Annotated in this window: 62 protein-coding genes, 1 other RNA gene and 1 pseudogene (1 of these 64 only partly in view); 29 read left to right on the plus strand and 35 right to left on the minus strand. The window is 74.1% G+C overall.

Annotated elements, in window-relative coordinates; genetic code table 11:
- Positions 1-453: 453 nt before the first annotated feature.
- Complete coding sequence (locus ACI6QG_RS04750) at positions 454-1,050, minus strand: non-canonical purine NTP pyrophosphatase (protein WP_407023423.1); 597 nt, start codon at positions 1,048-1,050, stop codon at positions 454-456.
- Positions 1,047-1,763 carry a ribonuclease PH gene (rph, locus tag ACI6QG_RS04755; RefSeq protein WP_407023424.1) on the minus strand — a complete coding sequence of 239 codons (717 nt, stop codon included), beginning with the start codon at positions 1,761-1,763 and terminating at the stop codon, positions 1,047-1,049. Before rph ends, ACI6QG_RS04750 begins: the two co-directional genes overlap by 4 nt.
- Before the next feature lie 57 nt (positions 1,764-1,820).
- Here rph and ACI6QG_RS04760 point away from each other — a divergent pair, with 57 nt between their 5' ends.
- Positions 1,821-2,303 carry an SRPBCC family protein gene (locus tag ACI6QG_RS04760; RefSeq protein ID WP_407023425.1) on the plus strand — a complete coding sequence of 161 codons (483 nt, stop codon included), beginning with the start codon at positions 1,821-1,823 and terminating at the stop codon, positions 2,301-2,303.
- A gap of 19 nt (positions 2,304-2,322) precedes the next feature.
- On the opposite strand, the gene ACI6QG_RS04765 is transcribed toward ACI6QG_RS04760, so the two are convergent.
- From ACI6QG_RS04765 to ACI6QG_RS04775, 3 genes are all read right to left on the minus strand, one after another.
- Positions 2,323-2,817, minus strand: a complete 495-nt coding sequence (locus ACI6QG_RS04765; RefSeq protein ID WP_407023426.1) for a DinB family protein — start codon at positions 2,815-2,817, stop codon at positions 2,323-2,325.
- Positions 2,814-3,797: a GNAT family N-acetyltransferase gene (locus ACI6QG_RS04770; RefSeq protein ID WP_407023427.1), complete on the minus strand. Its 984-nt coding sequence runs from the start codon at positions 3,795-3,797 to the stop codon at positions 2,814-2,816. Before ACI6QG_RS04770 ends, ACI6QG_RS04765 begins: the two co-directional genes overlap by 4 nt.
- Before the next feature lie 157 nt (positions 3,798-3,954).
- On the minus strand, positions 3,955-5,160 hold the full coding sequence (locus tag ACI6QG_RS04775) for a pyridoxal phosphate-dependent aminotransferase (protein ID WP_407023428.1): 1,206 nt from the start codon (positions 5,158-5,160) through the stop codon (positions 3,955-3,957).
- Positions 5,161-5,254: 94 nt separating this feature from the next.
- Here ACI6QG_RS04775 and ACI6QG_RS04780 point away from each other — a divergent pair, with 94 nt between their 5' ends.
- From ACI6QG_RS04780 to ACI6QG_RS04790, 3 genes are read left to right on the plus strand one after another with little or no spacing between them, the layout of a single operon-like run.
- Positions 5,255-6,211 carry an acetyl-CoA carboxylase carboxyltransferase subunit alpha gene (locus ACI6QG_RS04780; RefSeq protein ID WP_407023429.1) on the plus strand — a complete coding sequence of 319 codons (957 nt, stop codon included), beginning with the start codon at positions 5,255-5,257 and terminating at the stop codon, positions 6,209-6,211.
- Entirely contained in the window at positions 6,208-7,641 is a 1,434-nt protein-coding gene (locus tag ACI6QG_RS04785; protein ID WP_407023430.1) for an MFS transporter, read from the plus strand. Before ACI6QG_RS04780 ends, ACI6QG_RS04785 begins: the two co-directional genes overlap by 4 nt.
- Positions 7,642-7,677: 36 nt before the next feature.
- On the plus strand, positions 7,678-8,568 hold the full coding sequence (locus tag ACI6QG_RS04790) for an NAD(P)-dependent oxidoreductase (RefSeq protein ID WP_407023431.1): 891 nt from the start codon (positions 7,678-7,680) through the stop codon (positions 8,566-8,568).
- A 120-nt stretch (positions 8,569-8,688) separates the two neighbouring features.
- On the opposite strand, the gene ACI6QG_RS04795 is transcribed toward ACI6QG_RS04790, so the two are convergent.
- The 5 genes from ACI6QG_RS04795 to proB all read right to left on the minus strand — a co-directional run bounded on the left by ACI6QG_RS04795 (position 8,689) and on the right by proB (position 12,465).
- The gene (locus ACI6QG_RS04795; protein ID WP_407023432.1) at positions 8,689-8,913 is read right to left on the minus strand and encodes a hypothetical protein; all 225 of its coding nucleotides are present in this window, start codon (positions 8,911-8,913) and stop codon (positions 8,689-8,691) included.
- Positions 8,914-8,915: 2 nt separating this feature from the next.
- Entirely contained in the window at positions 8,916-9,503 is a 588-nt protein-coding gene (locus tag ACI6QG_RS04800) for a DUF6481 family protein (RefSeq protein WP_407023433.1), read from the minus strand.
- Between the two features lie 45 nt (positions 9,504-9,548).
- Complete coding sequence (locus ACI6QG_RS04805) at positions 9,549-10,340, minus strand: undecaprenyl-diphosphate phosphatase (protein ID WP_491630715.1); 792 nt, start codon at positions 10,338-10,340, stop codon at positions 9,549-9,551.
- 64 nt (positions 10,341-10,404) lie between these two features.
- Entirely contained in the window at positions 10,405-11,337 is a 933-nt protein-coding gene (locus ACI6QG_RS04810; RefSeq protein ID WP_407023435.1) for a hypothetical protein, read from the minus strand.
- A gap of 15 nt (positions 11,338-11,352) precedes the next feature.
- Complete coding sequence (gene proB / locus ACI6QG_RS04815; protein ID WP_407023436.1) at positions 11,353-12,465, minus strand: glutamate 5-kinase; 1,113 nt, start codon at positions 12,463-12,465, stop codon at positions 11,353-11,355.
- Between the two features lie 84 nt (positions 12,466-12,549).
- Here proB and ACI6QG_RS04820 point away from each other — a divergent pair, with 84 nt between their 5' ends.
- On the plus strand, positions 12,550-13,170 hold the full coding sequence (locus ACI6QG_RS04820) for a YjbF family lipoprotein (RefSeq protein WP_407023437.1): 621 nt from the start codon (positions 12,550-12,552) through the stop codon (positions 13,168-13,170).
- A gap of 6 nt (positions 13,171-13,176) precedes the next feature.
- On the opposite strand, the gene ACI6QG_RS04825 is transcribed toward ACI6QG_RS04820, so the two are convergent.
- A complete protein-coding gene (locus tag ACI6QG_RS04825; protein ID WP_407023438.1) occupies positions 13,177-13,380 on the minus strand; it encodes a hypothetical protein in 204 nt (67 codons plus the stop codon).
- 204 nt (positions 13,381-13,584) lie between these two features.
- Between ACI6QG_RS04825 and rpsD the strand changes: the two genes are divergently transcribed.
- Positions 13,585-14,226: a 30S ribosomal protein S4 gene (rpsD, locus tag ACI6QG_RS04830; protein ID WP_407023439.1), complete on the plus strand. Its 642-nt coding sequence runs from the start codon at positions 13,585-13,587 to the stop codon at positions 14,224-14,226.
- A 56-nt stretch (positions 14,227-14,282) separates the two neighbouring features.
- Positions 14,283-15,191 (plus strand): DUF1796 family putative cysteine peptidase, encoded by a 909-nt coding sequence (locus ACI6QG_RS04835; RefSeq protein WP_407023440.1) that lies wholly within the window; start codon positions 14,283-14,285, stop codon positions 15,189-15,191.
- A gap of 8 nt (positions 15,192-15,199) precedes the next feature.
- Here the strand turns inward: ACI6QG_RS04835 and grxD are convergent, their stop codons facing one another.
- The 12 genes from grxD to purB form a co-directional block, all read right to left on the minus strand.
- Positions 15,200-15,535 (minus strand): Grx4 family monothiol glutaredoxin, encoded by a 336-nt coding sequence (grxD, locus tag ACI6QG_RS04840; RefSeq protein WP_407023441.1) that lies wholly within the window; start codon positions 15,533-15,535, stop codon positions 15,200-15,202.
- Positions 15,536-15,546: 11 nt separating this feature from the next.
- A complete protein-coding gene (locus tag ACI6QG_RS04845) occupies positions 15,547-15,780 on the minus strand; it encodes a BolA family protein (protein WP_407023442.1) in 234 nt (77 codons plus the stop codon).
- 5 nt (positions 15,781-15,785) lie between these two features.
- On the minus strand, positions 15,786-17,993 hold the full coding sequence (purL, locus tag ACI6QG_RS04850) for a phosphoribosylformylglycinamidine synthase subunit PurL (protein ID WP_407023443.1): 2,208 nt from the start codon (positions 17,991-17,993) through the stop codon (positions 15,786-15,788).
- Positions 17,994-18,082: 89 nt separating this feature from the next.
- Positions 18,083-18,397: a hypothetical protein gene (locus ACI6QG_RS04855; protein ID WP_407023444.1), complete on the minus strand. Its 315-nt coding sequence runs from the start codon at positions 18,395-18,397 to the stop codon at positions 18,083-18,085.
- A 105-nt stretch (positions 18,398-18,502) separates the two neighbouring features.
- Positions 18,503-19,177 (minus strand): phosphoribosylformylglycinamidine synthase subunit PurQ, encoded by a 675-nt coding sequence (gene purQ / locus ACI6QG_RS04860; RefSeq protein ID WP_407023445.1) that lies wholly within the window; start codon positions 19,175-19,177, stop codon positions 18,503-18,505.
- A gap of 13 nt (positions 19,178-19,190) precedes the next feature.
- Complete coding sequence (locus ACI6QG_RS04865; RefSeq protein ID WP_407023446.1) at positions 19,191-19,397, minus strand: hypothetical protein; 207 nt, start codon at positions 19,395-19,397, stop codon at positions 19,191-19,193.
- On the minus strand, positions 19,394-19,651 hold the full coding sequence (locus tag ACI6QG_RS04870; RefSeq protein ID WP_407023447.1) for a hypothetical protein: 258 nt from the start codon (positions 19,649-19,651) through the stop codon (positions 19,394-19,396). The genes ACI6QG_RS04865 and ACI6QG_RS04870 overlap by 4 nt, the downstream gene beginning before the upstream one ends.
- Before the next feature lies 1 nt (position 19,652).
- A complete protein-coding gene (gene purS / locus ACI6QG_RS04875) occupies positions 19,653-19,895 on the minus strand; it encodes a phosphoribosylformylglycinamidine synthase subunit PurS (protein ID WP_407023448.1) in 243 nt (80 codons plus the stop codon).
- Positions 19,892-20,656 (minus strand): phosphoribosylaminoimidazolesuccinocarboxamide synthase, encoded by a 765-nt coding sequence (purC, locus tag ACI6QG_RS04880; protein WP_407023449.1) that lies wholly within the window; start codon positions 20,654-20,656, stop codon positions 19,892-19,894. The genes purS and purC overlap by 4 nt, the downstream gene beginning before the upstream one ends.
- A gap of 71 nt (positions 20,657-20,727) precedes the next feature.
- Positions 20,728-21,429: an NRDE family protein gene (locus tag ACI6QG_RS04885; protein WP_407023450.1), complete on the minus strand. Its 702-nt coding sequence runs from the start codon at positions 21,427-21,429 to the stop codon at positions 20,728-20,730.
- Positions 21,430-21,460: 31 nt separating this feature from the next.
- Positions 21,461-21,736: a hypothetical protein gene (locus ACI6QG_RS04890; protein WP_407023451.1), complete on the minus strand. Its 276-nt coding sequence runs from the start codon at positions 21,734-21,736 to the stop codon at positions 21,461-21,463.
- A gap of 62 nt (positions 21,737-21,798) precedes the next feature.
- The gene (purB, locus tag ACI6QG_RS04895; protein WP_407023452.1) at positions 21,799-23,154 is read right to left on the minus strand and encodes an adenylosuccinate lyase; all 1,356 of its coding nucleotides are present in this window, start codon (positions 23,152-23,154) and stop codon (positions 21,799-21,801) included.
- A 156-nt stretch (positions 23,155-23,310) separates the two neighbouring features.
- On the opposite strand from purB, the pseudogene ACI6QG_RS04900 reads away from it, so the two are divergent.
- The 3 genes and pseudogenes from ACI6QG_RS04900 to ACI6QG_RS04910 all read left to right on the plus strand — a co-directional run.
- Positions 23,311-23,982: pseudogene (locus ACI6QG_RS04900) on the plus strand (TerC family protein); the annotation flags it as partial.
- 282 nt (positions 23,983-24,264) lie between these two features.
- A complete protein-coding gene (locus tag ACI6QG_RS04905; RefSeq protein ID WP_407023454.1) occupies positions 24,265-24,903 on the plus strand; it encodes a YjbE family putative metal transport protein in 639 nt (212 codons plus the stop codon).
- Positions 24,904-24,911: 8 nt separating this feature from the next.
- Positions 24,912-25,457: a hypothetical protein gene (locus ACI6QG_RS04910; protein ID WP_407023455.1), complete on the plus strand. Its 546-nt coding sequence runs from the start codon at positions 24,912-24,914 to the stop codon at positions 25,455-25,457.
- Between the two features lie 4 nt (positions 25,458-25,461).
- Here ACI6QG_RS04910 and radC read toward each other — a convergent pair whose 3' ends face one another.
- The 3 genes from radC to ACI6QG_RS04925 form a co-directional block, all read right to left on the minus strand.
- Positions 25,462-26,205: a RadC family protein gene (gene radC, locus ACI6QG_RS04915; protein WP_407023456.1), complete on the minus strand. Its 744-nt coding sequence runs from the start codon at positions 26,203-26,205 to the stop codon at positions 25,462-25,464.
- The gene (gene map / locus ACI6QG_RS04920) at positions 26,202-27,008 is read right to left on the minus strand and encodes a type I methionyl aminopeptidase (protein ID WP_407023457.1); all 807 of its coding nucleotides are present in this window, start codon (positions 27,006-27,008) and stop codon (positions 26,202-26,204) included. The genes radC and map overlap by 4 nt, the downstream gene beginning before the upstream one ends.
- A 70-nt stretch (positions 27,009-27,078) precedes the next feature.
- Positions 27,079-27,939, minus strand: coding sequence for a class I SAM-dependent methyltransferase (locus ACI6QG_RS04925; RefSeq protein ID WP_407023458.1), 861 nt, complete (start codon positions 27,937-27,939; stop codon positions 27,079-27,081).
- Positions 27,940-28,018: 79 nt separating this feature from the next.
- Between ACI6QG_RS04925 and ACI6QG_RS04930 the strand changes: the two genes are divergently transcribed.
- The 6 genes from ACI6QG_RS04930 to ACI6QG_RS04955 all read left to right on the plus strand — a co-directional run bounded on the left by ACI6QG_RS04930 (position 28,019) and on the right by ACI6QG_RS04955 (position 31,911).
- Positions 28,019-28,633 (plus strand): cysteine dioxygenase family protein, encoded by a 615-nt coding sequence (locus tag ACI6QG_RS04930; RefSeq protein ID WP_407023459.1) that lies wholly within the window; start codon positions 28,019-28,021, stop codon positions 28,631-28,633.
- Entirely contained in the window at positions 28,630-30,147 is a 1,518-nt protein-coding gene (locus ACI6QG_RS04935) for a rhodanese-like domain-containing protein (protein ID WP_407023460.1), read from the plus strand. The genes ACI6QG_RS04930 and ACI6QG_RS04935 overlap by 4 nt, the downstream gene beginning before the upstream one ends.
- Complete coding sequence (locus tag ACI6QG_RS04940) at positions 30,125-30,904, plus strand: ComF family protein (RefSeq protein ID WP_407023461.1); 780 nt, start codon at positions 30,125-30,127, stop codon at positions 30,902-30,904. Before ACI6QG_RS04935 ends, ACI6QG_RS04940 begins: the two co-directional genes overlap by 23 nt.
- 44 nt (positions 30,905-30,948) lie before the next feature.
- Positions 30,949-31,074 (plus strand): hypothetical protein, encoded by a 126-nt coding sequence (locus tag ACI6QG_RS04945; RefSeq protein WP_407023462.1) that lies wholly within the window; start codon positions 30,949-30,951, stop codon positions 31,072-31,074.
- A 46-nt stretch (positions 31,075-31,120) separates the two neighbouring features.
- Positions 31,121-31,375: a glutaredoxin 3 gene (gene grxC, locus ACI6QG_RS04950; protein WP_407023463.1), complete on the plus strand. Its 255-nt coding sequence runs from the start codon at positions 31,121-31,123 to the stop codon at positions 31,373-31,375.
- Between the two features lie 62 nt (positions 31,376-31,437).
- Positions 31,438-31,911 (plus strand): DUF1178 family protein, encoded by a 474-nt coding sequence (locus tag ACI6QG_RS04955; RefSeq protein ID WP_407023464.1) that lies wholly within the window; start codon positions 31,438-31,440, stop codon positions 31,909-31,911.
- Between the two features lie 7 nt (positions 31,912-31,918).
- On the opposite strand, the gene recR is transcribed toward ACI6QG_RS04955, so the two are convergent.
- The 4 genes from recR to ffs all read right to left on the minus strand — a co-directional run bounded on the left by recR (position 31,919) and on the right by ffs (position 34,951).
- Positions 31,919-32,506, minus strand: coding sequence for a recombination mediator RecR (recR, locus tag ACI6QG_RS04960; protein WP_407023465.1), 588 nt, complete (start codon positions 32,504-32,506; stop codon positions 31,919-31,921).
- A 146-nt stretch (positions 32,507-32,652) separates the two neighbouring features.
- The gene (locus tag ACI6QG_RS04965; protein WP_407023466.1) at positions 32,653-32,976 is read right to left on the minus strand and encodes a YbaB/EbfC family nucleoid-associated protein; all 324 of its coding nucleotides are present in this window, start codon (positions 32,974-32,976) and stop codon (positions 32,653-32,655) included.
- Between the two features lie 2 nt (positions 32,977-32,978).
- Positions 32,979-34,823 (minus strand): DNA polymerase III subunit gamma/tau, encoded by a 1,845-nt coding sequence (locus ACI6QG_RS04970; RefSeq protein ID WP_407023467.1) that lies wholly within the window; start codon positions 34,821-34,823, stop codon positions 32,979-32,981.
- Between the two features lie 29 nt (positions 34,824-34,852).
- Positions 34,853-34,951, minus strand: an RNA gene (gene ffs / locus ACI6QG_RS04975) — signal recognition particle sRNA small type.
- Between the two features lie 65 nt (positions 34,952-35,016).
- On the opposite strand from ffs, the gene ACI6QG_RS04980 reads away from it, so the two are divergent.
- The 3 genes from ACI6QG_RS04980 to ACI6QG_RS04990 all read left to right on the plus strand — a co-directional run bounded on the left by ACI6QG_RS04980 (position 35,017) and on the right by ACI6QG_RS04990 (position 36,467).
- Positions 35,017-35,145 (plus strand): hypothetical protein, encoded by a 129-nt coding sequence (locus tag ACI6QG_RS04980; protein WP_407023468.1) that lies wholly within the window; start codon positions 35,017-35,019, stop codon positions 35,143-35,145.
- A gap of 105 nt (positions 35,146-35,250) precedes the next feature.
- Positions 35,251-36,174 carry an NAD(+) diphosphatase gene (gene nudC / locus ACI6QG_RS04985; protein WP_407023469.1) on the plus strand — a complete coding sequence of 308 codons (924 nt, stop codon included), beginning with the start codon at positions 35,251-35,253 and terminating at the stop codon, positions 36,172-36,174.
- Positions 36,171-36,467 (plus strand): phosphoribosylamine--glycine ligase, encoded by a 297-nt coding sequence (locus ACI6QG_RS04990; protein WP_407023470.1) that lies wholly within the window; start codon positions 36,171-36,173, stop codon positions 36,465-36,467. The genes nudC and ACI6QG_RS04990 overlap by 4 nt, the downstream gene beginning before the upstream one ends.
- Positions 36,468-36,494: 27 nt before the next feature.
- Here ACI6QG_RS04990 and ACI6QG_RS04995 read toward each other — a convergent pair whose 3' ends face one another.
- The 3 genes from ACI6QG_RS04995 to ACI6QG_RS05005 all read right to left on the minus strand — a co-directional run bounded on the left by ACI6QG_RS04995 (position 36,495) and on the right by ACI6QG_RS05005 (position 38,926).
- Complete coding sequence (locus tag ACI6QG_RS04995; protein ID WP_407023471.1) at positions 36,495-37,571, minus strand: YsnF/AvaK domain-containing protein; 1,077 nt, start codon at positions 37,569-37,571, stop codon at positions 36,495-36,497.
- Between the two features lie 19 nt (positions 37,572-37,590).
- The gene (locus ACI6QG_RS05000) at positions 37,591-37,971 is read right to left on the minus strand and encodes a DUF2382 domain-containing protein (protein WP_407023472.1); all 381 of its coding nucleotides are present in this window, start codon (positions 37,969-37,971) and stop codon (positions 37,591-37,593) included.
- Positions 37,972-38,080: 109 nt separating this feature from the next.
- Entirely contained in the window at positions 38,081-38,926 is an 846-nt protein-coding gene (locus tag ACI6QG_RS05005) for a prephenate dehydratase (protein WP_407023473.1), read from the minus strand.
- A gap of 118 nt (positions 38,927-39,044) precedes the next feature.
- Here ACI6QG_RS05005 and ACI6QG_RS05010 point away from each other — a divergent pair, with 118 nt between their 5' ends.
- From ACI6QG_RS05010 to ACI6QG_RS05045, 8 genes are all read left to right on the plus strand, one after another.
- A complete protein-coding gene (locus tag ACI6QG_RS05010; RefSeq protein WP_407023474.1) occupies positions 39,045-39,581 on the plus strand; it encodes a c-type cytochrome in 537 nt (178 codons plus the stop codon).
- A gap of 7 nt (positions 39,582-39,588) precedes the next feature.
- The gene (gene hisN, locus ACI6QG_RS05015; RefSeq protein WP_407023475.1) at positions 39,589-40,368 is read left to right on the plus strand and encodes a histidinol-phosphatase; all 780 of its coding nucleotides are present in this window, start codon (positions 39,589-39,591) and stop codon (positions 40,366-40,368) included.
- Positions 40,369-40,393: 25 nt separating this feature from the next.
- Positions 40,394-42,226 carry an extracellular solute-binding protein gene (locus ACI6QG_RS05020; RefSeq protein WP_407023476.1) on the plus strand — a complete coding sequence of 611 codons (1,833 nt, stop codon included), beginning with the start codon at positions 40,394-40,396 and terminating at the stop codon, positions 42,224-42,226.
- Between the two features lie 52 nt (positions 42,227-42,278).
- On the plus strand, positions 42,279-43,376 hold the full coding sequence (locus ACI6QG_RS05025) for a microcin C ABC transporter permease YejB (RefSeq protein ID WP_407023477.1): 1,098 nt from the start codon (positions 42,279-42,281) through the stop codon (positions 43,374-43,376).
- On the plus strand, positions 43,373-44,410 hold the full coding sequence (locus ACI6QG_RS05030) for an ABC transporter permease (RefSeq protein ID WP_407023478.1): 1,038 nt from the start codon (positions 43,373-43,375) through the stop codon (positions 44,408-44,410). Before ACI6QG_RS05025 ends, ACI6QG_RS05030 begins: the two co-directional genes overlap by 4 nt.
- A 133-nt stretch (positions 44,411-44,543) precedes the next feature.
- Positions 44,544-46,139 carry an ABC transporter ATP-binding protein gene (locus tag ACI6QG_RS05035; protein ID WP_407023479.1) on the plus strand — a complete coding sequence of 532 codons (1,596 nt, stop codon included), beginning with the start codon at positions 44,544-44,546 and terminating at the stop codon, positions 46,137-46,139.
- Entirely contained in the window at positions 46,136-46,585 is a 450-nt protein-coding gene (locus ACI6QG_RS05040; protein WP_407023480.1) for a hypothetical protein, read from the plus strand. The genes ACI6QG_RS05035 and ACI6QG_RS05040 overlap by 4 nt, the downstream gene beginning before the upstream one ends.
- Before the next feature lie 52 nt (positions 46,586-46,637).
- The gene (locus ACI6QG_RS05045; RefSeq protein ID WP_407023730.1) at positions 46,638-47,570 is read left to right on the plus strand and encodes a 2-hydroxyacid dehydrogenase; all 933 of its coding nucleotides are present in this window, start codon (positions 46,638-46,640) and stop codon (positions 47,568-47,570) included.
- Here ACI6QG_RS05045 and ACI6QG_RS05050 read toward each other — a convergent pair.
- A complete protein-coding gene (locus ACI6QG_RS05050; protein ID WP_407023481.1) occupies positions 47,564-47,962 on the minus strand; it encodes a MarR family transcriptional regulator in 399 nt (132 codons plus the stop codon). The genes ACI6QG_RS05045 and ACI6QG_RS05050 overlap by 7 nt on opposite strands.
- A 115-nt stretch (positions 47,963-48,077) precedes the next feature.
- Entirely contained in the window at positions 48,078-49,418 is a 1,341-nt protein-coding gene (locus tag ACI6QG_RS05055) for a leucyl aminopeptidase family protein (RefSeq protein ID WP_407023482.1), read from the minus strand.
- A gap of 65 nt (positions 49,419-49,483) precedes the next feature.
- On the opposite strand from ACI6QG_RS05055, the gene hslV reads away from it, so the two are divergent.
- Together hslV and hslU are read left to right on the plus strand one after the other, a co-directional pair.
- Positions 49,484-50,041, plus strand: a complete 558-nt coding sequence (hslV, locus tag ACI6QG_RS05060; RefSeq protein ID WP_407023483.1) for an ATP-dependent protease subunit HslV — start codon at positions 49,484-49,486, stop codon at positions 50,039-50,041.
- On the plus strand, positions 50,038-51,258 hold the 5' portion of the coding sequence (gene hslU, locus ACI6QG_RS05065) for an ATP-dependent protease ATPase subunit HslU (RefSeq protein WP_407023484.1). 114 nt of this gene lie beyond the right edge of the window; the window shows 1,221 of its 1,335 coding nt (coding positions 1-1,221); its start codon is at positions 50,038-50,040; its stop codon lies beyond the right edge, outside the window. The genes hslV and hslU overlap by 4 nt, the downstream gene beginning before the upstream one ends.

Genomic DNA, 51,258 nt, shown 5'->3' on the forward strand with positions numbered 1-51,258 from the left:
GGGGCCCGGGCGTTACAGCGGTTGGGGCGGGGCCTGCGGCCCGTCACCTCTGGCGTGTTCCGGGCCCTCCCCGCCGTCCGGCCCTGCGGGCCGGACGGCTACGCCGGGCGCCGCCCTCCGGGCGGCTTGGCTTCGGCCCTCTGAAGGGGGCCGGCGCGCGCCGTGCGCGCGCATCCTTCGTGCGCGGCGCTGGTCTTGGGTGGGTGGCGCTGGCTGGCCGGCGCTCGCCTGGCGGCGTTGCGCCTCTGGCTTCGGGAGCGGCGCTGGTTTCTCGGCGTGCGATGCCGGCTGGCCGGCGCTCGCCTGGCGGCGTTGCGCCTCTGGCTTCGTGCGCGGCGCTGGTTCCTCGGCGTGCGATGCCGGCTGGCCGGCGCTCGCCTGCGGCGTTGCGCCTCTGGCTTCGGGGGCTGCGCTGGTCTTGCGGAGTGGCGCTGGCTGGCCGGCGCCCGCCGGTCAGGGCAGGCGGGCGGCCAGCGCCGCGAAGGCCCGCGCGCGGTGGGAGAAGCGCGCCTTCTCCTCCGGCGCCATCTCGCCGAAGCTTCGCGCCTCGCCATCGGGCACGAACATCGGGTCGTAGCCGAAGCCCAGCGTGCCGCGCGGCGGGGCCACCCAATGGCCCTCGCAGTGGCCCTTGGCGTGCTCCACATGCCCGTCGGGCCAGGCCAGGGCCAGCACGGCGACGAAGGCGCAGCGGCGCTCCGCGCTCGCATCCTCGCGCGCGATGCGCGCCATGGCCGCACCGTAGTCGCGCCCGCCGCCCGGCAGCATCGCCCAATCCGCCGTGCGCACGCCCGGCGCGCCGCCCAGTGCCGCCACCTCCAGCCCGCTGTCATCCGCCAGGGCGGGCAGGCCGCTGGCCCGCGCCGCCGCCAGCGCCTTCAGCGCGGCATTGGCGGCGAAGGTCTCGCCCGTTTCCTCCGGTTCCGGCAGGCCCAGGCTGGCGGCGGAGACCACCTCCAGCCCATGCGGCGCCAGCAGGGCGGCGAATTCGCGCGCCTTGCCGGCATTGTGCGTGGCCAGGACCAGCCGGCCGGGCGCCAGGCGCCTCACGCGCCGATGGCCGCCTTCTGCGCCGCCACCAGCCGCGCCACGCCGTCGCGCGCCAGGTCCAGCATGGCCAGGAACTGCGCCTCGGTGAAGGGCGCGCCCTCGGCGGTGGCCTGCACCTCCACCAGCGCGCCCCCGCCGGTCAGCACGAAGTTGGCGTCGGCGCCGGCCGCGCTGTCCTCGGCGTAGTCAAGGTCCAGCACCGCCTCGCCATTCACCACGCCGCAGGAGATGGCGGCGACGTGGTCGGTCAGCGGGATGGCGGCCATGACCTTGTTGCGGACGCAATGCCCGAAGGCCAGGTGCAGCGCCACCCAGGCGCCGGTGATGGCGGCGCAGCGGGTGCCGGCATCGGCGTTCAGCACGTCGCAATCCAGCGTCACCGTCAGCTCGCCCATCGCCTTGCGGTCGGTCACGGCGCGCAGGGAGCGGCCGATCAGGCGCTGGATCTCCTGCGTGCGGCCGCTCTGCTTGCCGCGGGCGGCCTCGCGGTCGCCGCGGGTGTGGGTGGCGCGCGGCAGCATGCCGTATTCCGCCGTCACCCAGCCCAGCCCCTGGTTGCGCATGAACGGCGGCACACGACCTTCCACCGAGGCGGCGCAGAGCACCTCGGTGTTGCCCATGCGGATGAGGCAGGAGCCTTCCGCATGCTTGCTGATGCCCGTCTCGATGGAGATGGGACGGAGCGCTTCGGGGGTGCGGCCGGAGGGGCGCATGGCTATACCTTGCCTCATGAGTAGGTGGTCGCGGGCATTACGCCCAAAGGAGGACGGGTGACCAGGGGTGGGGCTGCGGAAGCGGCGGACACGACGCTGCACGAGGTGACGGTGGGGCTGGGCCAGACGGCCGCCTTCCGCCTGTTCACCGAGGGGTTCGCGCGCTGGTGGCCACGGGAATACTCGTGGTCCGGCGACGCGCTGGTCGGCATCGGGCTGGAGGGGCGGGAAGGCGGCGCCTGCTTCGAGATCGGCCCGCACGGCTTCCGCTGCGACTGGGGCCGGGTGACGCAGTGGGAACAGCCGCGGCTGCTGGGCTTCACCTGGCAGGTCGGCCCCGACCGCACGCCGCAGCCCGACCCCAGCAAGGCTTCCCAGGTCGCGGTGGCCTTCGTGCCGGAAGGCGCGCGCACGCGGGTGCTGCTGGCCCATCGCGGCTTCGGCGCGCACGGGGAGCGCGGCATGTCCTACCGCGAGGAGATGGGCAGCCAGATGGGCTGGCCGCTGCTGCTGCGCCGCTACGCGCAGCTGGCGGGGTAGGGCGCCCCGCCAGCCGCCGTCAGACGATCCAGGGCAGGTCGGTGTCCTCCACCGGCGCGCCGAGGCGCGTCAGCAGCACGTGCACCTGCCCGCGGTGGTGGGTGCCGTGGTTGAACATGTGCGTCACCAGCAGCCAGCGCGGGCGGGTGCTGGTCATGCCGCGGCTGTTGGTCCAGGTCAGGTCGCCGGCCAGGGCGGGGGCGTCCAGCCCGGCGGCCCAGGCCTCCATGCGTGCGTCCTGGTCGGCGCGCAGGGCGCGCATGGCGTCCCAGTCCGCATGCATCGCCGCCCCCTCGCGCGGGTTGCCGCCCGGCGCCGGCCAGCCGGCCAGGCGCGCCATCCAGGCCGCATCCGCCCAGCACAGGTGCGACAGCGTGGCATGCACCGAGCCGAAGAAGGCGCCCAGCTCCTCCCGCCGCTGCGCCTCGGTCAGCGTCGCGGCGCTGCGGTACAGGCGGCGGTTCATCTCGGCGTTGTAGGCCGCCATCGCGCGGACCCAGTCGGGGGAGATCATGCGGCCTCCTTGTGGAACAGCACCACGTCGCGCAGCGTGCCCTGCTCATCCTCCTCGCAGCGGGGGATGCGGCCGGTTTCGACCCAGCCCTCGGCGCGGTACAGCGCCTCGGCGGCGGTGCCGGCGCGGGTGTCCAGCGTCAGCAGCGGGCGGCCCCAGGCGGCGGCGGCCTGGGCGGCGCGGCGCAGCAGGGCGCGGGCCACGCCGCGGCGTTGCAGGGCGGGGGCCACCAGCAGCTTCTCCAGCTCGGCGCGGCGGGGCTGGTTCTCCTGCGCCGCGACGTGCAGCTGCGCGCTGCCGGCCAGGGCGCCGTCCAGCCACGCCACCAGCAGGATGCGCGCCCCGCCCGCCACCTCCGTCGTCACGCCCTTCCAGAAGGCGCGGGCGCGGGCGGGCTCCAGCGGCGCGCGGAAGGAGAGGGAGCCGCCCTGCGCCACGCAATCGGCCAGCAGCCGCGCCAGCGGGCGCTCGGCGCTGGCGGCGGCGGCGGCATCCAGCGCCTCCACCACCAGCCCGGCGCAGGGCTTGCTGTAGCGGAACTCCAGCGAGTTGGAGAGGTCGTCCAGGATGCGGATGGCGCCCTGCCGGACATAGCCCGCCTTCTCGTAGAAGGCATGGGCAGCGAGGAAGCGCGTGTCGGTCCACAGCACCAGCCGCCGCGCGCCATGCGCCCGCGCATGGTCCTCCGCCACCGCCAGCAGGCGCTGCGCCAGGCCGGTGCCGCGCGCCGCCTTGTCGAGATACACGCGGCAGATTTCCCAGCCCTGGTCCTCGTCGCGCAGGGGGCGGGCGGCGATCATCCCGTGCGCGTCCTCGGAAAGCCACAGCGCGCCGCCGCGCTCGGCGAAATGCGTCGCCAGGTGCAGCAGCTCGGGCAGCTCGCCATGGAGGTCGAACACCACGCCGGGGTATTCCGCCCAGGCCTCGCGTACCAGGCGGATGTAATGGGCGGCGTCGGCGTCGGTGCCGGGGCGGATCATCGGGCGCACCTCCGCCCCGGCCGCGCACGGCGCCCCCCGCCGCCCAGCCGCCCGCATCCCAGCGGCGCGGCGCGAGCCGGGCGGCCGGAGGCCGCGCCCGGCGCCCGGGGGCGCGAAAAAGCCTCGGTGGCGGCGCCGCGCGGCATCGCCGCCAGGCTCAACCCGCCAGGCCGTCGCAGAAGCGGCGGATGCGCGCCATCGCCTCCTCCAGCGCCGCCATGCCGGTGGCGTAGGAGATGCGGACATGCGGGCTCATGCCATAGGCCGCGCCCTGCACCACGGCGACGTGCGCTTCCTCCAGCAGGGCGAGCGCGACATCGGTGTCCGTCTCCAGCAGCCGGCCCGCGGGGGTGCGCTTGCCCAGGCAGCCGGCGACGGAGGGGAAGACGTAGAAGGCGCCCTCCGGCACGTGGCAGGTGATGCCGGGGCAGGCGTTCAGCGCCGCCACCACGAAGTCGCGCCGCGTGCGGTATTCCGCCGCGCGTTCCCGCACCAGCTCCTGCGGCCCGTCCAGCGCCGCCACCGCCGCCGCCTGCCCGACGGAGGAGACGCCGGCGGTGGCCTGGCCCTGCATGTTGAACATCGCCTTGATCAGCGGCGCCGGCCCGCCGGCGAAGCCGATGCGCCAGCCGGTCATCGCGTAGGTCTTGGAGCAGCCATTGACCGTCAGCGTGCGCGGCTTCAGCCGCGGCTCCACCTCGGCGATCGTGCAGAACTCGAAGCCGTCATAGACCATGTGCTCGTACATGTCGTCGCTCATCACCCAGGCGTGCGGGTGGCGCAGCAGCACCTCCGCGATGGCGGCCATCTCGGCGCGCGAACACGCGGCACCCGTGGGGTTGGAGGGGAAGTTGAGCATCACCCACTTGGTGCGCGGCGTGATGGCGGCGTCCAGGTCCTCAGGGCGCAGCTTGAAGCCGTTGTTCTGCGGGCAGGGCACCGTCACCGGCACGCCGCCGGCCACCTTCGCCATGTCGGCGTAGCTGACCCAGAAGGGCGAGGGGATCACCACCTCGTCGCCCGGGTCCAGCGTGGCCATGAAGGCGTTGAAGATGGCCTGCTTGCCGCCATTGGTGACGATCACCTCGTCATCCGCGTAGTCCAGCCCGTTGTCGCGCTTGAACTTGCGGCGCACCGCGGCCTTCAGCGCCGGGGTGCCGGCCTGGGGCGGGTACTTGGTCTCGCCGCGCAGCGCCGCCTGGTGCGCGGCCTCGATGGCGTGGGCGGGGGTGGGGAAGTCGGGCTCGCCATTGCTCAGGCTGATGACCGCCACCCCCCGCGCCGCCAGCTCCCGCGCCTTCTGCCCCATCACCACGGAGGCGGAAACCTGGACGGCGGCGAGGCGCTGGGCGAGGGCGGGCATGGCGGCAACCTGTGGCGTGGCGGGGAAGGGGCCGACCATAGGCCCGCGCCGCCCCTGTCGCCAGATGGCCCGCCTTGGGCTAGACGCTGCCGCCATGCGCCACTTCCTGGATTTCGAGAAGCCGCTCGCCGAGCTGGAGGGCAAGGTGGAGGAGCTGCGCCGCACCACCGATGCCGGGGGCATCGACGTGGCGGAGGAGGTCGCGCGGCTGCGCGACAAGGCCGAGAAGCTGCTGGCCCAGACCTACGCCCGGCTGACGCCCTGGCAGAAGGCCCAGGTGGCCCGCCACCCCGAGCGCCCGAAGTGCCTGGACTACGTGGCCGGCCTGATCGAGGAATGGACCCCCCTGGCCGGCGACCGTGCCTTCGCCGACGACGCCGCCGTCATCGGCGGGCTGGGGCGGTTCCGCGGCCGCGCCGTCGCCGTGCTGGGCACGGAGAAGGGCACCGAGACCGAGAGCCGGGTGAAGCACAATTTCGGCATGGCCAAGCCCGAGGGCTACCGCAAGGCGCGCCGCATCATGGAGCTGGCCGGGCGCTTCGGCCTGCCCATCCTGAGCTTCGTGGACACCTCCGGCGCCTTCCCCGGCATCGAGGCCGAGGCGCGCGGCCAGGCCGAGGCCATCGCCCGCTCCATCGAGGCCGGGCTGGCCGCGCCGGTGCCCTTCGTCGCCACGATCATCGGCGAGGGCGGCTCCGGCGGCGCCATCGCCCTGGCCGCGGCCGACCGCGTGCTGATGCTGGAGCACGCCATCTACTCCGTCATCAGCCCGGAGGGCTGCGCCTCCATCCTGTGGCGCGACGCCGCCCTGGCGCCCACGGCGGCCGAGGCGCTGAAGCTGACCGCCGAGGACCTGAAGCGCCTGGCGCTGATCGACCTCATCATCCCCGAGCCGCTGGGCGGCGCGCACCGCGACGGCGCCGCCACCGTGGCCGCGGTGGGCCACGCGGTGGAGGAGGCGCTGGAGCCGCTGCTGGCGCTGGACGGCCCCACCCTGACCGCGCGCCGGCGCGAGAAGTTCCTGGAGATGGGGCGCGGGCTGCCGGCGTGAGCGCGCCCGCGCATCGCGCGGCCTTCCTCGCCGCCTTTCCGGCGATCGGCACCGCCATCTTCGCCGGGGCGGTGGACCAGACCATCACCGCCACCGCCCTGCCGGCCATCGCCGCCGAGTTCGGGGTGGCGGGCCGCATCTCCTGGGTCGTGGTGGCCTACCTGATCGCCGGCACGGTCGCCGCGCCGGTGTTCGGCCGGCTGGGCGACGCCCACGGCCGGCAGCCCATGCTGCGGCTGGCCTTCCTGCTGCAGGGCGCCGGCGCGCTGGCCGCCGCCCTGGCGCCGGATTTCTGGGCGCTGCTGGCGGCGCGGGTGGTGCACGGCCTGGGCGGCGGCGCGCTGCTGACGCTGGCCATGGCCGTGCTGGGCGAGACGGTGCCCCCGCGCGAGCGCGGCCGCTACCAGGGCTACCTGGTGGCGTGCTTCATCTCCTCCTCGGCGCTGGGGCCGCTGCTGGGCGGCTGGCTGACGGCCCAGTGGGGCTGGACGGCGGCGTTCTGGTTCGGCCTGCCGCTCTGCGCCCTGGGCCTGCTGGCCACCTGGCGGCTGGAGCGGCGGCCCGGCAGCGGCGGCTTCGCGCTGGACCTGCCGGGGCTGGCCCTGTTCACCGCCTTCGTGCTGGTGCTGGTGGCGGCGCTGGACCGCGTGCAGGGGCTGGACTGGGCGCTGGCCGCGCCCGGCCTGCTGCTGGCCGCCGCGCTGGCCGCCGCCCTGCTGCGCGCCGAGCGCCGCGCCCCCGACCCGCTGCTGCCGCCCGCCGTGCTGGGCGAGGCGACGGTGTGGCGCACCAACGCGCTGTCGGCCTGCGTGGCGGCGGCGCTGACCGCGCTGATCTCCTTCCTGCCGATCTACCTGTCGGTGGTGCGCGGCGCGCCGCTGGCCACGGTGGGGCTGATGCTGCTGCCGATGTCGGTGGCCGGCGGCCTAGGCGCGCTGGCCTCCGGCACGCTGCTGGCGCGCACGGGGCGCACCATGCTGCTGCCGATGTTCGGCCTGGGCTGCGGGGTGCTGGGCGTGTCCGGCCTGGCGGTGTTCGCCGGACAGGTGCCGCTGGCGGTGCTGCCCTGGTGGCTGGCGCTGTGCACCCTGGGCATCGGCACCACCTTCCCGGCGGTGCAGATCACCGTGCAGGCGGCGGCCGGGCCGGCGCGGCTGGGGGTGGCGACGGCGTCGGTGCAGTTCATGCGCAACCTGGGCTCGGCGGCCGGCACGGCGCTGCTGGGGGCGGCGCTGTTCGCCACCCTGGCGCTGATCGAGCCCGGCCTGGCCGAGCGCGTGATCGGCGGCGGCCGCGCCGCGCTGGCGGCGCTGGATGGGCAGGACCGCGCGGCGCTGGCGGTGGGCTTCCGCGCCCTGTTCGCCGGGGCGGCGGTGCTGCTGGGCGTGGCCTTCGTGATGGCCTGGCGGGTTCCCCTGCGGCGGATTTGAGACGAAGCTTCCGCCAACCAACACTGGAGGAAGCGCATGGACCGCGTCGGCTTCATCGGCCTGGGCAACATGGGGCGCCCGATGGCGTCCAACATCCGCCACAAGCAGTTCCCGCTGGCCGCCTTCGACCTGAACCCCCAGGCGGTCGCCGCCCTGGTGGAGCTGGGCGCCGAGGCCGCACCGGACGTCGCCGCCCTGGCCCGCGGCGCCGACGTGGTGGTGACCATGCTGCCCGGTCCGAAGGAGGTCTCGGCCACCGTGCTGGGCCCCGTGCTGGCCAACATTCGCCCCGGCAGCGCCGTGCTGGACATGAGCACGGTGGACCCCGAGACGACCGACGCCCTGGCCGCCGCCTGCGCCGCCAAGGGGGTGGGCTTCGTGGACGCCCCGGTGGGCCGGCTGGCGGCGCATGCCGAGCGCGGCGAAAGCCTGTTCATGGTCGGCGGCCACGAGGCCGACGTGGCGCGGGTGCGCCCGCTGCTGGAGGCGATGGGCACCACGGTGCACCATTGCGGCGGCCCCGGCGCCGGCACGCGCGCCAAGCTGGTGAACAACCACCTGGCCATCCTGCTGTGCCAGCTGAACGCCGAGGCGCTGAGCCTCGCCACCGCCTTCGGCCTGGGGCTGGACCGCATCCTGCCGGTGCTGCACGGCACCACCGCCACCAACGGGCAGCTGGCGGTGAACTGGCCCAACAAGGTGCTGAAGGGCGACACCGCGCCCGGCTTCGCCATCGACCTGGCGCACAAGGATTTGTCGCTCATCCTCGGCGCGGCCAATGCCGCGCGGGTGCCGCTGCCCATGGCGGCGGCGGGGCGCGAGGCCTTCTCCCTGGCCCGCGCGCGCGGCATGGGCGGCAAGGACTTCTCGGCGATGCTGGACGCGCAATGCGCCGCCGCCGGGGTGGAGCCGCCGCGGCTGGGATGACCTTCCGCCGGGCCGCGCCGGGGCCGGCCCCAGGCGGGGCGCCGCCGTCGCTGGGCGGCGACGTCCCGCCGGTGGGGCTGCCGGGCGCGCTGGCGCCCCTGCGTGGGTGATGCGCCGCCCTCAGCGGCGCATCATGCCCTTCTTGATCTCGCGCTCCACCGCGCTGCGCTCGGCCGACCCGATGCGGCGGATGATCTCCCGCACGATGGCGGGCGAGATGCGGTGCCGCTTGGCGAGGTAGGACACCTCCTCCTCGTGGTCGGCGGGCGCGGGCGCGGCGGCGCGCGCCGATGGCAGGCTGGTCATCGGGTCCTCCTCGGCGGCGCGCGGGGCGCCGCGGTGCATGGTCAGCCCTTGCGCGCCTTGCGCGCGGCGTAGCGCGCGTCGCGCGCCGCCTTCTGCTCGGCCAGCAGGGCCAGGGCGCGCTGCTTCTTGTCGGCGTCCAGCAGGGCGGCGCGCTCCGTGGCGGCCAGCGCCTCGCGGGCGGCCTCCTCGGCGGCGCGCAGCGCGGCCTGGCGCTCGGCCTCGGCGCGGGCGCGAGCCTCGGCTTCCTCGGCGGCGCGCAGGGCGGCCTGGCGCGCGGCCTCGGCGGCCTGGGCCTCGGCGGCCTGGCGCCGCGCCTCCTCCTGCGCCGCGTGGCGGGCGGCGCGGGCGGCGGCGAGGCTCACCTGCTCGGCCAGCCGCGCCTGCACCGCCGGGTCATCCGGGCCGGGGCGCTGGGCGAAGCGCTGCTGCGCCGCCTTGCGCGCCGCCTCGGCCGCGCGCTGGCGGTCGGCGTGGGTGTCGGGGATGGAGCTGCGTCGTTGGATGGTCCGTGTTCCTTGCCCGCCGCGCGGCGCCCGCGGCAGCCGGCCGGCGCGCGGGATGCGGGCGCGGGGGCGTCGCGGGGCGGGGGGGGACGGGAAGGATATGGGCGCGTCCGCCGCGCAGGGCAAGCGCGCAGGGCGCGGGTCAGCCCGGCGCGCCCGGCCCGGTGGGGGTCAGCCCCAGCCCAGCACCGCCAGCATCACCAGCCCCAGCGCGATGCGGTACCAGCCGAAGGGGGTGAAGCCGATGCGCGAGATGAAGGCCATCACCAGCTTCACCGTCGCCAGCGCCACCACGAAGGCGGTGAGGAAGCCCACCGCGATCAGCGCCAGCCCGTCGGAGGACAGCTCGTGCCGCACCTTCAGCAGGGAATAGGCGGCGGCGGCCAGCATGGTGGGGATGGCCAGCAGGAAGGAGAACTCGGCCGCCGCCCGGCGCTCCACCCCGCACAGCAGCGCCGCGATGATGGTGGCGCCGGAGCGCGAGGTGCCGGGGATCATCGCCAGCACCTGCCCCAGCCCGATCAGCAGCGCGGTGCCGGGCCCCATCTCCTCCAGCCGGCGGATGCTGGGCACGCGCACCCGCCGCTCGATCAGGATGATGGCGATGCCGCCGAGGATCAGCGCGGCGCAGACCACCCAGGGGTTGAACAGCAGCCCGGTGATGACGCCGTGCAGCGTGGCGCCCATCACCATGGCCGGCAGGAAGGCCAGCAGCAGGTTGACGGCCACCGCGCGCTCGTCGCTGCCGCGAACCAGCGCGCCGCGCGCCAGGGCCAGGATGCGCGCGCGGAACAGCACGATGACGGCCAGGATGGCGCCGAGCTGGATGGAGATCTCGAACGCCTTGCCCGGCGGGCCCTGGAAGCCGATCAGCTCGCCCAGCAGGATCATGTGGCCGGTGGAGGAGATCGGCAGGAACTCGGTCAGCCCCTCCACGAGGCCCATGAGGATGGCGTCGAGCACGTTGGATTCCCGGAATGGCGGCGCCATCAACGCGGCGGCCGCCCCCCCTGTCAACGCCCCGCCGTCAGGGCGCCGGCGGCCAGGGCACGGCGCGCAGGCCGCTGCGCCAGCCGTCGCTCGCCGGGTCCTCGGGGTCGCCGCCCTCGGCGGCCAGCGGGCGGCGGTCGCGGCCGGGCAGGGCGCCCTGCGTCGCCGGGTCGTGGCGGAAGCGCACGTCGCCCCACAGGGCCGGGCCGCCCGGCACGCGCAGCGGCGCCTCGCGCCCGTAGCGCGCCTCCAGCAGCGCGCCGTCGCGGGCGAAGCCCTGGCGGCCCGGCAGCGGGCCGATGCCGTGCGGCGCCACCATGGCGCCGGCGGGCGCCGTCACCTCCAGGAAGGCGCCGCCACGGGGTTCCAGCGCCACCTCCGCGCCTTCCGTCAGCGTCCAGCCCTGCCAGGCCACCGCCCTTGCCAGCTCGCAGCCGCGCAGCCGGCCGGCGGCGTCGAGCAGGACGCGGCGGCCGCAGGGCCAGCCCCCCACCGTGGCGGGCTCGTCGAGGTCGGCCTGCCAGCGGTCCGCGCCCTGGCGGTACAGCGACATCACGCCCGGCAGCCCCAGCACCGGCACCGGCGCCGGGCGGTTGGCCGCCCGTGGCGGGTCGTCCGGGGCGGGGAAGCGCACGCCCAGCACGCGGCGGCGCGCCGGGTCCTCCCAGGTGATGCGCGCGCCGGCCGGCAGCGCCACGCCATCCACCACCGCGGCTTCGGACAGGATCGTGGTCACGGACTCGTCGTGGCGCCGCTGCTGGAAGGACGACCATTCCTCGCTGGCCACCAGCCCGCCCACCATCGCCACCGGCGCCAGCAGGGGCAGCGCGCCGAGCGCGAGCACGGCGCCCAGGGGCCCGCCGGCCAGCCGCGCGCCCAGCAAAAGCAGCAGCCCGCCGGCCAGCAGCCAGGGCCAGATGTCCAGCGCCAGGAAGATCAGGCCGGCCCAGCCGAGGGATCCCTCACCCATGGCGGGCGAACGCGCTCAGGCCGGGGAGGTCACCACGAGGTCGTCGCGGTGGATGATCTCGTCGCGCCCGCGCCAGCCCAGGATGGCCTCGATCTCGTCGGAGCGGTGGCCGATGATGCGCGCGGCATCGGCGCTGTCATAGGCGGAAAGGCCGCGCGCCAGCTCGCGCCCCGCCTCGTCGCGCACGGAAAGCGCGTCGCCGCGGGCGAAGTCGCCGGAAACGGCGCGCACCCCGGCCGGCAGCAGGGAGCCGCCGCGGGCCAGCGCGCGCGCCGCCCCGGCATCCACCACCAGCACCCCGGCCGGCTGCACCGAGCCGCCGATCCAGCTCTTGCGGGCGCTGCGCCCCTCGGGGGCGGGCAGGAACCAGGTGCAGCGGGCGCCGTCCAGCAGGGCGCGCAACGGGTGCATCGCCTCGCCCTTGGCGATGGCCATGGCGCAGCCCGCGCCGGTGGCGATGCGCCCGGCCAGCAGCTTGGTGCGCATCCCGCCGGAGGAATAGCCGGGCGGCGGCTCGCCCCCCATCGCCATGATCTCCTCGGTGATGCGCGCCACCTGGGGGATGTGCGCCGCCCGGGGGTCCTTGCGGGGGTCGGCGGTGTAGAGGCCGTCAATGTCGGAGAACAGCACCAGCGCGTCGGCGCCGGTCATCTCGGCCACGCGTGCCGCCAGCCGGTCATTGTCGCCGAAGCGGATCTCGGCGGTGGCGACGGTGTCGTTCTCGTTGATCACCGGGATGCAGCCCAGCCCCAGCAGCGTGCTGAGCGTGGCGCGGGCGTTGAGGTAGCGGCGGCGGTCCTCGCTGTCCTCCAGCGTCAGCAGCAGCTGGGCGGCGCGCAGGCCGTGCGCCGCCAGGGCGGCGTCCCAGGCGCCGGCCAGGCGGATCTGCCCCACGGCGGCGGCGGCCTGCTTCTCCTCCAGCCGCAGGGTGCGGCGGGTCAGCCCCAGGGCGCGGCGCGCCAGGGCCACCGCGCCGGAGGAGACCACCACCACCTCCTGCCCCGCGCCGCGCAGGGCGGCGATGTCCGCCGCCACCGAGGCCAGCCAGGCGGCGCGCGGCGCATCCCCCTCCACTAGCAGGGCGGAGCCGATCTTCACGACGATGCGGCGGGCGGCGGTCAGGTCCATGGGCGGGGCCCGGTTTGCGGCGGAAGCCGGTTCCGCACAACCCCGGTCTGGACGCGCAACCCAGGGCTGTGCCAATCGCGGGGGATGCGCGCCCTCCCCCTGCTGCTGTGCGTCCTGCTGGCCGGCTGCGCCGAGGCGCGCCGCTGGTCCGGGCTGCCGGCCGCGCCGGAGGACCGCCTGGCCATCGCCGAGGCCGAGAGCGGCGAGGAGGACGAGGGCACCACCGTGGTGCGCATGGCGCTGGGCCGCCGCCAGGCCAGCGCGGTGCTGATCCAGGAGCAGGGGGAGCGGCGGATGTGGCGCGCCCCCGGCGGCGTGGTGGTGCAGACCGACGGCGCGCGGGTGACCGCCACCGCCGGGCTGCCGCGCATCCTGATGGCCACCCGCTTCGACGGGCCAGACCCGCTGGAGGACCCGAAATCCCTGCTGGGCCGCAGCGTGGAGGCGCGCCGGCTGGTGGACGTCGCCGCGGCCTCCCGCGCGCCGGAGACGATGCGCTTCGGGCTGGGCTTCGATTGCCGCCTGCGCGGCTTCCGCACGGAGGAGGAGGGGCAGATCCTCATCGAGGAGACCTGCCGCGCCCCGGGGCTGCGCCGCGTGGTCAACCAGTTCTGGGCCGACGAGCGCACCAACCGGGTGGGCTTCGCCGAGCAATGGGTGGGCGAGGGGCTGCAGCCCCTGGCGCTGGACTTCGAGCCGGACTGAGCGCCCTCAGCCCAGCTTGCGCGCCAGCTTGCGCGCCAGCAGCCAGCCCAGCAGGCCGCCCACCGGCCCGCCCGGCAGCAGCAGCAGCCAGCCCACATGGGCCTTCTGCACCACCAGCCCCAGCCCGATGCCCAGCATCATGCCGCCCACCAACGCGCCGGTGACGCCGGCGGTGAGGCCCAGGACCAGGATGTCTTCGCGGGTGACCATGGCGGGCATGAAGGCGCGCCGCCGCGGTTTGACAAGGGGCGGCGCCCGCCCTAGACCCCCCGGCATTCCTGGGAACGCGGACGCGGCCGATGCCGCGCGCCCGCCGCCGCGCGCCAGCGCGGGGGACTACCGGGACACCCCGCGGCAGGCCAAGCCCGCCGCAAGCAAGAAGGGCCGGGCCGCAAGGCGCCGGCATCGCCGCGCATGACCAAGCGCCTCGCTTCCAAGTACAAGATCAACCGCCGCCTGGGCGAGAACCTGTGGGGCCGCGCCAAGTCCCCCGTCTCCAAGCCGCGCAAGGGCGACCAGGGCGCGCGCACCTACGGCCCCGGCCAGCACGGCCAGCGCCGCAAGAACAAGCCGACCGACTTCGGCATCCAGCTGATGGCGAAGCAGAAGCTGAAGGGCTACTACGCCAACATCGGCGAGAAGCAGTTCCGCAAGTACTACGAGGAAGCCGTGCGCCGGAAGGGCGACACCTCGGAGAACCTGATCGACCTGCTGGAGCGCCGGCTGGACACGGTGATCTACCGCATGAAGTTCGCGGTGACGCCCTTCGCCGCCCGCCAGTTCGTCAACCACGGCCACGTGACCGTGAACGGCAAGCGCGTGAACATCCCCTCCTACCTCGTGCGCGACGGCGACGTCCTCGAGGTGAAGGAGAAGTCCAAGCAGCTGACCATGGTGCTGGACGCCATCCAGGAGGCCGGGCGCGACGTGCCCGAGTACATCCAGGTGGACCACCGCGCCATGAAGGGCTCCTTCACCCGCACGCCGAAGTTCAGCGACGTGCCCTATCCGGTGGTGATGGAACCCAACCTGGTGGTCGAGTTCTACAGCCGCTGACGGCTTTCCCGGGCGGCGCTTGACGGCGCCGCCCGGCTTGCGCAGGGATGGCGGCGATGGCCGAACCACCTTCCCTGCACGAGTTCCTGCGCGTCCTGGTGCAGGGGACGCACCAGGGCATGCTCTACCGCGACGTCGGCCCGGAATGGCACGACGCCTTCGTGGCGGAGCTGGAGCGCCGGCTGGGCGCCGGCGACCTGCAATCCGTGGTGTCCGACTTCATCCGCCTCATCAACGAGTGCCCGGAGGCCGAGGCGCGCGTCTTCGCCAAGATGGCCGGCAAGGAGATGGCGGGGTTCGTGCAGCCCATGCTGGCGCTGCGCCCGGCGCCCATCGCCTGCATCGCCCTGGGCTGCCTGCCCGCCGCCGCCGGCATGCTGCGCCGCGCCGGGCTGCGCCGCTGGGCCGGCCCGCTGGACTGGATGACCCTGCCGCCCGCCGCCGTGCGCGACGCCCTGGCGGACGACTTCCTGGCCCTGACCAACCCGCGCCACCTGGAGCGCATCCCCCCCGCGCAGCGCCCGGATGACGGGCCGGGCTTCCTGGCCCGCCACGCGCGCTATTCCGCCCAGCACGGCGAGACGCTGTTCCACCACCGCGACCCGACCACGGAGGACGGCTTCGCCGCGCTGGAGCGCGCGGCGGTGCGCATGCGCGAATCCCTGCGCGGCCTGCACGCCAAGATGCTGCTGCAGGTGGTGGAGGAGGCCCCCGGCACCGCCGCCGCCTGGGCCGAGACGGCGGACCTGCTGGACCGCTTCGCCCGCGGCGCCGCCCTGGTGACCGTGGCCGTGGTGGAGGGCCGCCCCGAAGGCCCCTTCCCGGAGATGGAGATGGCGCAGCAGAAGGGGCCGCACCGCCTGCTGCGGATGCGGCCCCTGTCGGCGCTGGCGGGGCTGGGCTTCGCCGACCCGCTGGACGAGGTGGTGCTGCTGCGCGGCGCGCTCAGCACCGTGGCCGGCTAGGCGCCGCCTTACGCCTCGGCCTTGGTCTCGATGCCGTTGTCCTTCATCAGCTGGTGCAGCTCGCCGCTCTGGAACATCTCCATCGCGATGTCGCAGCCGCCGACGAACTCGCCCTTGACGTAGAGCTGCGGGATGGTCGGCCAGTTGGAGAAGGCCTTGATCCCCTCGCGGATCTCCATGTCCTCCAGCACGTTCACGCCCTTGAAGGGCACGCCCAGGTGGGACAGGATCTGCACCACGCGGGCGCTGAAGCCGCATTGCGGGAAGACCGGCGTGCCCTTCATGAAGAGCACCACGGGCTGGCTGTCGATCTCCGCCTGGATGCGGCTGCTGGTGTCGCTCATCGGTCTCTCCTTCAATCGGGTGCGCTGGTCTGCAGCGCCAGCGCATGCAGCACGCCGCCCATCCGCCCCTGCAGCGCGGCATAGACCACCTGGTGCTGCTTGACGCGCGGCAGGCCGCGGAAGCTCTCGCTCACCACCTTGGCGGCGTAGTGGTCGCCATCCCCGGCCAGGTCCTCGATGGTGACCTCGGCGTCGGGCAGGGCGGCCTTGATCAGCGCCTCGATCTCGCTCGGCTGCATCGGCATCGGCGTCAGTATCCCTGCATCATCGCGGGCAGCGTCGCCTCGTTCAGGGCGCGCAGCCTGGCGACCGATATGGAACCGGCGCCGGGAACAACCAAGTCCCCACCGCCGGAATGTCCCAGCCGGGCGGCGGGCACGTGGGCGGCGCGGGCGGCGGCCAGCACCGCCTCGGGGTCGCGGGTGGCCAGCACGTAGCGCGCCTGGTCCTCGCCGAACCAGAAGCCGTGGTCCGAGACGGTGGACAGCGTGGCGCCGATGCCCGAGGCCATGCACATCTCCGCCACCGTCACCAGCAGCCCGCCATCGGCGCAGTCGTGGCAGGCCAGCACGGTGCCATCCAGGATCAGGCCGCGCACCAGGTCGCCGTTGCGGCGCTCCGCGGCGAGGTCCACCGGCGGCGGCGGCCCTTCCTCCCGCCCCGCGACCTCGCGCAGCCACAGCGACTGGCCCAGGTGGCCATCCGTCTCGCCCACCAGCACCAGCTCGCAGCCCTCGGGCAGCGCCAGGCCCACGGCCTTGGCCACGTCCTCGATCACGCCCACCCCGCCGATGGCCGGCGTGGGTAGGATCGCCCGGCCTTCCGTCTCGTTGTAGAGGGAGACGTTGCCGCTCACGACCGGGAAGTCCAGCGCCACGCAGGCGGCCGCCATGCCGCGCACCGCGGCGGCGAACTGGCCCATGATGCGCGGCTTCTCCGGGTTGCCGAAGTTCATGTTGTCGGTGATGGCGCGCGGCAGGGCGCCCGTGGCGGTGATGTTGCGCCACGCCTCGGCCACCGCCTGCGCGCCGCCCGCCTCCGGGTCGGCCTGGACGTAGCGCGGCGTGCAGTCGGTGGTGATGGCCAGCGCGATGGCGCCGCCCTGCTCCACGCTTTCCTCCACCCGCACGATGGCGGCGTCGGCCTGGCCGGGGCGCTTGGCGGTCTGCCCACCGACCTGGGCGTCGTACTGGTCCCAGATCCAGCGGCGCGAGCACAGGTCGGGGCTCGCCACCAGCTTCTCCAGCGCGGCGAGGATGCCGACGGGGTCGGCCACGTCGGGCAGCGGCGGCTGCCGGGGCGTCTCCTCCGTGGGGCGGTGGTACAGCGGCGCCTCGCTTTCCAGCGGCGCCAGCTCCATGTCGGCCTCCACCACGCCGCCGTGGCGGATGACGATGCGCCCGGTGTCGGTCAGCCGGCCGATGACGGCGAAGTCCAGCTCCCACTTGCGGAAGATGGCTTCCGCCAGTTCCTCGCGGCCGGGCTTGAGCACCATGAGCATGCGCTCCTGGCTCTCGCTCAGCATCATCTCGTAGGCGCTCATGCCCGTCTCGCGCTGGGGCACGGCGTCCATGTCCAGCTCGATGCCCATGCCGCCCTTGCCGGCCATCTCGACGGAGGAGGAGGTGAGGCCGGCGGCGCCCATGTCCTGGATGGCGACGATGGCGTCGGTGGCCATCAGCTCCAGGCAGGCCTCGATCAGCAGCTTCTCGGCGAAGGGGTCGCCGATCTGCACCGTGGGGCGCTTCTCCTCCGAATCGGCGCTGAACTCGGTGGAGGACATGGTGGCGCCATGGATGCCGTCGCGCCCGGTCTTGGAGCCGACATAGACCACCGGGTTGCCCACGCCCGTGGCGGCGGCGGTGAAGATGCGGTCGGCGCGCAGCACGCCCACCGTCATGGCGTTCACCAGCGGGTTGCCGTTGTAGGCCGGGTGGAAGTTCACCTCGCCGCCCACGGTGGGCACGCCCACGCAGTTGCCGTAGCCGCCGATGCCGCGCACCACGCCATCCAGGATCTGCCGGGTGCGGGGCAGGGCGGGGTCGCCGAAGCGCAGCGCGTTGAGGTTGGCGATCGGCCGCGCGCCCATGGTGAAGACGTCGCGCAGGATGCCGCCGACGCCGGTGGCGGCGCCGTTGTAGGGCTCGATGAAGCTCGGGTGGTTGTGGCTCTCCATCTTGAACACCGCGGCCAGCCCGTCGCCGATGCTGATGACGCCGGCATTCTCGCCCGGCCCCACCAGCACCCAGGGCGCCTTGGTGGGCAGCTGGCGCAGCCACACGCGCGAGGACTTGTAGGAGCAGTGCTCGCTCCACATCACGGAGAAGATGCCCAGCTCGCACAGGGTGGGCTGGCGGCCGAGGATGGCCAGCGCGCGCTCGTGTTCCTCGGGCTTCAGGCCGAACTCGGCGGCGAGCTGCGCGGCGCGCGCGGGCTCCAGCAGGGGCAGGGCATCCATGGGCTGCTTCTAGACCGGCCCCCGCGAACGCGAAACCCGCCCGCGCCTTGCGGCGGGGCGGGTTCCCGTGTCTGGCCGTGGCCGGGCGGTCAGCGCGGCGCGCCGACGCCCTGCTGGCGCACGATGCCCGTGGTGTTCGGGCTGACCGCGACCGGCGCGCCGGCCGTGACGTTGCCGCGGCCGGTGGTGCCCTGGTCGCGCACGATGCCGCCCACGCCGGTGCCGGTGGCGACCGGGTTCTGCATGCCGGGGTTGTTGGTCTGCGCGGCGCGGAGCTGCTGCTCGCGCATCTGCTGCTCGCGCATGTCGCCGGTGTTGGTGGCGATGCTGGCGGTCGGCGCCGGCTGGCAGGCGGCGAGGAAGACGAGGCCGCCGAGGGCGGCCAGAAGGGGCAGGCGGGTCATGGCGGTATCTCTCCCAGTTCGAAGGGTCGCGGCGAAGCCTAACCCGCGGTCAAACCCGTTGTCCATGTGCGTTGCGTCCGGGGATGCCACACTGTGTCCCATGGGTCACGCGGGGGAGAGCGCCTCGGCCAGCCCGGTGAACAGCGGCAGCCCGTCCTCGCCGCCCACCAGCGGGTCCACGCAGTTCTCCGGGTGCGGCATCAGCCCCAGCACCCGCCCATTGGGCGAGCAGATGCCGGCAACGGCGTTGCGGCTGCCGTTCAGGTTCTCGCCCTCGTAGCGGAACACCACGCGGCCCTCGCCCTCCAGCCGGGCCAGCGTCTCGTCGTCGGCGAACCAGTTGCCGTCGCCGTGCGCCATGGTGGCGCGGAAGGTCTGGCCCTGGCGGAAGTGGCGGGTGAAGGGCAGGTCGGCGCGCTCCACCCGCATGGTGCAGTCCATCGCCAGGAAGCGCAGCGAGGCGTTGCGCAGCAGCGCGCCGGGCAGCAGCCCGGCCTCGCACAGCATCTGGAAGCCGTTGCACACCCCCAGCACGTGCCCGCCGCGGGCGGCGAAGGCGCGCACCGCCGCCATGACGGGCGATTGCGCGGCCATGGCGCCGCAGCGCAGGTAGTCGCCGTAGGAGAAGCCGCCGGGCAGCACCACCAGGTCCAGCCCCGACGGCAGCGCGTCCTCGCGGTGCCAGACCATCTGCGGGCGCTGGCCCGAGGCGCGGCGCAGCGCGATGGCCATGTCGCGCTCGCGGTTGGTGCCGGGGAAGGTGACGATGGCGGCCTTCATGGCGGAAACCCTTTCAGAACTGCGCCCAGTGGAGGATGCCGAGCAGGACGGAGGTGCCGACGGCGGCGATGGCCGCGGCGGTGAGCCAGCGGTTGAACGCCGCCTTCTTGCCGGCCACGAAGCCGCGCGGGCGGGCGCCGCCCATGCGCTCCTCGCGCCAGCGCAGGCCCATGGCCACCAGCACGGTCGCCACCGCCATCAGCAGCAGCGGCAGCTTCACCACGGGAAGAGCAGCCAGCCCAGCGGGTCGCGCCATTCCAGCAGCAGCGAGACCGGCCAGAACAGCCCGCCCAGCACCGCCTTGCTCAGCACGAAGAACACCTGCGCCGTGTGGTGCTGCGGCAGGGCGTCCAGCGGCGGGCCGAACAGCAGAAAGGCCGCGGCCAGCAGCAGCCGCCACGCCACCAGCCCCAGCGACAGCGCGACGAACACGCGCAGGGAGCGCTGGCGGAACGGCGGGGCGGCGGCCTCCATGTCAGGCGGCCTCGACCGTGAAGCTCTCGATGACGGTGTTGGCCAGCAGGCGGCGGGCCATCTCCTCGCCGGCCTGGCGGGCCTTGGCGGGGTCGTCCTCCGCCACCTCGACGATCATCACCTTGCCCACCCGCACCTCGCCCACGCCGGCGAAGCCCAGGTTGCCCAGGGCGCGGCCGATCGCCTTGCCCTCGGGGTCCAGCACGCCGGCCTTGGGGAACACCGTGACCTTCAGGCGCGTCACTGCATCACCTCCGGGCCCTTCATGTCACGCACCCCGGCCTCGGGCAGGATGCCCAGGCGGCGGGCGACCTCCTGGTAGCCTTCCTCCACCTTGCCCAGGTCGCGGCGGAAGCGGTCCTTGTCCATCTTCTCGCCGGTCTTGAGGTCCCACAGGCGGCAATTGTCCGGGCTGATCTCGTCGGCCAGGACGATGCGCATGTCGTCGTTCTCGTAGAGGCGGCCGAACTCCAGCTTGAAGTCCACCAGGGTGATGCCCACGCCCAGCAGCAGGCCGGTGAGGAAGTCGTTCACCCGCAGCGTCAGCTGCACCATGTCGTCCAGGTCGTGCGTGGAGGCCCAGCCGAAGGCGGTGATGTGCTCCTCGCTCACCATCGGGTCCTGCAGGGCGTCGTTCTTGTAGTAGTACTCGATGATGGAGCGCGGCAGGCGCGTGCCTTCCTGGATGCCCAGCCGGGTGGCGAGCGAGCCGGCGGCGACGTTGCGCACCACCACCTCCAGCGGGATGATCTCCACCTCGCGCACCAGCTGCTCGCGCATGTTCAGGCGGCGGATGAAGTGGGTCGGCACGCCGATCTCGGCCAGGCGCTGCATCAGGTACTCGCTGATGCGGTTGTTCAGCACCCCCTTGCCGGTGATGGTGCCCTTCTTCTGCGCGTTGAAGGCGGTGGCGTCGTCCTTGAAGTACTGGACGATGGTGCCCGGCTCGGGCCCTTCGAACAGGATCTTGGCCTTGCCCTCGTAGAGCTGCCGGCGACGCGCCATGGGGGGAACCTTCCAGGGAAAACAGCGGCCTCATAGCACATCCCGCCATGCGCGCCACGCAGGGGGGCCTGTCAGCCCAGGGGCACCGGGGCGAAGGCGGTGCGGTCGGGCGGGCCGGGGGCGAACAGCCATTCCGCCCCGCCCGGTGCCAGCATTACCAGGGAGGCGCAGACGGTGCCGAACCCGCCCAGGGGCGGCACGTTCAGCGCCTCCTCCGTCCGCCCGCCGCCATCGGCCAGCAGGGCGGGCCAGGCCCCCCAGTCGCCGGGGCGGGGCGGGGCGGCGGCGCGGAAGCGCGGCAGGTGGCGCGCGGTGCGGGGCGAGGCGGGGTCGTTGGGCGGGTGGGCGGTGACCATGCTCACGCCCTCGCCCAGCTCCTGCGCCGCCGGCCGGCCCTCGCCCAGCCCCTTCAGGAAGAAGGCGCGGCCGGCATCGGCCACCACCAGGTGGAAGGGGCGCCACTCCCCGGCCGGCAGGGCGGCGATGCGGTCCGCCGCGGCGGCGGCGTCCGCCCCGCCCAGGGCCACCAGCGGCAGCTCCCCGCGCGAGCGCTTGCCGGCCGCCGGGCCCAGCGTGCCGGGGCGGTTCAGCACGGCGGCGACCACGCCGGCGGCGTTCATCGCCATCCAGGTGCCGCCCGCCGCGCGGTCGCGCCCGCCGGTGATGCCGGGCCAGAAGCGGCCGGGCGGGTCCCAGGCGCGGTCCAGCCGCTCGTCGCGGTTGGCGGCGAGGGCGCATCGGCCCTCGCCGCGCCAGAGGATCACGGTGCACATCCGCCCGGATGATGGGCGGCGGCGCCCGGCCTTACCAGTGGCGGCGGTGGTGGCGCCAATGGCCCGGCGGCGGGCCCCAGTGCCGCGGCGGCGGCGCGTAGTGGCGCGGCGGCGGCGGCATGAACACCGGCCGCGGCGGCACGTAGTAGACGGCCGGCGGCGGCGGCGGCGCGTAGTAGCGGGGCGGCGCGTAGTGGCGCGGCGGCGGCGGCCCCCAGCCCCACTGGGCCTCCGCCTGCCCGGGCAGGGCAGCGAGGGACGCGGCGCCCAGCGCCGCGGCGACGAGGAGCTTGCGAAGGCCACGCATGGCAGCACCCTTTCGGTTCATGCCCTGAATCTATGAACCCGCATGGCCGAATCGTGGCGGCTTCAGGGTGATCCGAAGACGCGGGCGAAGACGGTGTCCACGTGGCGGAAGTCGCGCTGCGGGTCCATCGCCGCCTTCAGCGCGGCGGCGTCCATGCAGGCCGCGACCTCCGGCACCGCCAGCAGGTTCTCGGCGAAGCGCCTGGCGTCCGCCTTGCCCAGCTTCAGCCAAGTGGCCATGGCGGCCTGCTGCACGGCGGCGTAGGCGCCCTCGCGCGACAGCCCGGCCTGGGTCAGCGCCAGCAGCACCTTCTGGCTGTGCACCACGCCGCCCAGCGATTCCAGGTTCTCCTCCATGCGCTCCGGGTAGACCGTCAGCTTCTCCATCATCCCGGCCAGGCGCATCAGCGCGAAGTCCAGCGCGATGGTGGCGTCGGGGCCGATGACGCGCTCCACGGAGGAGTGGCTGATGTCGCGCTCGTGCCAGAGGGTGACGTTTTCCAGCGCCGGCATGGCGTAGCCGCGCACCAGGCGCGCGAGGCCGGTCAGGTTCTCGCTCAGCACCGGGTTGCGCTTGTGGGGCATGGCGGAGCTGCCCTTCTGCCCGGCGTGGAAGAACTCCTCCGCCTCGCGCACTTCGGAGCGTTGCAGGTGGCGCACCTCGGTGGCCAGGCGCTCCACCGCGCCGGCGACCACGGCCAGGGTGCAGAAGAAGGCGGCGTGGCGGTCGCGCGGGATGACCTGGGTGGAGACGGGCTCCACCGCCAGCCCCAGCTTCGCGGCCACATGCGCCTCCACCGCCGGGTCCACGCTGGCGAAGGTGCCGACGGGGCCGGAGATGGCGCAGGTCGCCACCTCGGCGCGGGCGGCCTTCAGGCGCTCCAGGTTGCGGGCGAATTCCACGTAGTGCCCGGCCAGCTTCAGGCCGAAGGTGGTCGGCTCGGCATGGATGCCGTGGGAGCGGCCGATGGTGGGGGTGTGCCTGTGCTCGATGGCGCGGCGCTTCAGCGCCGCCATCACCGCCTCGCAATCCGCGAGGAGCAGGTCGGCGGCGCGGGTCATCTGCACGGCCAGGCAGGTGTCCAGCACGTCGGAGCTGGTCATGCCCTGGTGCATATAGCGGGCGTGCTCGCCCATGCCGGGGTGGCCCGCCGCCGGCTCGCCCAGCCAGGTGAGGAAGGCGATGACGTCGTGGCGCGTCACCCGCTCGATCTCGTCGATGCGCGCGACGTCGGCGGCGGAGATGGCGGCGACCTTGCGCCCGCCGCCCTCGCGGATGGCACGCGCCGCCTCGGCGGGGATGGTGCCCAGCTCGGCCATCTTCTCCGCCGCCAGCGCCTCGATCTCGAACCAGATGCGGTAGCGCTCCTCGGGCGACCACATGGCGGCCATCTCGGGGCGGGTGTAGCGGGGGACCATGCGGCGGACTCCGGGAAAGCGGCGGCGCAGCAATGTCGCGGGACGGGCGCGGCGGCAAGTCTTACGAAACTGCAACGCTGGGTTAGTGTTCCGGCAATGACCGGGCGGCGTGGGCAGTCCAAGAAAGATGGACCCTTCATTACGAGGCTGAGTTCCATGCCCGACTGGCTCGTCCCGCTCTTCCAGGTGCTGCTGATCGACATCGTGCTGGCGGGCGACAACGCCATCGTCGTCGGCATGGCGGCGGCCGGCCTGCCGCCGCAGCAGCGCCGCACCGCCATCCTGTGGGGCATCGCGGCGGCGACGATCATGCGCATCGCCTTCGCCTCCATCACCGTGCAGCTGCTCGCCATCGTCGGCATCACCCTGGCCGGCGGCGTGCTGCTGCTGTGGGTGTGCTGGAAGATGTACCGCGAGCTGCGCGACGGCGGCCACGGCGACGCCGGCGACGCGGTGGCCGAGGCCGAGTCGGCGGCCCCGCGCAAGACCATGCGCCAGGCCATCACCCAGATCCTGATCGCCGACATCTCCATGTCGCTGGACAACGTGCTGGCGGTGGCGGGCGCCGCGAAGGACCACCCCTACGTCCTCATCGCCGGCCTCGCCATCTCGGTGGTGCTGATGGGCGTGGCGGCGACCTTCATCGCCAACCTGCTGAACAAGCACCGCTGGATCGCCTGGGTCGGCCTGCTCATCATCCTCTACGTGGCCGGCGACATGATCTGGCAGGGCACGAACGAGGTCGCGGGCAAGGTGCCCGGCTCCTACGCCTTCCTGATGCTGCCGCTGGGCTACCTGGCGCTGCCCGGCGTGTTCCCCGCCTGGATCTGGGCCGGGGCCACCTTGCTGCAGGTGGCGGTGCTGGCCGCCGTGGTGGCGCTGGTGGCGCAGGCGGTGTGGAACGCCGCCCGCCGGCCGGGCGACCGCCATTGACGCTTGCGCGGGCTTAACCCTGGGGACAGCCCGCGCACAGGACGCGGCCACCGGCCGCCCCTAGGCTCCGCGCCCCGGCACCTGCCGGGGCGGGGCGCCACCGCGCACCGTTGAGGAAGGCCGGGCGGACCCGCCACGCAAGGTGGGCCGCCCTTTCCGTGCGCGGAGAGCAATTCGATGGAATCCATCACCGGCGCCTTGCCGGGCCTGGCCCAGATCATGTGGCTGAACATCATCCTGTCGGGCGACAACGCCGTGGTCATCGGCCTCGCCGCGGCCGGCCTGCCCGAGGCGCAGCGCAACAAGGCGGTGCTGTTCGGCATCGCGGCCGCCGCCGTGCTGCGCATCGTCTTCTCCATCTTCGCCTCCTACCTGCTGGCGCTGTGGTGGGTGGACATCGTGGGCGGCGCCGCGCTGCTCTACATCGCCGCCACCTTCCTGAAGGAGCTGCTGCACAAGGAGGAAGGGGACGCCGCCGAGGGCGCGGGCGGCGAGGTGCAGCAGAAGTCGCTGATGGCGGCGCTGTGGCAGATCATCGTCGCCGACGTGTCCATGAGCCTGGACAACGTGCTGGCGGTGGCCGCCGTGGCGCGGGCCAACTTCACCCTGCTGGTGGTGGGGCTGGGCATCTCCATCGTGATGATGGGCGTGCTGGGCGGCTGGCTGGCGCGCATCCTCGACCGCTTCCGCATCATCGCCTACATCGGCGTGGCACTCATCGCCTGGATCGGACTGGAGCTGCTGTGGGAAGGCCTGTTGATCGCCAACGCGCACCTGGAGATGGGCCTGCCGCTGCCCGCGCCGCCGCAGCACTGACGGCGCCCTTGCTGGCGGCCGCCCTGCTGGCCGCCTGCGCCGCCACGGAGGGGGGCGGCGGCCCGGCCGCCCCCATCCCGCCGGCCAGCGGCCCCGAGGCGCTGGCCGCCCGCCTGCCGGCCGAGGCCGCCGGGCTGCGCCGCGGCTCGGACACCGCCCTTTCCGACCCCTTGCCGGGCCGGGAGGTGGCCTACGCCACCGCCAACCGCCAGGCCGCCGCCTTCGTGCAGGTGCTGCGCCCGGCGGCGCCCCTGCCGGACGGCCCGGCCTCCGCCGCCGCCCAGGCCGAATACGCCCGCTGGAAGGACGCCGCGACCGGCCAGGCTTCGCGCAACCGCCGCCTGGCCGTGGTGCGCGAGGCGGAGGTGGCCGGCCTGTTCCGCTGTGCCATGCTGGAAGGCAGCTATGGCCGCCAGCCGGTGGAAAGCACCGTCTGCGTCGGCGCGGCGGGCGGGCAGCTGCTGCGCCTGCGCGTCTCCATGCCCCGGCGCGAGCCCGCGGCGGCCGACGCCCAGGCCTTCGTGCGCGAGGTGGCGGCGGCGCTGCGGCGGTAGGCCGCTACATCAGCCCCAGCTGCCGCAGGGAGGCGGTGCCGCCCCGCCCCACCACCAGGTGGTCGTGCAGGGTGAGGCCCAGCAGGCGCGCCGCCTCCGCCACCTCGCGGGTCATCTCCACGTCGGCGCGGCTCGGCGTCGGGTCGCCGCTGGGGTGGTTGTGCACCAGCACCAGCGCGGTGGCGTGCAGCTCGATGGCGCGGCGCATCACCTCGCGCGGGTAGACCGGGGCGTGGTTGACCGTGCCGGCGCCCATCACCTCGTCGGCCAGCAGGCGGTTGCGGCTGTCCAGGAACAGCACGCGGAACTGCTCCGTGCGCTCCCGCGCCAGGGCGGCGGTGAGGTAGGATTGCAGGCGCTCCCAGTTGTGGAGCACGGGGGCGTCGCGCATCTGCGCCTCGCCCAGCCGCAGCGCGGCGGCCTGGACGGTGCGCAGCGCCGCCACCGCCGAGGGCCCCACCCCCTCCACCCGCAGCAGCTCCGCCGCCGGGGCGGACAGCACCTCGGCGAAGCCGCCGAAGCGCGCCAGCAGGGCGCGGGCGATGGGCTTGGTGTCCTTGCGCAGGATGGCGAGGAACAGCACCGCCTCCAGCAGCTCGTGGTCCAGCAGGGCCTGCGGCCCGGCCTCCAGCAGACGCTGGCGCACGCGGTCGCGGTGGCCCTCCGCGCCCAGGGCGCGGGCGCTGGCCGCGGGCGGCGCCGCCTCGAACAGCCCCGAGGCGTCGGCCACGCCGCGGCGGCGGCTCATGCGCCGTAGGGCGGCTTGTGCAGCCCGGCGGGGCTGAGGGTGAAGATCTCGCAGCCCGCCTCGGTGATGCCGACCATGTGCTCGAACTGGGCGGACAGGCTGCGGTCGCGCGTCACGGCCGTCCAGCCGTCGTCCAGGATCTTCACCTCCGGGCGGCCGGCGTTCACCATCGGCTCGATGGTGAAGAACATGCCGGGCTTCAGCACCGGCCCCTCGCCGGGGCGGCCGAAGTGCAGCACGTTGGGCGGCTCGTGGAACTGCCGGCCGATGCCGTGGCCGCAGAAGTCGCGCACGATGGAGAAGCGGTGCTTCTCGGCGTAGGACTGGATGGCGTGGCCGATGTCGCCGAAGGTGTTGCCCGGCCTGGCGGCGGCGATGCCGCGCATCATCGCCTCGTAGGTCACGTCCATCAGCAGCCGCGCCTTGGTGGAGGGCGTGCCCGCCACGTACATGCGCGAGCTGTCGCCGTGCCAGCCATCCAGCAGGGGCGTGACGTCGATGTTCAGCACGTCGCCCTCAGCCACCACGCGCTCGCCCGGGATGCCGTGGCAGACCACGTGGTTGACCGAGATGCAGGAGGCGTGGGCGTAGCCGCGGTAGCCCAGCGTGGCCGGGACGGCGCCGCGCGCCAGCATGAATTCATGGAGGATGCGGTCCAGCTCGGCGGTGGTGACGCCGGGGCGGACGTGCTCCGTGATCATGTCCAGCGTCTCGGCCGCCAGGCGTCCGGCGCGGCGCATGCCCGCGAAATCCTCGGGGGCGTGCAGGGTGATGCGGCGCGACTCGCCGCCTTGCTTGTCCATCGTGCGGGTCCGGCCCCGTCGGGTCATGGGAGGGGGTTTGGGGCCAAAATGCGCCCGCCGGGCCGCGGCTTCAACCCGCTTTCTCGCCCGCCGGGCGCTCCACCGTGCCCAGGGCGTCGGCCAGGCGGGCGTCGGCGCTGCCGCGCGGGGCCGGGCGGGGCTGGGATTCGTGCGGCGCCCAGCCGGTCATCACCAGCAGGGGCAGGGTGAATTCCAGCGGCGCCGCGCCCAGCGCCAGGGGGAACAGGGCGCGCGGCGGCACGCGGCGGTCGCGCTGCAGCAGCGCCGCCTGCTCGCCGGCCGCGCGCAGGTCGCGCACCAGCCCCATCGGCGTGGCATAGCGCAGGGGCAGGCTTTCGCGGTCGGCCACCGGCAGGGCGAAGCCGGCGCGCTGCAGCAGCCCCGCCAGGTCCCGCAGTTCCGCGAAGGGGGAAACGCGGGGGGCGGCGCCGCCGCGCAGCTCCGCCTCCGTGGTGGCCAGCGCCTCGCGCAGGCCGTGCAGCGTGCCCAGCCCGGGCAGGCTGGCCAGCAGCAGCCCGTCCGGCGCCAGGGCGCGGCGCAGCTGCACCAGCGCGCCGGGCAGGTCGTTCACCGCGTGCAGGGAGAGCGAGGCCACCACCAGGTCGAAGCTGCCCCCGGCGAAGGGCAGCCATTCCTCATCCGCCACCACGGCCAGGCCGCCGGCCCGCGCCGCCATGCCGGGCGCGAGGTCCATGGAGACGACCTCCTCCACCCCCCGCGCGCGCAGCAGCGGCGCCACCGCGCCGCGCCCGCCGACATCCAGCGCGCGGGCGAAGCGGCGGGTGGTGTCGTCCAGCCGGTCCAGCAGCAGCTCCGCCGCCGCGTGCAGGATGGGCGCGACCTCGCCCACCCGCGTGCTCGCGCGCTGGCGGCGCAGGGCGACGAGGCGGCGGTCGAAGATCGGCTCCATCCCCGGGCAGATGCGGCCGCTGGCGTGCGGGCGCAAGCGGCGGTAGCGTTCCGGCCCTGCAAGGGAAGGGAAACGCGCGATGAACCAGATGGACGTGAAGGCGGCCCGCGCCGCCGCCGTGGCCGCCGCCGTGGGGCGCGTGCGCGCCATCGAGGAGCGCATGGGCGTGACGCGCGAGGCGCTGGACGCCATCCGCGCGGAGCTGCTGGCCCTGGCCGCGCAGGAGCACCTGTTCCCGTTGGCCGAGTTCCCGCCGCCGCCCAATGGCGAGAAGGGCTCCAACCGCTACCTGCTGCGCGAGGAGGAGGGCAACCGCTTCGCCCTCTACCTCAACGCGCTGAACCCGGGGAACAGCACCAAGCCGCACGACCACACCACCTGGGCCGTGGTGGTGGCGGTGGACGGGCAGGAGCTGAACAAGGTCTATGACCGCCTGGATGACGGCTCCGACCCCGCGCGCTGCGAGATGCGCGTGCGCGAGGAGGTGATGGTGGAGCCGGGCCGCGGCATCTGCCTGATGCCCGAGGACATCCATTCCATCCACACCACCGGCGAGCGCCCGACGCGCCACCTGCACATGTATGGACTGGCGCTGGAGAAGCTGGACGGCCGCCGCGCCTTCGACGACGCGACGGGCGAGGTGAGCTTCTACAACAAGGCCCACATGAAGCCGACGGTGGGCAAGGACCGGTGACGCCCGCCGCGCTGAAGGCCCTGCTGGCGCGGGGCGGCGAGCTGGCGATCCTGGATGCGCGGGAGGAGGGCGAGTTCGGCGCCTCCCACCTGTTCTGGGCCGTGCCCTGCCCCTTGTCGAAGAAGGAGCTGCGCGCCCGCGCCCTGCTGCCCAGGCGCACCATCCCGGTGGTCTGCGCCGATGGCGGCGAGGGCCACGCGGCCAGGCTGGCGGACTACCTGCGCGGCATCGGCTGCACGGATGTGCATGTGCTGGAGGGCGACCCGGCGGAGGCCTTCACCCTGTTCAGCGGCGTCCACGTGCCGTCCAAGGCCTTCGGCGAATGGGTGGAGCACACCCACGGCACCGAGAGCCTGGACCCGGCGGAGCTGGACGCGCTGGTGCGCTCGGGCACGCCGCACGTCATCCTCGACAGCCGCCCCCTGGACGAGTTCGTGAAGATGACGATCCCCGGCGCGCTGAACGTGCCGGGCGGCGAGCTGGCCTGGCGCATCGGCGACCTGGTGCCGGATGCGGGCACCACCATCGTGGTGAATTGCGCCGGCCGCACCCGCTCCATCATGGGCGCCGAGAGCCTGCGCCGCGCCGGCGTGCCCAACCGCGTGGTGGCGCTGCGCAACGGCACCATGGGCTGGGAGCTGGCGGGCTTCGCGACGGAGAAGGGCGCCACCCGCGCCTTCGCGCCCGGCACGCCGCGCTCCGCCGCCCTGGCGCGCCAGCGCGCCGAGGCCTTCGCCGCGCAGCACGGGGTGGGCAGCGTCACCCGCGCCGAGGCCGCGGCGCTGCTGGCGGCGCAGGACCGCACCACCTACGCGCTGGATGTCCGCACGCCGGAGGAATACATCGCCGGCCACATCCCCGGCTTCCGCCACGCGCCCGGCGGGCAGCTGGTGCAGGCCACCGACCAGTGGGTGGCCGCGCGCGGCGCCCGCGTCATCCTGGCCGATGGCGAGGGGGTGCGCGCCCGCATGGCCGGCGCCTGGCTGCGCCAGATGGGCGGCTGGGAGGTGCTGGTGGTGAGCGACCCGTTGGACGGCCCGCTGAAATCCGGCCCCTGGCGGCCGGAGGTGCCGGAGCACCGCCCCATGCCATCGGTCACGCCCGCCGAACTGGCCGCGCTGGGCGATGCCGTGCAGGTGGTGGACCTCGCGCGCTCGATCGATTTCCGCGCCGCACACATCCCCGGCAGCCGCTGGGCGGTGCGCGGCCGCATCCCCGCCTTCGCGAAGCCCGTGGTGGTCACCGCGCCCGACCCGGTGCTGGCCGACCTCGCGGCGGCGGAGATCCCCGGCGCGCGGGTGCTGGCCGGCGGCGTCGCGGCGTGGCGCGCGGCCGGGCTGCCGCTGGCCAGCGACCGCCACCACCCCGAGGACGCCGATTGCGTGGACTGGTACCTGCGCCCCTATGACCGCAACAGCGGCCAGGAAGCCGCCATGCACGACTACCTGCGCTGGGAGGTGGACCTGGTGCACGGCGTGGCCCGCGACGGCGATGCGCGCTTCGGCGCCTGGTAGGGCGCTGGGCCGCTGGGCGCTGGACGCCCTGTTCCCGCCCGCCTGCCTGCTGTGCGACGCCCCGGTGGCGGCGCATGGCGGCGCCTGTCCCGCCTGCTTCGGGCGGCTGTCGCTGCTGGCGGCGCCGCAATGCCTGTGCTGCGGCGTGCCCTTCGTCCATGCCAGCCAGGGCGAGGCGGTGGAGGGCGGGCGCCTCTGCCCCGCCTGCGTGGCGCGGCCGCCGGCCTTCACCCGCGCCCGCGCCGCCCTGCGCTACGATGACGGCGCCAAGGCGCTCCTCCTGCCCTTCAAGCACCGCGACCGCACGGAACTGGCCCTGCCGCTGGCCCGGCTGATGGCGCGGGCGGGGCGCGAGGTGCTGGACGGCGCCGACGCGCTGGTGCCGGTGCCGCTGCATCGCTGGCGGCTGCTGGCGCGCCGGCACAACCAGGCGGCGCTGCTGGCGCGGGCGCTGGGGCGGCTGGGCGGGCTGCCGGTGTGGGTGGACGCGCTGGCCCGAACCCGCCGCACCGCCCCGCTGGAAGGCGCCGGCGCCGCCGAGCGCCAGGCGCGGCTGGACGGCGCCTTCGCCGTGCCGGCGCGCGCCGCCCGGCGGGTGCGCGGCGCCCGGCTGGTGCTGGTGGACGACGTGCTGACCAGCGGCGCCACCGCCGGCGGCTGCGCCCGCGCCCTGCTGGCGGCCGGCGCGGCCGAGGTGCGCGTGCTGGCCGCCGCCCGCGTGCCCGGCCCGGGGCTGGAGGCGTTGACCGGGCGGTAAGGGAAGGCGGCGCAGCATGTCCGGGCCCGGAGAAGGAACCCCCCATGCCTCGCTCCTCCAGCCGCGCGGTCGTCGCGGAATGCGCGGGAATCGCCGCCTCGCTCTCCGCCGCCATGGTGGCGCTGGCCCTGCTGGGCTGGATGCTGGCGCCCGCGCCCATCCTGCCCTGACGCGCGGGCCTTGACGACGCGGCCCGGCTTGCGGCGTTAGGGGGCCATGGCCGAGATCGAGATCTACACCAGCCTCTGGTGCCCCTATTGCGCGCGCGCCAAGGCGCTGCTGGACAGCAAGGGCGTTTCCTACGTGGAGCACGACGCGCCGTCGGGCTCCAAGAAGCGGGAGGAGGCGATCTCCCGCTCCGGCGGGCGCACCACCGTTCCGCAGGTCTTCATCAACGGGCAGGCCATCGGCGGCTCGGACGACCTGGCGGCGCTGGAGCGCGCCGGCAAGCTGGACCCCCTGCTGGCCTGAACCGGCGGGCGCGCCGCCCTGGCACTCGACATCCGCGAGTGCCAGCCTATCTTCAAAGGGTCATGATCCGCTTCGCCCTGCGTTGCGACAACGCCCACGAATTCGAGAGCTGGTTCAAGGACGGCGCCGCCTTCGACCGCATGGCCGCCGCCGGCCTGGTGGAATGTCCGGTCTGCGGCGACGCGCGGGTGGCCAAGGCGCTGATGGCGCCGGCCATCGCCCGCGCCCCCGGGGTGAAGGGCCGGCCCGAGCCCGCCGCGACCCCGCCCGCCGCCGCCGCCCAGCCCCCCGCCCCGGTGGCCGGCGGCCCGATGCCGGCGCAGGTGCTGGCGCTGCTGCAGCGCATGCGCGCCGAGGTCGAGAAGAACTGCGACTACGTCGGCCGGGACTTCGCCGCGGAGGCGCGCCGCATCGCCAAGGGCGAGTCGGAGGAGCGGGGCATCTACGGCGAGGCCAGCGAGGCCGAGACGGAGGCGCTGCGCGACGAGGGCATCGCGGTGGGACGCCTGCCCTGGGTGCCGCGCTCCGACGGCTGAGGGGCGGTCAGCGCCGCGCCCGCAGCGCCGCCGCCAGCGTGCCGTCGTCCAGCACGTCCAGCGCGCCGCCCAGCGGCACGCCCTGCGCCAGCCGGGTGACCGGCACCCCCAGCGGCTCCAGCCGCTCGGCCAGGTAGTGGCTGGTGGTGGCGCCCTCGACGGTGGCGGGCAGGGCCAGGATCACCTCCCGCGCCTCCGCCGCGCGGCGCAGCAGCGGCGCCACCGACAAATCCTCCGGCCCGGTGCCGGCCAGGGCGGACAGCGTGCCGCCCAGCACGTGGTAGGCGCCCTGGTGGGCGTGCGCGCGCTCCAGCGCCCACAGGTCGGCCACGCCTTCCACCACGCAGATCAGCCCCTGGTCGCGCGACGGGTCGGCGCAGACCAGGCAGGGGTCGCGGCTGTCCAGGTTGCCGCACACCCGGCAGGGCCGCACCGCCTCGGCCGCCGCGCGCAGCGCTTCCGCCAGCGGCAGCATGCGCGCCTGCGGGTCGGTCAGCATCTTCAGCGCCGCCCGCCGCGCCGAGCGCCGCCCCAGCCCGGGGATGCGCGACAGCAGCGCGATCAGGTGCTCGACAGGATCGGTGTTCGGCCGCAATGCAACGCCCCTTGTTCCACCCCCGGGCGCCCTGCCGCGGCCTCGCCACGGCAGGATGGGCCGAAGCCCCCGGGACCATTCCCCATATGGGGTGCCCGCCGCGGTTTTTCCGCAGCGGAGCGCCGGGGAAAACCGCGGCGGGGGCGCTAGAAGGGCAGCTTCAGCCCGGGCGGCAGGGCCATGCCGGCGGTGGCCTTCTGCATCTCCTCGGCCATCATCGACTCGACCTTCTGCTTGGCGTCGGCGTGGGCGGCGACCAGCAGGTCCTCCAGCACCTCGCGCTCGTCAGCCGCCATCAGCGAGGGGTCGATGAGGACGCGCCGCAGGTCGCCCTTGCCGGTCAGCTGCACCTTGACCATGCCGGCGCCGGCCTGGCCCTCCACCTCGGTGGCCTCCAGCTTGGCCTGCATCTCCTGCATGCGGGTCTGCATCTGCTGCGCCTGCTTCAGCATGTTGCCCAGGTTCTTCATGCTCAATCCTCCTCGGTGAATTCGGCGGGCTCGGCGTCCGGGGGCGCGAAGTCCGGCAGGTCGTCCGGCTCCTCCTCCGCGGCCGCCGGCTTCAGGCCGTAGGCGTCGGTGGCGGCGTCGCGCACCGCCTCCATGGCGGCGCCGGGGAAATGCTCCAGGATGGCCACCACCAGCGGGTGGGCGCGCGCCATCTCCCGCCGCCCGGCCTCGGCGGTGGCGGCCTGCTCGGCCAGGGTCGGCCCGCCCGGCGCGTTGGACAGCGCCACGGTCCAGCGCCGGCCGGTGCGCTCCTCCAGCAGGGCGGCCAGCTTGGCGCCCAGGTCGCGCGGCGCCTGCGGGCGGACGCGCACCTCCAGCAGCGGCGGCTCCACCCGCACCGGATGCACGTCGTGCAGCAGGTGGGCGTGCAGCAGCGGCGCCACGCCATGCGCCAGCGCCACCACGGCGCGCCATTCGGTCGGCGCGGCCAGCGCGGCGGGCTGCGGCGCGGCGGCGGCCACCGGCGGGCCGTTCACCACCGCGCGCAGCGCCGGCCCGCCGCCCGGGGACGGGCCGGGGGCAGGGGCGCCGCCGCCCGCCGCCGCGCCGCCGCCCTCCAGCCGCTTCAGGATGTCGCCCGGCGTCGGCATCTCGCTGACATGCGCGAGGCGGATCAGCACCATCTCGGCGGCGGCCAGGCGGTCGGGGGCGGCGTTCACCTCCTCGATGCCCTTCAGCACCATCTGCCAGGCCCGCGCCAGCACCGGCACGGACAGCGTGGCGGCCAGGGCGGCGCCGCGGGTGCGCTCGGCCTCCGGCAGGGCGGCGTCGTCCTTCAGGGCGGGGATGGCGTGGAAGCGCGTCAGCAGGTGCACCTGCTCCAGCAGGTCCTGCATCACCGTCAGCGGCTCGGCGCCGCATTCATGCGCCTCGGCCAGCCGGGCCAGGGCGCCGGGCAGGTCGCCCCGCAGCGCCGCCTCCAGCAGGTCCAGCACCAGGAAGCGGTCGGCCAGGCCCAGCATGTCGCGCACCTGCGCGGCGGAAACGCGCCCGTCCTCGCCCAGCGCGATCGCCTGGTCGAGCAGCGACAGCCCGTCGCGCACCGAGCCGTCGGCGGCGCGGGCCAGCATGGCCAGGGCGTCGGGCTCCAGCTCCGCCCCCTCCAGCGCGGCGATGCGGGCGAAGTGGCGGCCCAGCCGCTCCTCCGGCACCCGGCGCAGCGCGAAGGTCTGGCAGCGCGAGCGGATGGTGACCGGCACCTTGCGCAGCTCGGTGGTGGCGAGGACGAAGGTGATGGAGGGCGGCGGCTCCTCCAGCGACTTCAGCAGGGCGTTGAAGGCCTGCTCCGTCAGCATGTGGACCTCGTCCAGGATGAACACCTTCTGGCGGCCCTGGGCGGGGCGGAAGCGCAGCGCCTCGCGCAGCTCCCGCACGTCGTCGATGCCGCGGTTGGAGGCGGCGTCCATCTCCACCACGTCCGGGTGGCGGTCGGCCATGATGGCCACGCATTCAGGGCAGGTGCCGCAGGGGTCGGCGGTGGGGCCGCCCTTGCCATCCACGCCCACGCAGTTCAGCGCGCGGGCGATGATGCGCGCCGTGGTGGTCTTGCCCACGCCGCGCACGCCGGTCAGCAGGAAGGCGTGGTGCACGCGGCCGCGGGCGAAGGCATTGCGCAGCACCCGCACCAGCGCTTCCTGGCCGATCAGGTCGTCCAGCGCCTGCGGGCGGTACTTGCGGGCCAGCACGCGGTAGGGGGCGGCGGGCGCGGGCGTGGGGGGCGGGGCCGCCGGGGCGTCGCCGAACAGGCCGGGGCCCTCGGGCTCCGGCAGGGGAAGGTCCTCGTGCGCGGGGTCCGGCAGGTCGCTCATCTCTCGGAGGGGGCTCCCGGCGGGAAAGGGGCGGAAGGCCGGCGCATGACCCGGGCGAGAACCCGTTACGGCTGCTTCCTTCCGGACCTGACCGGGTTGGCGAGGGGCCCGTCCAGCGCCGACCTTCCGCCCCCCATATCGCCCTTCGCCCGGCCCGAGGCAACCCCACCGCGCATTGCCACGTTGGCCGGGCATGACCGAAGAGCCGATGGACAAGGTGGATGCCCGCCAGGGCGACAAGCGCCGGATGAACAGCCGCGTCCTGGTCTGGGGCCTGGCCCTGGTCATCGCGGCCTTCGTGATCGGCTACTTCATCGCCTGACCAGAGGGGGGGCGGCACCACGCCCCCCGGCGCCGCCGCGCCCTTCGCCTGCGCGGCGGGTGGCGCGCTTCACGCCCGGCCCGCCGCGTGGCAGGGTCCGGCGCGATGCTTTCCATCCCCGCCAGCCGCCCCAACGCCTACACCGGCTCCCCGCTCGACCGCGCCTCGGCCCGGCGGGAGGAGGCCGGCTTCGTCGCCGGCGCGCTGGAAGCGCCCGACAGCCTGTTCGTGCCGGTCTGGCGCGCGCGCTCCCTGCTGGCGCAGGTGGAGGCCGGGCGGCCGGAGGCGGTGCTGCTGTCGGGCGAGGCGGCGCGGGCGCTGCGCCTGGCCGGCGGCCCCTGGGCCTTCCTGGGGCTGTGGGAAGGCCGGCCCACCTTCGCGGTGGATTGCTCGGCGGCGGAGGACCCGCTGCCGCTGCTGCCGCCGGCCATGGGCGCCTTCCACGACCTGCGCGCCGTGGCCGGGCTGCTGCCACCCGGCGAGGCCAGCGTGCTGGCCCACGCGCGCGGGCTGATGCACTGGCGGGTGAAGCATCGCTTCTGCGGCGTGTGCGGCGCGGCCTGCGAGCCGCGCTCGGCCGGCAACGCCATGGCCTGCACCGCTTGCGCCGCCCAGCACTTCCCGCGCACCGACCCGGCCGTCATCATGCTGGTGGTGCGCGGCGACCGCTGCCTGCTGGGCCATTCGCACCGCTTCCCCAACACCACCATGTTCAGCACCCTGGCCGGCTTCGTGGAGCCGGGCGAGAGCCTGGAGGAAGCCGTGCGGCGCGAGGTGTTCGAGGAGACAGGCGTGGCGGTGGGCGCGGTGCGCTACCACTCCTCCCAGCCCTGGCCCTTCCCGTCCTCCATCATGCTGGGCTTCCACGCGGAGGGGCTGACGGAGGCCATCGCGCTGGACGTGGAGGAGCTGAAGGACGCGCGCTGGTTCAGCCGCGCCGAGATCGCCGCGCCGGAGGCGCATGGCTTCTCCCTGCCGCGGGCGGATTCCATCGCCCGCCGGCTGATCGAGGACTGGCTGCACGCATGAAGACGCCCATCGCCCTGGCCCTGGCGGCCCTGCTGGCCGCCTGCGCCGCCCGCCCCGCCACCGACGTGCTGGGCGAGCGCCTGACGCCGGAGCAGGCGGAATGCCGCGCCGAGGCCCGCCGTTCGCCCGAGGTGCGGATGGTGATGCGCGAGGCCAACCCGACGCCCAACAGCATGAACGAGGCGCGCATCCGCGAGGAGCGGCGCATCGCCGAGACCACCGCCTGGCGGCGCTGCCTGCGCGAGCGCGGGCTGGCGCTGCCGGGCGGGGTGGAGATCATCCGCGGGCTGTGACGCCGCGCGGATGACCACCCTGCGGCCTCACGCCTTGCGCGTGGTGCCGTCGTCGCGCTCGACCTCGACCTCGGTGCGGCGCACGGTGTCGCGCACCGTCTCCGTGCGGACGTCGCTGTCCTTGCGGACCACGACCTCGCCGGTCACCCGCGCCTCCTTGGCGATCACCGCCTCCTCCTCGGACTCGGTGGCCTCGATCACGCGGTCCTGGAACAGCGCGTCGGCGTCGGTCACCGGGCGGTCCACCACGCGGCGCTCCACGTCCACCGTCTCGCGGCGCAGCGTCACCTGCTCCTCCACCGGCGTCTCCACCACGTAGGAGCGGATGCGCACGCGGCCGTGCGCGGTCTCGCGCTTGCCGACGCGCAGGCGCTCCTCCACCACCGGGATCGCCTCGGACTCGCCGGAAAGGCCGGCGGCGCGGGTGGCCATGCCCTCATGCTCCGGGTGCGCGCCGGAGATGTTGGTGCCCAGCACCTCGTCCGTCCCGCGCGAGAGCATGGTGCCCGGCGGGTTGGCGCCGCTGGCCATGCTGCCGGTGCGGCCGACCTCGTTCTCCGGGTGCGCGCCGCTCATGTTGGTGCCCAGCACCTCGTCCGCCCCGCGGGACAGCATGGTGCCCGGCGGGTTGGACATGTCGTTCTCCGGCCGGGCGCCGCTGATGTTGGTGCCCAGCGCGTCGTCGGTCCCGCGCGAGAGCATGGTGCCGGGCGGGTTGGAGCCGCGCGCCATCACACTGTCCTCGCCATAGGTGTCGAAGGAGCGGCCGGACCAGCCCTCGGCGCGCCAGGCGGCCTCGCGCTCGTCCAGGTCCACGGCGCCGTTGGCCTCCAGGATGTCGGCCGCCGCCTCGAAGCGCTCGGAGGGGACGGACAGGCTCAGCACGGTGCCGCCACGGCGCGCGGCCTCGGCGTAGCCGTGGCGGTCGTCCTCGGGCACGAACAGGGAGGCGAGGCCTTCCCAGAAGCCCTGCTCCGGCTTGGCGCCGGCTTCCTGGCGGTACAGGTGCATCTGCCCGCGGGCGAAGCCCTGCGCGGCCAGGGCGTCCTCGGCGCGGCGCGCCTCGGCCTCGGTGTCGAAGACGGCGGTGATGGTGCGGTCCATGGGGGGATTTCCTTCCGTGTCAGGGCGTTCCGGCGCCGGGGGGAATGTGCTCGACCTCCGCGACCTGGCGGCGCAGCGCCACCACCTCGCGGACCTGCTCCTCCGTGGCGTGGCGCGTCAGCCGGACCTCCTCGCGCAGCAGCAGGCGCCGCTCCACGACCAGCACCTCCTCCAGCACGGGGATGATCCAGTCGCCGTTCGCGTCGCGCCGCGGCTCCGGGACGGGCTCGCCGGCCTCGATCACGCGGTCCACCGCGTGGCGCGAGACCTCGACCCGCTCGGAGCGCAGGGTTTCCGTGACCTCCTGCGGGAGGGTCTCCGTGCGCAGGGAGACGCGCACGCGCCCGCCCTCGCGCCGGACGCGCGCCACGCTGGCCGATTCCTCGGCCAGCGGCAGCACGACCTCTTCCCTGTCCCCTGCGGAGTTCACCTGCCATCCCTTCCGATGCCGAATGGCCCCAGAACGGGCGGCGGCGGCGGCGGGTTGGCGTTCCCTCAGCGGGAGGGCGTCAGCTTTCCTTGTGCGCCACCCGGAAGGGATGCGCGCGGTAGGTGCCCAGCACCTTCACCTCGCGGGTGAAGAAGCGCAGCTCCTCCAGCGCGCGGAACAGGCGCGGGTCCTCCGGGTGGCCGTCCACGTCGCACAGGAACTGCGTGGCGGTGAAGGCGCCGTCGAGCATGTAGCTCTCCAGCTTGGTCATGTTCACGCCGTTGGTGGCGAAGCCGCCCAGCGCCTTGTAGAGCGCGGCCGGCATGTTGCGCACGCGGAAGACGAAGGTGGTGACGGGGTGGGGCGCCTCCAGCGGCGGCGTCTCCGGGCGCTGCGCCATCACGTAGAAGCGCGTGGTGTTGTGCGGCGCGTCCTCCACGTTGGCGCGCAGCACCTGTAGGCCGTAGACCTCCGCCGCGAGGGAGGAGGCGATGGCCGCGTCCTCCGGCGTGCCGGACTGCGCCACCATCTGCGCCGCGCCCGCCGTGTCGGCCTGGATGACCGGGGTCAGCGACAGCTCCTTGATGACCTTCAGCACCTGGCCCAGCGCCATGGGGTGGGAATGCGCCTTGCGCAGCCCCTCCAGCGTCGCGCCCGGGCGCGCCAGCAGGCAGTGCTCCACCCGCTCGAAATGCTCGCCCACCACGGCGAGGCCGGAATCCGGCAGCAGGCGGTGGATGTCGGGCACGCGCCCGGCCAGCGAATTCTCGCAGGGCAACATCGCCAGCCTCGCCCGGCCGTCGCGCACCGCCTCCATCGCCGCCTCGAAGGAAGGGCAGGGCAGGGTGGCCCAGCCCGGATAGGCGCGGCGGCAGGCGAGGTCGGAGTAGGCGCCGGGAACGCCCTGGAAGGCGATGGTGGTCATTCTGTGTCCGTGCGGGCGGTTGATGGATGGCGCTTTGGCGTCTATGTGAGGGTCACGTCTAAGCCAGGGGCTGGGGGCGCGCAAACCCGCGCCCCGGCCTCACGTGAGAGGGTCCGGCATGAGCCTGGAGGTCAACAAGGCGTTCGCGGCGGTCCTTACCGCGGGCATCGCGTTCATGGGTGCCGGCTTCATCGGCGAGAAGGTGGTCCACACCCAGCGGCTGGAGCGCAGCGCCATCCAGGTGGGCGAGGCCCCGGCCCCGCAGGCCGCCGCGCCCGCCGCCGCCCCGGCCATCGAGCCCATCGCGCCGCTGCTGGCCGCCGCCAACGTCGACAACGGCCGCGCCCTGGCCGGCCGCGTCTGCGCCTCCTGCCATTCCTTCACCGATGGCGGGCGCAACGGCGTCGGCCCCAACCTGTGGAACATCGTGAACAAGGGCCACGCCCAGGTGGCGGGCTTCAACTACTCCGCCGCCAACCGCGCCCTGGCCGAGAAGCCCTGGGACTACGAGGCGCTGAACCAGTTCATCGCCGCCCCGGCGCGCGCCATGCCCGGCACGCGCATGGCCTTCGCCGGGCTGAACTCCGCCCAGCAGCGCGCCGACGTCATCGCCTTCCTGCGCAGCCTCTCGCCGAGCCCGGCGCCGCTGCCCTGACCGGGCGGTGAGCGACGTCCCGGCCGAGTTCGTCGCCGCGGCGCACGAGGCCGCCGCGCTGGCCGCGGCCGAGACGCGCGCCCTGTTCCGCTCGCCGCTGCTGGTGGAGGCCAAGGGCGACGCCTCGCCGGTGACGGAGGCCGACCGCGCCGCCGAACGCGCCCTGCGCCGCTTTCTGGCGGATCGCTTCCCGCAGCACGGCATCCTGGGCGAGGAATACGGCGCCGAGCGCGCCGATGCCGAATGGCTCTGGGTGCTGGACCCCATCGATGGCACCCGCGCCTTCCTCACCGGCCGGCCACTCTGGGGCACGCTGATCGGGCTGATGCATCGCGGCGCCCCCGTGCTGGGCCTGCTGGACCAGCCGGTGCTGGCGGAGCGCTGGCTGGGCGTGGCCGGGCAGGGCACCAGCTTCAACGGCGCGCCGGTCCGCGCCCGCCGCTGCGCCACGCTGGCCGAGGCCGAGTTTGGCTGCACCTCGCCCGACATCTTCAGCCCCGCCACCATGCCCCGCTTCGACCGCGTGCGCCGCGCCGCGCGGCGCGTCTCCTGGGGCGGGGATTGCTACCTCTACGGGCTGGTGGCGCTGGGGCTGGTGGATCTGGTGGTGGAGGACACGCTGAAGCCCTGGGACTGGGCGGCGCTGGCCCCCATCCTGGAAGGCGCCGGCGGGCGGATGACCGACTGGGCCGGCAACCCGCTGCGCCTGGGCACCGCGCGGGGCGACGTGGTGGCGCTGGGCGACCCGTCCCTGCTGCCCGAGGTGGTGGCCGCGCTTGCGGCGTGAGGGCCGCGCCCCCAATGTCACCCGCATGAAGCGCCGCACCCTCTTCGCCGCCGGCACCGGGCTCCTCGCCTTCGCCGGGCCGCTCCACGCGCAGCAGGGGGCGGTGCGCACCCACGCCCTGTCCCTGCTCGGCGAACCGGCGCTGCCGCGCGACTTCCCGCACTGGCCCTGGGTGAACCCCGAGGCGCCGAAGGGCGGCGAGATCGCGCTGACGGCGCTCGGCTCCTTCGACAGCTTCAACCCCTTCATCCTGCGCGGCACGCCGGCAGTGGGCAGCGGGCTGCTCTACGACACGCTGCTGGTGGAAAGCGAGGACGAGCCCTCCACCGAATACGCCCACCTGGCCGAGTCCATCGAGGTCCATGCCGACCGCAAGGGCGTCTCCTTCACGCTGAACGCCGCCGCGCGCTGGCATGACGGCCGCCCGGTGACGGCGGAGGACGTGCGCTGGAGCTTCGAGACGCTGCGCAGCCACGGCCGCCCCTTCTACCGCGCCTACTGGGGCGACGTGGAATCGGTGGCGGCGGAGGATCCGCGCCGCGTCACCTTCCGCTTCCGCAGCGACGAGAACCGCGAGCTGGCGCTCATCCTCGGCCAGATGCAGGTGCTGCCGAAGCATTGGTGGGAAGGGCGCGACTTCGCGCGGCCGCTGCTGGAGCCGCCGCTGGGCTCCGGCCCCTATCGGCTGGAGCGCTTCGAAGCCGGGCGCAGCGTGACGTGGCGCCGCGTCGAGGACTACTGGGCGCGCGACCTGAATACCCGCAAGGGCACCAACAACTTCGACCGCATCCGCTACGAATACTTCCGCGACGCCACCGTGGCCTTCGAGGCCTTCAAGGCCGGGCAGGTGGATTTCCGCACGGAGAACATCGCCCGCGACTGGTCCACCGGCTACGACTTCCCGGCGGTGCGGCGCGGGCTGGTGCAGCGCGACACCATCCGTCACGAGCGCCCCAGCGGCATGCAGGGCTTCGCCATGAACCTGCGCCGGCCGCTGTTCGGGGATGCGCGGGTGCGCGAGGCGCTGGTGCAGCTGTTCGACTACGAATGGCTGAACGCCAACATCTTCTTCGGCCTCTACGCGCGGACCACCAGCTTCTTCTCCAACAGCGAGCTGGCGTCGTCCGGCCTGCCGACGGGCCGCGAGCTGGAGATCCTGCAGCGCTTCCGCGGCCAGGTGCCGGAGCGCGTCTTCACCGAGGAGTTCCGCCTGCCCGTCACCGATGGCAGCGGCAACAACCGCGACGGGCTGCGCCGCGCCATCGCGCTGATGCAGCAGGCCGGCTGGACGCTGCGCGAGCGCCGGCTGGTGAACGCGCAAGGTCAGCGCTTCGAGTTCGAGATCCTGCTGAACTCGCCCTCCTTCGAGCGCGTGGCGCTGCCCTACGTGCAATGGCTGCAACGCCTGGGCATCGAGGCGCGGGTGCGCACCGTGGACCCCGCGCAATACCAGGTGCGGATGGACAATTTCGACTTCGACATGACGGTGGACGTGATCGGGCAGTCGCTCTCGCCCGGCAACGAGCAGCGCGACTTCTTCACCTGCGCCAAGGCGCGGGAGAACGGCTCGCAGAACATCGCCGGCATCTGCGCGCCCGCCATTGATGCCCTGGTGGAGCTGGTGATCACCGCGCCTGACCGCGAGGAACTGGTGCACCGCACCCGCGCGCTGGACCGCGTGCTGCTGCACAACCACTTCCTGATTCCCAACTGGCACAACCGCGCCTTCTGGATCGCCTTCTGGGACCGCTTCGGCCGGCCGCCGCGCAACCCGAAATACGGGCTGGGCTTCCCGACGGACTGGTGGGTGGACGCGGCGAAGGAACGCGCCTTGCAGGACGCCCGACGGAGTTTGTGATGCCGGCCGATCCACGCCCTCGGGCTGCGCCCTCCGGCGGTCGGACGGGGCTGTGACCGCCTACCTCCTCCGCCGCCTGCTGCTGGTGGTGCCCACCTTGCTGGGCATCATCGTCATCAACTTCGCGCTGGTGCAGCTGGCCCCCGGCGGGCCCGTCGAGCAGATGATCGCCGAGATCCGCGGCGAGGGGCAGGCGCTGGGCCGCATCACCGGCGAGGGCGGCGGCGAGGTGCGCGCGCCGCAGCCCGCCAGCCAGGGCGAGGGCAGCTCCAGCTACCGCGGCGCCCGCGGGCTGGACCCCGAGGTGGTGAAGGAGATCGAGCGCGCCTTCGGCTTCGACAAGCCGGCGCATGTCCGTTTCTGGGAGATGCTGAAGGGCTACGCCACCTTCGACCTCGGGCGCTCGCTGTTCCGCGACGCGCCGGTCTGGACGCTGATCCTGGAGAAGCTGCCCGTCTCGGTCTCGCTGGGGTTGTGGAGCACGCTGATCATCTACCTCGTCTCCATCCCGCTGGGCATCCGCAAGGCGGTGCGCGACGGCTCGCGCTTCGACCTCTGGACCTCCGCCGTGGTGCTGGTGGGCTACGCCATCCCGGGCTTCCTGTTCGCGGTGCTGCTGGTGGTGCTGTTCGCCGGCGGCTCCTTCGTGCAGTGGTTCCCGCTGCGCGGGCTGGCCTCGTCGGGCTCGGCGGACTGGCCGTTCTGGCAGCGCGCGCTGGACTACGCATGGCACGTCACGCTGCCCACCATCACGCTGGTGATCGGCGGCTTCGCGGGCCTCACCATGCTGACCAAGAACTCCTTCCTGGAGGAGATCAACAAGCAATACGTGCTGACGGCGCGCGCCAAGGGCGCGGGCGAGGGGCGCATCCTCTACGGCCACGTGTTCCGCAACGCCATGCTCATCATCATCGCCGGCTTCCCGGCTGCCTTCATCGGCATCCTGTTCACCGGCGCGTTGCTGGTGGAGATCATCTTCTCGCTGGACGGGCTGGGCCTGCTGGGCTTCGAGGCCGCCATCCGCCGCGACTACCCGGTGATGTTCGGCACGCTCTACGTCTTCACCCTGCTGGGGCTGCTGATGCAGATCGTGTCGGACTTCACCTACACGCTGGTGGACCCGCGCATTGATTTCGAGGCGCGGCGGTGAGCCCGCTGAACCGCCGCCGCCTGGCGAATTTCCGCGCCAACCGCCGCGGCTGGTGGAGCCTGTGGATCTTCCTGGCGCTGTTCGGGCTGACGCTGGGCGCGGAACTCATCGCCAATGACCGCCCGCTGCTGGCGAAGGTGGAGGGACGCTGGTTCGCCCCCGTGGCGCTCGACTACGCCGAGGACGACGTGGTGCCCGACGGCCTGCCCGTCACCGCCGACTGGGCCGACCCCGACTTCGCGCGCTCCGTGGCGGAGCGCGGCGGCTGGGTGCTCTGGCCGCCGATCCGGCACGATGCGCGCTCGGTGGTGCGCGACCTCGGGCGGCCGGCGCCGGCGCCGCCCAGCAGCCGCAACTGGCTGGGCACCGACGACCAGGCCCGCGACGTGATGGCGCGCGTGATCTACGGCTTCCGCATCTCCGTGCTGTTCGGCTTCACGCTGACGGTCCTCGCCTCGATCATCGGCATCATGGCCGGGGCGGTGCAGGGCTACTACGGCGGCTGGACCGACCTGCTGTTCCAGCGCTTCATCGAGATCTGGTCGGGCATGCCGCAGCTTTTCCTGCTCATCATCCTGGCCAGCGTCATCGAGCCCTCCTTCTGGACGCTGCTGGGCTTCCTGCTGCTGTTCTCCTGGATGGGGCTGGTGGGGGTGGTGCGCGCCGAGTTCCTGCGCGGCCGCAACCTGGACTACGTGCGCGCCGCCCGCGCGCTCGGCGTGCCGGACCGCACGCTGATGTGGCGGCACATCCTGCCCAACGCCATGGTGGCGACGCTGACCTTCCTGCCGTTCATCCTGTCCGGCTCGGTCACCGTGCTGGCCTCGCTCGACTTCCTGGGCTTCGGCCTGCCGCCCGGCTCGCCCTCGCTGGGGGAGCTGCTGGCGCAGGGCAAGAACAACCTGCAGGCGCCCTGGCTGGCCTTCACCGGCTTCGTGGTGCTGGGCGGCGTGCTGACCCTGCTGATCTTCATCGGCGAGGCGGTGCGCGACGCCTTCGACCCACGAAAGCTGCCCGGAGGGCAGCGTTCGTGAAGGGTTTCTTCGCCCTCAGACGCCGGGCGGCCGCATCCGCGGCCTTGGCTTCGCCGCGCCGCGGGTGCGCAGGCCGGCAGGTCGGTTGGGCGGCGCCGGCCGCTCTGCGGCCGGATTCGTTTGGGGCAGCCCCATGACCTCCACACCCCTGCTGTCGGTCGAGGGCCTGTCCGTCGCCTTCAACGGCCGCCGCGTGGTGGAGGGCGCCTCCTTCACCGTGAACCCCGGCGAGACGGTGGCGCTGGTGGGCGAATCCGGCTCCGGCAAGTCGGTCACCGCGCTCTCGGTGCTGCGGCTGCTGGCCGCCGCCGGCTCCAACCCCGAGGGGCGCATCATCCTGGACGGCACCGACGTGCTGGCGGCCGGCGAGTCGGCGCTGCACCGGCTGCGCGGCGGCGTCGCCGGCATGGTGTTCCAGGAGCCGATGACCAGCCTGAACCCGCTGCACAGCATCGGCCGCCAGGTGGGCGAGGCCATCACCCTCCATCGGCCGCTGCGCGGCGCCGCGCTGGAGGCCGAGGTGGTGCGCCGCCTGGAAGCCGCCGGCCTGCCGGACCCGAAGCAGCGCCTGGGCGCCTATCCGCACCAGCTTTCCGGCGGGCAGCGCCAGCGGGTGATGATCGCCGCCGCCCTGGCCAACGACCCGAAGCTGCTGATCGCCGACGAGCCGACCACCGCGCTGGACGTCACCATCCAGGCGCAGATCCTGGAACTCATCGCGCAGCTGAAGGCGCGCACCGGCATGGCGGTGCTGTTCATCACCCACGACCTCGCCATCGTGCGCCGCCACGCGCAGCGCGTGGTGGTGATGAAGGATGGCCGCGTCGTCGAGCAGGGCGAGACGGCGGCCCTCTTCGCCGCCCCGCAGCACCCCTACACCCGCATGCTGCTGGCCACCGAGCCGCGCGGCCGCCCCGCCCCGGTGCCGGAGGATGCGCCGACGGTGCTGGAGGCGCAGGACATCCATGTCGGCTTCCCCATCCGCCGCGGCCTGCTGCGCCGGCAGGTGGGCGAGGTGAAGGCGGTGCAGGGCGTCTCCCTGCGCCTGCGCGCCGGCGAGACGCTGGGCGTGGTGGGCGAATCCGGCTCGGGCAAGACGACGCTGGGCATGGCGCTGCTGCGCCTCGAAGCCTCGCGCGGCGCCATCCGCTTCGAGGGGCACGACATCGCTGGGCTGGACCGCGGCGCCATGCGGCCGCTGCGCGCGCGGATGCAGGTGGTGTTCCAGGACCCCTACGGCTCGCTCTCGCCGCGCATGAGCGCCGGCGAGATCGTCGGCGAGGGGCTGCTGGTGCACGAGCCCGCCCTGCGCGCCGCCGAGCGCGAGGCCCGCGTGGCCCAGGCGCTGGAGGAGGTGGGCCTCGACCCTGCCGTGATGGGGCGCTACCCGCACGAGTTCAGCGGCGGGCAGCGCCAGCGCCTGGCCATCGCCCGCGCCCTGGTGCTGAAGCCCCGCCTGCTGGTGCTGGACGAGCCGACCAGCGCGCTGGACGTCTCCGTGCAGGCGCAGGTGGTGGAGCTGCTGCGCGGCCTGCAGGCGCGGCACGGCCTGGCCTTCCTGTTCATCAGCCACGACCTGAAGGTGGTCCGCGCCATGGCCCACCGCATCCTGGTGATGCGGCAGGGCCGCATCGTCGAGGAAGGCGAGGCCGAGGCCCTGACACGCAGCCCGAAAGACCCCTATACCCGCGCCCTGATGAGCGCCGCCTTCGAGCTGACCACCGCATGAGCGACACCGCACCCCACCCCTGGGCCGGCCAGGAGCGCGAGAAGCTGCGCGACCTGCTGGACAGCGGCACGGTCAAGCTGGGCATCCACATCCGCAAGATGAACTCGCCCGGCTCGCCGGTGTACCGCTATGCCGAGAACATCATCCCGGCCGGGCTCATCCTGGTGTCCTCCTTCGCCGCCACCGCGCTGGTGCATTTCTACCTGGGCGCGGCGGTGCTGGCGGCGGGCTGCGCCTGGTGGGTGTGGAAGGTGCTGCCGGCGGTGAAGGACGGCGTGTTCCACCGCACCGCCGCCCACGTGCTGCACAGCGACCTCAATTTCGACCTGATGTGGGCGCGCGGCCTGCTGTCGCTCTACAGCAAGCGGCCGGACGGCACCGAGCGCGTGGCGACGCGGCGCGACGACTGGCGGGCCTATGTCCGCTCCTTCCACGGGGAGGCCTGATGCGCCGCCGAGGCACGTCTCCGGGCCGCGCCCGCCAACGATCGGGGGCGTGATGGCCATCCTGCTTTCCACCAAGGCCAACGCCATGGCCGACTGGCGCGACGCCCTGCTGGCCTGCGACCCGTCGCTCGACATCCGCCTGTTCCCCGATGCCGGCGACCCCGCCTCCATCGAGGCCGCGGTATGCTGGACCCAGCACGACATGGCGGAGCTGCGGCGCTACCCCAACCTGCGCCTCATCGTCTCCATGGGCGCCGGGGTGGACCACCTGCTGCGCCCGCCCGGGCCGCCGCCCGGCATCCCGGTGGCGCGGCTGAAGGATGAGCGGCTGACCACCGGCATGGCCGAATGGGTGCTGCTGAACGTGCTGCGCTTCCACCGGCAGGACCTGGACTACCGTGCCCTCCAGGCCCAGCGCGTGTGGGAGGAGCTGCCGGCGCCCGAGACGGCGGAGCGGCGCATCGGCTTCCTCGGCCTGGGCGAGCTGGGGCTGGCCGCCGCCCGCGCCTGCCAGGCGCTGGGCTTCCCCGTGCAGGGCTGGGCCCGCCGCCCGCGCGACATCCCCGGCATCCCCACCTTCCATGGCGAGGACGGGCTGCACGCCATGCTCCCGCGCACCGACATCCTGGTCTGCCTGCTGCCGCTGACGCCGGAGACCCGCGGCGTGCTGAACCGCGAAACCCTGGCCCTGCTGCCGCGCGGCGCCTTCCTGGTGAACGGCGCCCGCGGCGGCCACGTGGTGCAGGAGGACCTGCTGGCGGCGCTGGATTCCGGCCATCTCGCCGCCGCCGCGCTGGACGTGTTCGAGCCCGAGCCCCTGCCGCCGGAGCACCCCTTCTGGGCGCATCCGCGCGTGGTGATGACGCCGCATGCGGCCTCCATCACCATCCCGCGCTCGGCGGCGCCGCAGGTGGTGGAGAACCTGCGCCGCGCCCGCGCCGGCGAGCCGCTGCTGAACCTGGTGGACTTCTCCGCCGGCTACTGAGCGGCTTCCAGCAAGCCGCTGTTCGCCGCCTCCGGCAGCGGCATCCCGGCGACGGCGCCCTCGGCCTCCGCCATGATGCGGCGCAGCTCGCCCAGGAAGGCGGCGCCCGGCAGGGTGCGCTGCACGAGGACGGAGCGGCGGTCCATCATGTCCAGCTTGCGCTTGGCTAGGTCCAGCTCGCCCAGGCGGTCCAGCGCGCGGGTGATGGCGGGCTTGGAGACGTTCAGCGCCGTCGCCAGCCCGCGCACCGTGTGCGGCCCGGGGCTGAGGTAGACGCTGAGGAAGACGGCGAGCTGACGCGCCGACAGGTCAGGCCCGTCGCGGCGCACCAGCGTCACGATGGTGTCCCGCAGGACCCCCACCATCTGATCCGGATTGGTCTGCGACGCCATGGTTCCCGTTTCCCTGCCCCCCACCCCGGGGGGGATTTGGTGACATCTCCGACTCCGCAGGTGGGGATGCGACACCGGCTTATTAGGGGCAAGGCGACTCAATATTGCAAGAATTTCATTCGCTGTCCGGCCCCGGGTCCGCCCGGCCGGCCAGCCAGGCCTCGATGCCGTCCAGCAGCGCGGGCAGGCCGGTGGCCTCGCCGCCCTCCGGCGCGCCGGGCCGGGTGCTGTCGTTCCAGCAGTAGCAGTCCAGGTGCGCCCAGGGCGTGCCCTCCGGCACGAAGCGGCGCAGGAACAGGGCGGCGACGATGGCGCCGGCCATCGGCCGGGCGGCGACGTTGCCCAGGTCGGCCACCGTGCTGTCCAGCCAGGATTCGTAGGCGGCGTGCAGCGGCAGGCGCCACAGCGGCGCGTGCGCGGCGGCGCCGGCCGCCAGCAGTGCCCCGGCCAGGGCGTCATCGGTGCTGAACAGCGCCGGCAGTTCCGGCCCCAGCGCCACCCGGGCGGCGCCGGTCAAGGTGGCGGCGTCCAGCAGCAAGGCGGGCTGGCGTTCCGCGGCGAAGGCCAGCAGGTCGGCCAGCACCAAGCGGCCCTCGGCGTCGGTGTTGCCGATTTCCACCGACAGGCCCTGGCGGGTGCGCAGCACGTCGCCGGGGCGGAAGGCGGCGCCGCCCACGCTGTTCTCCACCGCGCCCACCAGCAGCAGGATGCGGCACGGCGCACGCCGGGCCATCAGCGCCTCGGCCAGGGCCAGCATCACCGCCGCCCCGCCCATGTCCTTCTTCATGCGCAGCATGGCGCTGCTGGGCTTCAGGTCCAGCCCGCCGGTGTCGAAGGACACGCCCTTGCCGCACAGCGCCAGCAGCGGCCCGGAATCCCCCCATTCCAGCATCGCCACGCGCGGCGCGCGCGGGCTGGCGGCGCCCACCGCGTGCAGGGCCGAGAAGCCCTCCGCCACCTCGGCGCCTTCCATCACCCGCACGCGCGCGCCATGCGCCGCGCCCACCTCGGCCACCGCGGCGCACAGCTCCTCCGGCCCCAGGTGGCTGGCGGGGGTGTTGATGAGGTCGCGCGCGCGCCAGGTGGCGGCGGGCAGCGCGGCGTCGAAGCCCGGCGGCGGCACCAGCAGCGCCGGGGCGCGCTTGGGCGCCTTGAAGCGGGCGTAGCGATAGGCGCCCAGCGCCCAGCCCAGCGCCACGCCCGCGTCGCCGCCCTGCCAGGACGTGCCTTCCGGCAGGGCGTGCGGCAGCGCGCCGTAGCGCCGCGGGTCCTCGCTGCGGCCGACCAGCGCGCCGGTGATGCGCGCGCCGTCGGTCAGCAGCGCGTGGCTGCCGGGCCTGGCGTCGAAGCCCTGCGCCGCCGCCAGGGCCGCGCCGGGGATGGGGCGCCAGCCATCGGGCGCGACGAGGTGCAGGGGCAGGGCGCCGGCGGCGTCGGTGAAGCAGCTCAGGGTCATGCCATGCCATTATGCCACCCATGCCCGTGTTGCGAAGGCGAAGGGCGCGGGCCACATGGCTGCCCATGAACACCCCCCATGATCCGCTCGGCTGGCACGGGACCACCATCCTGTGTGTGCGCCGCGACGGCCGCGTGGCGATGGCCGGCGACGGCCAGGTCTCGCTGGGCCAGACCGTCGTGAAGGGCAACGCGCGCAAGGTGCGGCGCATCGCCCAGGGCAAGGTGCTGGCCGGCTTCGCCGGCGCCACCGCCGACGCCTTCACCCTGCTCGAGCGCCTGGAGGCGAAGCTGGAGCGCTTCCCCGACCAGCTGGAGCGCGCCTGCGTCGAACTCGCGAAGGACTGGCGCACCGACCGCTACCTGCGCCGGCTGGAGGCGCTGCTGGCGGTGGCGGACGACAAGCGCTCCCTGCTGCTCACCGGCCAGGGCGACGTGCTGGAGCCGGAGGACAGCGTCATCGGCATCGGCTCGGGCGGCAACTACGCCCTGGCCGCGGCGCGCGCGCTGATGACGGTGGACGGGCTGGATGCCGAGGAGGTGGCGCGCCGCTCCATGAAGATCGCCGCGGAGATCTGCGTGTACACCAACGGCAACTTCATCCTGGAGAGCCTGCCGGCATGAGCGACGTGATGGCCCCGGAGGCCGTGAACCTTTCCCCGCGCGAGATCGTGAGCGAGCTGGACCGCTTCATCATCGGCCAGCACGACGCCAAGCGCGCGGTGGCCATCGCGCTGCGCAACCGCTGGCGCCGCCAGCAGCTGCCCGAGGCGCTGCGCGAGGAGGTGGTGCCCAAGAACATCCTGATGATCGGCCCCACCGGCTGCGGCAAGACGGAGATCGCGCGCCGGCTGGCGAAGCTGGCCAACGCGCCCTTCCTGAAGGTCGAGGCCACGAAGTTCACCGAGGTCGGCTACGTGGGCCGCGACGTGGAGAGCATCGTGCGCGACCTGGTGGAAGCCGCCATCGTGCAGGCGCGCGACGCCGCCCGCCGGGGCGTGCAGGCCAAGGCCGAGCTGGCGGCGGAGGAGCGCCTGGTGACCGCCCTGGTGGGCGAGGGCGCCAATGGCGAGACGCGGATGAAGTTCCGCCGCATGCTGCGCGAGGGCCAGCTGGAGGCGCGCGAGATCGAGGTGCAGGTGAGCGAGCCGGCCGGCGCGCCCATCGGCATGATGGACCTGCCGGGCATGCCGCCCGGGCAGATGCAGAACATGCAGGAGATGTTCGGCAAGATGTTCGGCAACCGCGCGCGGGCGCGGAAGATGCCCATCGCCGCGGCGCGCGAGGCGCTGGTGCGCGAGGAGGCCGACAAGCTGCTGGACAACGAGGCGCTGACCCGCCAGGCGGTGCTGAACGCCGAGAACAACGGCATCGTCTTCCTGGACGAGGTGGACAAGATCGCCCGCAGCAGCGAGGGCGGCGTGCGCGGCGGCGACGTGAGCCGCGAGGGCGTGCAGCGCGACCTGCTGCCGCTGATCGAGGGCACCACGGTGAACACCCGCCACGGCCCGGTGCGCACCGACCACATCCTGTTCATCGCCTCCGGCGCCTTCCACCTGAGCAAGCCTTCCGACCTGCTGCCCGAGCTGCAGGGCCGCCTGCCCATCCGCGTGGAGCTGAAGGCGCTGACGCGCGACGACTTCCGCCGCATCCTGACCGAGCCCGACCACTCCCTGCTGAAGCAGGCGAGCGCGCTGATGGACACCGAAGGCGTGGCGCTGCGCTTCGACGACGGCGCGGTGGAGGGCATCGCCGACCTGGCCGCCGAGATCAACGCCACGGTGGAGAACATCGGCGCCCGGCGGCTGGCCACGGTGCTGGAGCGGCTGCTGGAGGAGGTG

The sequence above is a fragment of the Sabulicella flocculans genome (assembly GCF_045449635.1).
GTDB lineage: Bacteria > Pseudomonadota > Alphaproteobacteria > Acetobacterales > Acetobacteraceae > Roseococcus.

Coding starts and splice junctions, on each gene's coding strand:
- ACI6QG_RS04825 (WP_407023438.1), bottom strand. CDS start 13,380: ATGGTCACCCGCGAAGACATCCTGGTCCTGGGCCTCACCGCCGGCGTC.
- ACI6QG_RS05020 (WP_407023476.1), top strand. CDS start 40,394: ATGAAGCGCCGCACCCTCTTCGCCGCCGGCACCGGGCTCCTCGCCTTC.
- purC (WP_407023449.1), bottom strand. CDS start 20,656: ATGGCGCGTCGCCGGCAGCTCTACGAGGGCAAGGCCAAGATCCTGTTC.
- ACI6QG_RS04790 (WP_407023431.1), top strand. CDS start 7,678: ATGGACCGCGTCGGCTTCATCGGCCTGGGCAACATGGGGCGCCCGATG.
- ACI6QG_RS04835 (WP_407023440.1), top strand. CDS start 14,283: ATGGCCGAACCACCTTCCCTGCACGAGTTCCTGCGCGTCCTGGTGCAG.
- ACI6QG_RS04965 (WP_407023466.1), bottom strand. CDS start 32,976: ATGAAGAACCTGGGCAACATGCTGAAGCAGGCGCAGCAGATGCAGACC.
- map (WP_407023457.1), bottom strand. CDS start 27,008: ATGGACAAGCAAGGCGGCGAGTCGCGCCGCATCACCCTGCACGCCCCC.
- ACI6QG_RS04795 (WP_407023432.1), bottom strand. CDS start 8,913: ATGCACCGCGGCGCCCCGCGCGCCGCCGAGGAGGACCCGATGACCAGC.
- ACI6QG_RS05040 (WP_407023480.1), top strand. CDS start 46,136: ATGAGCGACACCGCACCCCACCCCTGGGCCGGCCAGGAGCGCGAGAAG.
- ACI6QG_RS04995 (WP_407023471.1), bottom strand. CDS start 37,571: ATGGACCGCACCATCACCGCCGTCTTCGACACCGAGGCCGAGGCGCGC.
- ACI6QG_RS05050 (WP_407023481.1), bottom strand. CDS start 47,962: ATGGCGTCGCAGACCAATCCGGATCAGATGGTGGGGGTCCTGCGGGAC.
- grxD (WP_407023441.1), bottom strand. CDS start 15,535: ATGAGCGACACCAGCAGCCGCATCCAGGCGGAGATCGACAGCCAGCCC.
- ACI6QG_RS04885 (WP_407023450.1), bottom strand. CDS start 21,429: ATGTGCACCGTGATCCTCTGGCGCGGCGAGGGCCGATGCGCCCTCGCC.
- ACI6QG_RS04845 (WP_407023442.1), bottom strand. CDS start 15,780: ATGCCGATGCAGCCGAGCGAGATCGAGGCGCTGATCAAGGCCGCCCTG.
- ACI6QG_RS04980 (WP_407023468.1), top strand. CDS start 35,017: ATGACCGAAGAGCCGATGGACAAGGTGGATGCCCGCCAGGGCGACAAG.
- ACI6QG_RS04970 (WP_407023467.1), bottom strand. CDS start 34,823: ATGAGCGACCTGCCGGACCCCGCGCACGAGGACCTTCCCCTGCCGGAG.
- ACI6QG_RS04770 (WP_407023427.1), bottom strand. CDS start 3,797: ATGATCCGCCCCGGCACCGACGCCGACGCCGCCCATTACATCCGCCTG.
- ACI6QG_RS04810 (WP_407023435.1), bottom strand. CDS start 11,337: ATGGGTGAGGGATCCCTCGGCTGGGCCGGCCTGATCTTCCTGGCGCTG.
- ACI6QG_RS04940 (WP_407023461.1), top strand. CDS start 30,125: ATGCGCGCTTCGGCGCCTGGTAGGGCGCTGGGCCGCTGGGCGCTGGAC.
- ACI6QG_RS04820 (WP_407023437.1), top strand. CDS start 12,550: ATGCGCGCCCTCCCCCTGCTGCTGTGCGTCCTGCTGGCCGGCTGCGCC.
- ACI6QG_RS04945 (WP_407023462.1), top strand. CDS start 30,949: ATGCCTCGCTCCTCCAGCCGCGCGGTCGTCGCGGAATGCGCGGGAATC.
- purQ (WP_407023445.1), bottom strand. CDS start 19,177: ATGAAGGCCGCCATCGTCACCTTCCCCGGCACCAACCGCGAGCGCGAC.
- ACI6QG_RS04765 (WP_407023426.1), bottom strand. CDS start 2,817: ATGATCTCCCCCGACTGGGTCCGCGCGATGGCGGCCTACAACGCCGAG.
- ACI6QG_RS04890 (WP_407023451.1), bottom strand. CDS start 21,736: ATGCGTGGCCTTCGCAAGCTCCTCGTCGCCGCGGCGCTGGGCGCCGCG.
- ACI6QG_RS04955 (WP_407023464.1), top strand. CDS start 31,438: ATGATCCGCTTCGCCCTGCGTTGCGACAACGCCCACGAATTCGAGAGC.
- hslV (WP_407023483.1), top strand. CDS start 49,484: ATGAACACCCCCCATGATCCGCTCGGCTGGCACGGGACCACCATCCTG.
- ACI6QG_RS04780 (WP_407023429.1), top strand. CDS start 5,255: ATGCGCCACTTCCTGGATTTCGAGAAGCCGCTCGCCGAGCTGGAGGGC.
- ACI6QG_RS04930 (WP_407023459.1), top strand. CDS start 28,019: ATGAACCAGATGGACGTGAAGGCGGCCCGCGCCGCCGCCGTGGCCGCC.
- ACI6QG_RS04925 (WP_407023458.1), bottom strand. CDS start 27,939: ATGGAGCCGATCTTCGACCGCCGCCTCGTCGCCCTGCGCCGCCAGCGC.
- purL (WP_407023443.1), bottom strand. CDS start 17,993: ATGGATGCCCTGCCCCTGCTGGAGCCCGCGCGCGCCGCGCAGCTCGCC.
- rpsD (WP_407023439.1), top strand. CDS start 13,585: ATGACCAAGCGCCTCGCTTCCAAGTACAAGATCAACCGCCGCCTGGGC.
- radC (WP_407023456.1), bottom strand. CDS start 26,205: ATGAGCCGCCGCCGCGGCGTGGCCGACGCCTCGGGGCTGTTCGAGGCG.
- rph (WP_407023424.1), bottom strand. CDS start 1,763: ATGCGCCCCTCCGGCCGCACCCCCGAAGCGCTCCGTCCCATCTCCATC.
- ACI6QG_RS05045 (WP_407023730.1), top strand. CDS start 46,638: ATGGCCATCCTGCTTTCCACCAAGGCCAACGCCATGGCCGACTGGCGC.
- purB (WP_407023452.1), bottom strand. CDS start 23,154: ATGGTCCCCCGCTACACCCGCCCCGAGATGGCCGCCATGTGGTCGCCC.
- ACI6QG_RS04990 (WP_407023470.1), top strand. CDS start 36,171: ATGAAGACGCCCATCGCCCTGGCCCTGGCGGCCCTGCTGGCCGCCTGC.
- grxC (WP_407023463.1), top strand. CDS start 31,121: ATGGCCGAGATCGAGATCTACACCAGCCTCTGGTGCCCCTATTGCGCG.
- ACI6QG_RS05035 (WP_407023479.1), top strand. CDS start 44,544: ATGACCTCCACACCCCTGCTGTCGGTCGAGGGCCTGTCCGTCGCCTTC.
- ACI6QG_RS04905 (WP_407023454.1), top strand. CDS start 24,265: ATGGAATCCATCACCGGCGCCTTGCCGGGCCTGGCCCAGATCATGTGG.
- nudC (WP_407023469.1), top strand. CDS start 35,251: ATGCTTTCCATCCCCGCCAGCCGCCCCAACGCCTACACCGGCTCCCCG.
- ACI6QG_RS04870 (WP_407023447.1), bottom strand. CDS start 19,651: ATGGAGGCCGCCGCCCCGCCGTTCCGCCAGCGCTCCCTGCGCGTGTTC.
- ACI6QG_RS05010 (WP_407023474.1), top strand. CDS start 39,045: ATGAGCCTGGAGGTCAACAAGGCGTTCGCGGCGGTCCTTACCGCGGGC.
- proB (WP_407023436.1), bottom strand. CDS start 12,465: ATGGACCTGACCGCCGCCCGCCGCATCGTCGTGAAGATCGGCTCCGCC.
- ACI6QG_RS04855 (WP_407023444.1), bottom strand. CDS start 18,397: ATGACCCGCCTGCCCCTTCTGGCCGCCCTCGGCGGCCTCGTCTTCCTC.
- ACI6QG_RS05005 (WP_407023473.1), bottom strand. CDS start 38,926: ATGACCACCATCGCCTTCCAGGGCGTTCCCGGCGCCTACTCCGACCTC.
- ACI6QG_RS04775 (WP_407023428.1), bottom strand. CDS start 5,160: ATGCCCGCCCTCGCCCAGCGCCTCGCCGCCGTCCAGGTTTCCGCCTCC.
- ACI6QG_RS05055 (WP_407023482.1), bottom strand. CDS start 49,418: ATGACCCTGAGCTGCTTCACCGACGCCGCCGGCGCCCTGCCCCTGCAC.